This window comes from Puniceibacterium sp. IMCC21224 (assembly GCF_001038505.1).
Lineage (GTDB): Bacteria > Pseudomonadota > Alphaproteobacteria > Rhodobacterales > Rhodobacteraceae > Puniceibacterium.
Genome location: NZ_LDPY01000003.1, coordinates 218,900 through 272,862, shown reverse-complemented (window position 1 = coordinate 272,862; position 53,963 = coordinate 218,900). Strand labels below are relative to the sequence as shown.

Here is a 53,963-nt window from a genome sequence, read left to right as displayed (position 1 = left end):
GCTGATCTCCGACAGCCCACGGATACTTCCTTTCGATCTGCCGGCCGTGATCACCAAGGGGCCCGACGACGCATCCGGTTGCCGCGCGCCGGGTGCTCAAGCAGATCGGGGATTACGTCGATATCGAGCGCCGGATTGCCGCCGCCAAGGCGCCGCCTCGTCCGGCCGTCCCCTTTGTATTGTCACCCGATGGCCGCAACGCCATTGATGACAGTGGTCGGCGCATCGCGCTGACCAGGCTCCTTGCGCAAGACCGCCAACGGCTGCTGCGATCGCCTGATGGGATGCCTGAACACGCATCGCTCTGGCTCACGGAACGCGGCCAGCCCGTGTCGTCGGGTACTTGGGAGGTAGCGTTTCGTAGGGCAAGCCAGCGGTGCCAGGCCTTCGGCCTCAATATCATCGTCACACCGCACACATGTTGCGGCACACCTTTGCGGTCAACATGTTGTCGATGCTGATCCGCGAACAGGTGGGCAGGATCTTCAACCCGACCGATGCGCACGGTGCTGCCTATCGGCAGATGCTTGGCGATCCGCTCCGCCATCTCCAGCACCTCCTCGGCCACGCGAACATCGCTAGCACCTACATCTATCTCGACAGCCTTGCCGAGGCGCAGGAACTCGTCGATGCGGCGGCGGATCGCTGGACCGACGAACTCATGGCGGAGGATCGATGACCGGCAGAGCCCGCGTCTCACAGCCCCGCCCAGGGCGACGCGCGAGTTTTCCTGACAATCTTTCCGATCCCGGTCCCGCGGCCGCCATTGCCATCACCGCCCGCCGTTTCGAGATTGCCTTGGCCGGACAGACTGCGACGATGGACCTGACGCGTTTGCCGGGTCGCAATTCGCTTGCACGGGCCTTCACGCTGGCACTCTGGCAGGCATGTCAGGTCGGTGGCCCTGCCGGCACCGTCCGCACCGCCATGGTCATTGGCCGAAGCCCATCCATCGGTTCTGGCGCTATCTCGATGCGACAGACTCATCCGTACAGGCGCTTGCCGAGATTGATGTTGCTACCATCGAAGGCTCGACGCCTGGATGGATGAGCGCGGGCAGCATCCCAACATCGCCGCCACCAGATGGAGATGTAGTGATGCTGCTGCGGTTGGCGGATGCGGGCGAACCAGGCCGCCTTTCCGAAGAGGCTTCCCGCCGATTATTCTATGTCAGTACGCGCCCGGGTGTTCCACCGCGCCCGCGCGATGCCTACAGCGACAGTGTCCGGGTGGCCTTGAAGGTGGCCGCACGTGCCGATGTTGCAGCGATCATGCAGCGATTCCGTCCGGCGCTTGAACAGGAGTGCGAGACACGCATCGACCGGCTGGAGATGGACGCCTTCGCGGAGATCGACCGTGTCGGTTTCATTACCGTCAAGAACGACCTTTTTCGTCAACTCTACGGGGCACGGAACTATGCAGGGATTTCGAATGAGGGGCTGAGCGACAGGATGCATGGCACGCGGCATCTGCTTCTTGGCGATCTGATTGCCCTTTTTGTTTGCTGTCGCTGGAGACCGGTCTCGAGATCGAAGCGATCAAGACCCTGCGTGCCGACTGCCTCAAGAACCCGTCCAGCGGATATGTCGAGATCGAGTATTGCAAGCGCCGCGCCCGTCATGCCGAGTGGAAGCGGCTGCGGGTTCGGGACGGAGGGTCAGGCACCCCGGGCGGCCTCCTGCGCCTCGCAATTCAGTGGACCGCAACGGCGCGCGGTCATCTCAAGAGCGAGCAGCTTTTCACGTTTTACTGCCGCGGGCGCCTGACCGATGTCGTTCTGCCGATGCAATCCGCTAGAAAGGTCTGGGTCAAACATCACGGGTTGCAGGATGATTACGGGAAGCCGTTGAAGCTCTGCCTCTCGCGTTTGCGCAAGACCCACAAGGCTGCGTGGTATCGCAAGACCGGCGGTCAGCTGCGCCGGTTTGCGGTTGGACATACCGTCGAGGTTGCTGCGAACCACTATGGGGACATTCCCGCCTTGCGGCCGATACACGAAGCTACCATCGCCGAGGCGCTGATGGACGCTGTCGAAGATGCGTTGCAGCCTACCGTGTTGACCCCGGAGGCCGAGGTCGAAGTCTTGGCAGCTCCGTCTTCGGCTCAGCCCGGTTTTCCGGAGGGCTTGGCGACCGATGTTCCGGCATTGCTGGCAGGCGAACAGGATGTATGGCTGGCAAGCTGTTCCGGCTTCTACAGCAGCCCGTTCGCCACGTCGGGAGAGGCCTGCCCGGTGCCGTTCTGGGGCTGCCTCGAATGCCGCAACGGCGTCATCACCACTCGCAAGCTTCCCGCGCTGATGGCGTTTCTGGATTTCGTGGTGGACCAGCGCAAGGTTTTGTCCGAAGCAGATTGGCAGGCGAAGTTCGGGCGGGTCCACCACAGGATCTCTGCGCAGATATTGCCGCAATTCTCTGAGCCCGATTTAGCCGCCGCGCGTGCCCTCACGGCCAGTCAATCGGCACAGATCTACCTTCCCCCGGAGGCGGGTCTCGCATGAGAGCAAATCCAGACTGCACGACCGCAAGGCCATCGCTGCCATCGGCAATCCATCCCGACGACACCGACATCCTCGCAGGCAGACCGCTCAGACCGGGATCGGAGCGGTCGATGCTGTCCCGCTTCGGCGACGATGTCTGGGATCTCAGTCCAGCGATGTTTCGCGCCAACGCGCGTCCGGCAGCGTTTCGCGTGGACTTCGGCGCCATCGAAGACCCCGCGCTTCGACGGCTCGCCAAGGAGTATATGCTTGCCCGCCTTCAGGCGCCTCTGCGCAGCTACCGGGGCCCTTGCGGCCCCTCGACCGCCAAGGGCACATTGCTGTTCCTGCGCCATTTCGGAGAGTTCCTGCACGATCGTATCGGTTCCGTCGAACTGGCGCGCGTCGACCAGCAAGTGCTGGACGCGTATCTGGCGCATCTGGGGGCAGACGGCGCACGTTCATCGCAACAGATCCGCCTCTATGTCGATGTCCCCATCGACCTCCATCATTTTGGGCCATGGGTGACCGGGGGCGGCATTCCCTTCCTGCCCTGGGGTGGGCGCACGGCAAGCAATGTCAGCGGTCGGAGCCGGACGAGCTCGGAGAACACCACGCCGCGCATCCCCGAACCGGTCATCGGCGCACTGCTCCACTGGTCGATGCGATACGTCGATGTCTTCGCTCCGGATATCCTCGCGGCGCGCGAAGAGCTGGATCGCCTTAAAGCCCGCGCTGCCCAGATTATTGCCGAGGATGCGCGCCAGACCCGCCACGAACGGTTTCGCTACCGTCTTCGCACCTGGCTCGAGGCCCGTCGGGCGGAAGGGCGGGGCGTGCCACTCTGGGAGCGCCGTCCAAACACCACCCGCGGTGTCCCCGATGTTAGGGAAGGCAACGCGTATAATTTCAGGCTGATGTGCCTTCAGATCGGCTGTCCTCAAACGGGGAACCTCAGTAGTTCCACCGCGACCGTGAGGATGCTGGACCAGATGGCGGGTGAGATGGGAACCGAGGTCGGCGGAATGGATACCCCGATCACCCTCGATCCCGATACCGGCCTGCCCTGGCGGGAGCGTTTCGACACGGACAGCCTGCCACATGAAGAGCAGATGCTGCAGGCGGCCTGCTACATCGTCTGCGCGTATCTGACGGGGATGCGCGACAGCGAGTTGCAGGACATGGAGCCGGGCTGCGTTTCGGTTGAACGCAGTGCTGACAACCTGATCGAGCGCTATCGGGTACGCAGCAACGTCTATAAGCACCGCGAGGCGGCGGGTGTTTCCGCCGATTGGATCACTATCGCGCCGGTCGCCCGAGCGGTCGATGCTTTGGAAGTCCTGTCACGGCGCGCACGCGGCGAGCGCGACCTGAGATCTCTTTGGGTCTCGTTGAAGCCTTGGGACTGGACGGCGGATTACCTTGCCGCGCAGGCGTCGCCGATCATCAAGATGTTCCGCGACGGTCTGGATGCAAAGGTCGCAAACCCGCCCGCAATTCCACATGTCGACGGACGCCCCTGGCATTTCAGCACCCGCCAGTTCCGGCGCACCATCGCATGGTACATCGCGAACCGCCCTTTCGGCGTGATTGCCGGAAAGATCCAGTACAAGCATGCCTCCGTGGCGATGTTCGAGGGCTATGCCGGTGCGCCGCACGGAGATTTTCGCCGGGCGGTCGAGCAGGAACGCGCCCTTGGCCAATTGGACGATGTGGTCGCCTATTATGAGGCCTACCTGCAGGGTGACGAGCCCGGCGGACCGGCTTCGTCCCGTCTCAAGCAGGAGTTCGACCACGTCCGGGACACCCTCGGTGATCTGCCCGGGCGCATCCTCGACCAGAAACGCCTTCGAACGATGCTGGCGCATCTTGGAAAGACGCTGCATGTCGGATTTCTGAACGATTGCTTCTTTGAGCCCGCCAGCGCCCTCTGCCTGCGGCCCGACGACAAGCCGGAGGCCCCGGTGATTTCGCGTTGCAGCCCTGACCGCTGCCCCAATTCCTGCCTGACCACGCGCCATGTCGCGCCCTGGCGGACCTCGATCGAGGAGGGCGAGCGCCTCCTGCAGGGCAACACCCTGTCGGCATTTCAGAAGGTCGCAATCGCGCAGGACAATGATCGAAAGCGCGGACTGATCGCGCACTTGGAGGACCCAAAGCTATGACATGGCCCGTCAGTCAGAAGACCGAAGACGCCTTGCGCGCCGCCATGAAGCGGCTGCTCGAAGGAGCCTCAGAGCATACCGACGGGCGCCTCAGTGTCGCCAATCTCGCGTGCGAGGCCGGCGTCAGCCGCGCCACAGCCAACCGGGCCACTGCCGTTCTTGCGGAATTTCGTGCGGCAGAGGCGCGGTTCCGGTCGGGATCAGTCGCAGGATTGAAAGCCCGTATCCGTGAACTCGAAGCCGAGCTGAGGGCCGCCCGCGGCGGCGAACTGGCAGAGCTGCGCGCGACCGTCAAAACCCTAGCGCAACAAATCCAGGTACTCGCGCTGAAGGGTGAAGAACAACGCCGCCTGATTGCGGTTCTTGAAGCACAGATCGCGCGGGCCGACCCGAAAGTCCTGCCGTTCAGTCCGCCGTCCCAGGGCGGCATCTGAAGTCATGATCAGGGAGAGGAAGAGGTGAGCTGGGTGGGGGTGAAACAGGGATAAGATAGAGAGGGAGCCCCCATGAATTGTCTCATCGATGCCACTCAGGAAAACCCCAATGATCGCAGGGTGTTTTCCTTAAGAGACAGCTTGACTGTCCAGATAACATGCCGATGGCATCTTCATGGCCGAGACGATCTTCGGGCCGACCATCACCCTGTGTACCGGGCGCGTCATCCCGACTCGGTGGGTTGGCGAACAGCACGTGAAAGAAGACTTGGGCTTTATCCCAAGCTTTGCCGACTGGGTGAAGGCGATCCGGCCCGAGCCGTGGATGGGCCGAGCCGAAAAGATCGAGGCGTTGGTCGATCCGCACATGGCCGCCTATTTGGCTTCGCTCGTGGTCGAGGTATCCTGACATGACCGACCCCGCTTATCAGCGCCTCGGCCTGTCATCGACGGCCTCGCCCTTGGCCGTCGTCCGCGCGGCTGTCCGGGCACTACACCCCGACACGCGCGCGGTCCGCAGTTTTCGGACGGCGCGCAAACGGTTTTACCGGCAGATGCTCTGCCAGCATGCTGCGCGCCAGGCCGCGACCGAACAGCCTTCCGGCTGATCGGCCGGGCTTGCTCCCATTCATCACAATCAGTGTCCGGCCCATTGGCCGGGTCACTCTTATTTTCAGGAGGTTCCTATGGCGGACTACTTCACCCATTTTTCTTGCCTGATCGACGTCGGCACACCCGACAATGCTGCCCGCGCGCTCGCGCTGTTCCAGCAGTGTCGCGACAAAGATCAGGATGCCGACGAGCCGGAGGTCGCGGGCTTTGATCTTTCCCGTCAGGACGCACCGGAGGGCTGTGCCCTTTGGATCCACGATGACGACCAAGGTGATATTGAGGCTGTCATCCACTTCGTACTGCGCCTTGCCGAAGACCTCGATCTCTCCGGCCTCTGGGGGTTCGAATATGCCAACACCTGCTCGCGTGCACGGCTTGGAGCTTTTGGCGGCGGCGCGCATGTCATCGACCTTGGCAACCGCACAACGATAGGTTGGACCAACACCAACGAATGGCTCGCGGCCGCCTTGAACGGGGAGGACGTCGATGCCTGAAGTGATCTGCACGACGGTCTATCTATTCCCCGAACTCTCTGACGCCGCCAAGGAGAATGCCCGCAGTTGGTATCGCGAACTCGGCCCCCATGACGATTGGTGGGCTGCGGTCTACGAGGATTTTGAGCGCATCTGCGAAATCTTGGGCATCCGCCTCAAGACCACCCCCGTCCGTCTGATGGGCGGCGGCACGCGGGCGAGACCCTGCATCTGGTTTTCAGGGTTCTGGTCACAGGGGGATGGAGCTTGCTTCGAGGGCTACTTCAGCCACGCCAAGGGCGCGGCCGCCCGCATCCGCAATTATGCCCCGCAGGATCCAACGCTGCACGGCATCGCCGACCGCCTGTTGGCGGTGCAGCGCCGCAACTTCTACCAACTTGTCGCTGAGGCCAGTCACCGCGGCCGCTATTATCACGAATACACCATGTCCGTGGAAGTCACCCGCCACAGCCCGACCTGGCAGCCGCCAACCGAAGATGCCGAGGAGATCGTGACCGAGGCGCTGCGCGACCTTGCCCGCTGGCTCTACCGCCAGCTTCAGGCCGAGTATGACCAACTTACCTCGGATGATGCCATCGAGGAAGGGATCATTGTTAACGAATATACCTTTACTGACGCAGGGCGTCGGTTCGGGTGAGCTGCCACGCTGTCTTGCCGATCGGAGTGGACGGCTACTTTGCGAGTGACCGCACGAGTGCCACCAAGGGCTCGAAGTCGTGCTGATCGGCGGCTCTGAGTGCTGCGATGTAGGTTGACCGGTGCGCACTTTCGGCGTTCAGCGTTCCACCACCAGACCAGTCGAGGAAGATGTCCGGATCGATCTTCGCCAAGTAGGCGTCCGCCATGATCCGCGCCCAACGTCCATTGCCGTTCGCAAAGGGATGGATCCAGACAAGGCGGTGATGCAGGCGCGCCGTCGCTTCCAGCGGATCGAAGCTCTTATGGTCACGCCAGTACCGCGCGTCATCGAGACAGGTGCGCAACTCGGTAGAGATGTTCCAGACAGGCACCCCGATGTTCTTGTCGGTCAGACGGAAAACGCCGGCCCAGTCCCAGACTTCCCCGAAAAGACGCTTGTGGATTTCGCGCACCGCGGCATCTGTCAGGACGTCAAACGATTTTGGGCGTCGGTCGAGCCAGGTAAGGCCTGAGATGATGTTCTCCCCTTCGAGTTCGTTCAGCTCGCCGCGCGTCGCAATGTGCTTGGCCTTAAGGCCAAGCAACTCGTCGGGCGTCAGGGGAGTGGCGCCGTAAGGCTCGTGAAACGCGAGCGTCATTGCCAGAAATCCCGTCGACCTTCACGGATAATGTCGGCGGCGAGTTCCTCGATCATCTCGGCTTCGCTGCGCAAACCCTCTGTCTGCTCTTCGAGAGCCATATGCGCCCGCGTGCGCTGGATAGTGCGTCGTGCCTTCGCACGGGCTTGGGCCAGAACGATCTCTTCAACGGGGCCTTCGCGCGGGATGATTGCGTACACAAGGCGGCCGCCCATGGCTTCGGCGATCTTCTCTAGTTGGTTCACGGAGATGGTTCCGGCCTGTTCGTTCTGGATCGCGGCGTAGATGTTGTTTCGTGAGATCCCGAGGCGTTCAGCAAGGGCCGGGGCATTCATCCCGATCGCTTCCTGGAAGGTGGCGATCCAGCCGCCGATCGGCTTTGCAAGCGACTTCGCCAGGCTGGCAGCCTGGTTGATCCTCTCTTGGGCCTGTCTTTGCTTCGCTCGAGTAACCGACATCTGCCAACCTGTGATCTTGCATTTGCGGCCATGCCGCCATTCCACAGTATGGCATAAAGTGAATTTATGCAATGCTATAGATTTGCAAATATATCAATTATGATCGGCCACAGCATGGCGGATAGTCCATGCTTGCAATGCTACCGGATTGCAAGCCTGATGATCCATCACGGGCCTCAGCTAGAATCGAAACAACTCAGGTACGCTTCCTGCTTCTTCATCCCTTAGAATACAGTCACTTGTTCCCGTCGATCCACTTCGACATGAGCCCCTTGTCGCGAAAGCACTCATCCGGCACGCTGCGGCGTTTGATCCGGGCGAGGCGCTCGGCAAAGGCGACCTGCTTTGATGTCGGGCGGCTGTCCTGCGTGCCCGGCTTCAGCCTGGCCTGCGCCTCAATCCAGGCGCTGAGGGATCGGCGATCCTGCTGAACATCCCACGGCAATAGGGTCTGATTGCGCAGTGCCAGTGATCGCGCATAGGCGATCTGCTTCGGCGTCGCAGGCAGGGCATAAGTGGTGCTTTCCATCTGGGATTTCCCTTCCTGGCTTAGTTTTGAAAATAGAACATAAAGGGAACACAATCAAGCTGGCTGTCCAGATCAAGGCGTTTGAGAGAAAGAGAAGGGCCGGGGAAGGTTAGGCCTGAGGGTGCCCGAAAGAGGGTGTCCGGGCCTGATCCTGTCCCTCATTCCGGAGTTTCCAGATGACCCACCTCGCCCCCGTTGCACCCGTTCGCGCGCTTTCGCCAGTTGCCTCAATTCCCTCCCCAGATACTGCTGCAGCGATCATCGCCGTTGCCGAAGCGCTGCAACCCGACCTGGCACAGGGCTTCCAAATCGACGGGCTGCGCCTGCGCCTTGAGATGGAGCAAGCCTTTGGCGGCTCAGATGCGACAGGCGCCTGGAACTGGAAGCTGGCCTATGAGGCTTGCGAGGTGGCGCTGGTCCTCTTCTTGCGGAAATTCGGTCGCGCGCTGTTGGCCCGAGCTGGATCGCCTACAGCCTTGCTGCCGATCCTTGCCAAGGTATCAAACCTGTTGCCAACTCATACCCGGCGATCGGAAGAGATGGAGCGCTTCCAGCAATTCAGCACCCCGCTGCCCATGGGGTTCGCGGCACTTACGGCCGCGCAGATATCCGCGCGCGATCTGGTCTTGGAGCCTTCAGCGGGGACTGGACTTCTGGCCATCTTGGCCATGATTGCAGGCGGCAGCCTCGCGCTCAACGAACTTGCCGAGACCCGCGCCGATCTGCTGCGCCTTCTGTTTCCGGAATCCCCTGTCACCTGCTTTGACGCCGCTCAGATCAACGATTACCTCGACGCGCACCTCCGCCCAAGTGTGATCCTGATGAATCCGCCGTTTTCCGCTCTGGCCAATGTCGATGGTCGCACGACAATGGCTACGGCCCGGCACATCCGTTCAGCTTTGGCACGGCTTGCCCCAGGTGGGCGACTTGTGGCCATCACTGGCGCAAGTTTCGCGCCCGATGTGCCAGCCTGGGTAGAGACATTTGCAAGCCTGACCGAGTCCGCGCATCTGGTCTTCACCGGCGCGGTGTCCGGTGCAGCCTTCGCCAAGCACGGCACCAGTTTCGAGACGCGTATTTCAGTGTTCGACAAATGCCGCGGTGGTGAGGCAGGTGGCATCACCGCTGATCTGACGCGTCCTATAGGCCCTGATGTGACCAGCCTGCTCTCGCTGATCACTGCCCATGTCCCACCGCGCCTGACGCTGGAAACGCCAGTATTGCACGCGCAAACTCCTCTTTCCCCCTTTTCGGGAAATTCTGCCCATGCCACGCGAACCGCCAATGGCAGGTTGCACGCTACGTCCGCAACAGCCACCACCAGCACCGCAACACAGATCGATGCTGAGGATCTTGCCTATAGCCTGCGCGACGCGACCGAGGACGGTGCCAGCGCGCGCCTATCGGATGCAATTTATGAGACCTTCCGCCTGCAGGCGATCGACATCCCTGGGGCGGAGCCGCACCCGACTAAGCTGGTGCAATCGGCCGCTATGGCCTCGGTCGCGCCCCCAAAACCCAGCTATCGCCCCAAGCTGCCAACCGCTGTACTGTGTGATGGCCTCCTGTCAGACGCGCAGCTTGAGACGGTGATCTACGCGGGCGAAGCGCATGGCACGCACCTCGCTGGATCGTGGTGCGTCGATGAGACCGGCGATATGGTCTCTGCCGCCAAGGATGATGATCCCGACGTCATCCGTTTCCGGCGCGGCTTCTTCCTCGGTGATGGCACCGGTGCGGGCAAGGGCCGCCAGTCAGCCGGGATCGTGCTCGACAATTGGGCGCAAGGACGGCGCAAAGCGCTCTGGATCTCGAAGAGCGACAAGCTGCTGGAGGATGCGCAGCGCGACTGGTCAGCACTTGGGCAGGAGCGCTTGCTGGTGACACCGCTGTCGCGCTTTGCGCAAGGCAAAGATATCCCGCTGACCGAGGGCATTCTCTTCACCACCTATGCGACGCTGCGCTCCGAAGAGCGTGGTGCCAAGAAATCCCGCGTCGACCAGATCGTCGACTGGCTGGGGGCAGATTTCGACGGGGTGATCCTGTTCGATGAAAGCCATGCCATGGCCAACGCCGCCGGATCGAAAGGCGAGCGCGGCGATGTCACCGCCTCGCAGCAGGGCAGGGCAGGACTGCGCCTGCAGCACAGGTTGCCCAATGCCCGCGTGGTCTATGTCTCTGCCACGGGCGCGACCTCGGTTCATAACCTCGCCTATGCACAGCGCCTCGGCCTCTGGGGCGGGGACGACTTTCCGTTCGCCACGCGCGGGGAATTCGTCGAGGCCATCGAGGCGGGCGGTGTCGCGGCGATGGAGGTCCTCGCCCGCGACCTGCGATCTCTCGGCCTCTACACTGCACGGTCCCTTTCCTATGACGGCGTCGAGTACGAGATGCTCGAGCATGCGCTGACCCCTGAGCAGCGCGGCATCTACGATGCCTATGCCGGGGCCTTCGCCATCATCCACAACAACCTTGCCGCCGCGATGGAGGCCGCCAACATCACGGGGGATGCCGGCACGCTGAACCGGCAGGCCAAGTCCGCCGCCCGCTCGGCTTTCGAGTCCGCCAAGCAGCGCTTCTTCGGCCATCTGCTGACTTCCATGAAAACCCCCACCCTCATTGCCGCCATCGAGGCCGATCTCGACGCGGGACATTCGGCGGTCATCCAGATTGTCTCAACCGGCGAGGCGCTGATGGAACGCCGACTTTCGGAAACCCCGACTGACGAGTGGAACGACATCCGTGTCGACATCACCCCGCGCGAATACGTTCTCGACTACCTCGCCCATTCCTTCCCGGTGCAACTCTACGAGCCCTTCACCGATAGTGAGGGTAATCTCTCGTCCCGGCCTGTGGTGCGTGACGGCCAGCCGGTGGAATGCCGCGAGGCCGCCCGCAGGCGGGACGCCCTAATCGAAAAGCTGGCATCATTGCCACCCGTGCCGGGGGCGCTTGACCAGATTGTGCAGCGCTTTGGCACCGACCTCGTGGCTGAGGTCACGGGCCGGTCGCGCCGCATTGTGCGCAAGGGCGAGGGGCATGCCGCGCGGCTGGTCGTGGAAAGCCGGGCGGGCTCGGCCAACCTCGCGGAAACCGCCGCCTTCATGGATGACCAGAAGCGCATCCTGATCTTCTCGGATGCCGGCGGCACCGGGCGCAGCTATCACGCCGATCTTGGCGCCAGGAACCAGCGCCTGCGGGTCCACTATCTGCTGGAACCCGGCTGGAAGGCAGACGCCGCCATCCAGGGATTGGGCCGCACCAACCGGACCAATCAGGCGCAGCCGCCGCTGTTCCGACCCGTCGCCACGGATGTGAAGGCGGAGAAGCGGTTCCTGTCGACCATCGCGCGCCGTCTCGACACACTTGGGGCCATCACGCGTGGCCAACGCCAGACCGGCGGGCAGGGGCTGTTTCGGCCCGAGGATAACCTCGAGAGCCCCTATGCCCGCGATGCCCTGCGTCAGCTTTACCGGCGCCTCTATCGCGGCGACGTGGCCGGCTGCTCGCTCGGGGCGTTTGAGGATGCGACCGGCCTCAGCCTGACTGATGACAACGGTCTGAAGGATGACCTGCCGCCGATCACCACCTTCCTCAATCGCCTGCTTGCGCTGACAATAGACATGCAAGTCGTGCTGTTTACGGCCTTCGAAGAGCTTCTCGACCAGCGGATCGAAGGGGCCATTACCGCGGGGGTCTATGACCTCGGGTTAGAGACACTACGCGCCGAGAGTTTCCGTGTGACGGACGCTCGGGTGATCTACACTCATCCGGACTCCGGTACCGAGTCTCAGCTTCTCACCATCGCGGAAAAGCGCCGCAACACACCACTGTCGCTGGCCGATGCGCTGGATTGGCTCGACGATCCTAAGGCGCACCTACTGGTCAACAGTCGCTCAGGCCGGGCTGCGGTGCAGGTGCCCGCGACCAGCCTGATGCTGGATGATGGCACCATCGAGCCCCGCCTGCGCCTGATCCGCCCCACCGAGGCGAACACGGTCCCGGCCAGGATCATGGAGGACACACATTGGCTCGAGGCCGACCGCGCGGCCTTCAGTGCGGCCTGGACTGCCGAACTGGCCGAGGTGCCGGAGTTCACGGAAACCACGCTGCACATCGTGGCGGGGCTTCTTTTGCCAATCTGGAAGCAACTGCCGCAGGATGAGACCCGGGTCTACCGGCTGCAAACCGACGACGGGCAGCGTATCATCGGTCGTCGTGTCTCGCCGACTTGGGTCGCGACAACGCTCGCCACTGATGCGCCAAAGCTCACGAGCGCGCAGGTTCATGCCCTCGTTCTCGAGGGCAAGACAGTCGTGCGGCTGGCCGAGGGGATGGAGTTGCACCGGTCCCGCGTCATGGGGGTGAACCGGATCGAACTGTCGGGCTTTTTGGGCGCCGCCAAGGACCGGCTCAAGGCCGATGGCTTCTTTTCGGAGATCATCAGCTGGAAGCTGCGCCTGTTCTGCCCAGCAGACTCCAGCGGCATCGCAGTGCTTGATCGTCTGCTTGCACGTTGTTCTGTGACAGGACTACATGATCGTAGAGGGAATTGATTCATGTATTCCGAGACCGAAGATCTTGTCCGCGATCTGGCAGCAAATGCCGAAAGCGTTTGTCGTGCATACCTTCCCGCCGGGCGGCGGGAAGGGTCTTACTGGATCGTCGGCGATCTGCAGAACAATCCCGGCCGGTCGCTCTTTGTCAGGTTGATCGGGCCTGCGTCGGGGCCGGGCGCAGCCGGCAAGTTCACCGAACATGTTGCGGCGCGGGTTATGTTGCGGTGGCGTGAACTTGCGCGGTTTGGCGGGGGTTTTCGCGGGGCTGGGCAACATAACCTCAGCGCGACGGGGGGATGTTCGTGATGGCTGGCGATGCAGCAGAGCTTTCGCGCCGCCTCGCACGGGACGCTGAGGCCGTGTGTCGGCATTACCTTCCCAACGGGCAACGACAGGGTCAGTACTGGACCGTCGGCGATGCGCGTAACACGCCGGGGCGGTCGATGTTCGTCCGGCTGAAGGGGCCGGAGGCGGGCCCCGGTGCGGCCGGTCATTGGACCGACGCCGCTACGTCGGAGCACGGCGATCTGCTCGACGTGATCCGGGAGAGCTGCGGCCTCGCCTCTTTCGGCGATGTCGCCGAGGAGGCACGTCGCTTTCTGAGCCTCCCGCGGGTCGACCCCGTCCCGACCATCAATCCTGCACCTGCCCGTGCCGCGATGGGATCGCCCGAAGCGGCGCGGCGGCTGATCGCGATGGCGCAGCCGATCCGGGGCACACCGGTCGAGACCTATCTGGCCGGTCGTGGCATCATGCCGGTCCATGGCGCGGGGGCGTTGCGGTATCATCCACGCTGCTATTATCGGCCCGACGATGGCGGATCAGCGCAGCGGCGTCCGGCGATGATCGCAGCCGTGACCGACCTGCAAGGCAGGATCACAGGGGCGCACCGCACCTGGCTCGCGCCGGACGGCTCGGCCAAGGCCGCGGTCCCCACACCCCGGCGGGCCATGGGCAACCTTCTTGGCCATGCCGTGCGCTTTGGGGCGGCAGAGGATGTCCTTGTCGTCGGCGAAGGCATCGAGACGATGCTGTCGCTGCGGGCGGCGCTGCCGGGCATGCCGATGGCCGCCGCGCTGTCGGCAAGCCATCTCGCCGCGCTCAGGCTGCCCCCGTCCGTGCGTCGGCTCTATATCGCCCGCGATGTCGACGCAGCGGGCACCAGAGCCGCCGCGACCCAGGCCGAACTAGCGAGCAGTGCGGGCATCGAGGTGCTGACGCTCTCGCCTCGTCACGGCGACTTCAACGACGATCTGACGGTCCACGGCCTCGACGACCTGCGCGCGGCGATCCGGCCCCAGATCGCGCCCGAAGATGTCGACCGGTTCCTGCTGAAGGGTGCAGCGAGGTCGTGTTCATGAGACCGTCCGAACCGAAAAACCCACAAATCATGTCCTGACCTGCGAAATCCTGTGTCTCCACATTATGGAGACACACCCATGTTCCAAGACATCTTCCTGCCGCCCGCCGCGGCGAAACATCGTGACGCCCCGCTCGCGGCACAACGCGCGGATTACCTGGTCCACCTGAAGGGAACCGGCGCGAGCCGCGCCAACCTGCGCAAACAGGCCAACGCCCACCTCAACCTCGTTCGCCTTCTGGACATTCGCGACGGCGATCGGATCCACCAGCGGAACATCGAAGCCGCCGCGACACTCTGGTCGGAGCCGCGGGGCCGCAGAAGCGCTACGCCGGCCACGTCGAAGGCCCGCCAACGATTCGTTAGTCACTGTATCGCACTGGTGCGGTATCTCGACTGGCTCGAAGACGCCGAAGGCGAATTTAGTCCGCCTCCGCCCGAGCTTCAGGCCTACGAGCGCTGGTTGCGCGACGAACGTGGCCTGGCAAAGGCCAGTATCGAAAGCTACGGGCGCGCCGCCGGTACATTCCTCCAACAGCTCGACCAGATGGGGATCCGGCTCGACACTCTTGAGATCACCGATATCGACCGCATCGTCAGCGATGAGCACCAACGCGGGGTGTGGAGCCGGAGAACGATCCACGACTTCGCGCAGCGGGTCCGGTCGTTTGTCGGCTTCGCAGAGAAGCGCGGGTGGTGTCGGCCCGGGCTGGCCGCGGGCATCGTCGCGCCCGGATACAGGGCCGATGAGTGCCTTCCGAAGGGCATCAAGCGTCAGGATGTCGAGCGTCTGTTGGCGTCCGAGGGTCAGCGCCCCGTCGACAGACGCGATCGCGCGATCCTGGTGCTCTTCGCCTCCTTCGGCCTGCGCGCGGGCGAAGTCGCGGGTCTCAGCCTCGATGACTTCGACTGGGAGAACGAGCTCCTGCGCGTGCATTGTCCAAAGCCGGGTCGCACGCATCTGTGGCCGCTGTCGCAGGAGGTCGGCGGCGCCATCCTCGACTACATCCGGAACGGGCGTCCCACCGGCTTCGGGCGGAGCCTCTTCTTCACATCCTGTGCCCCGATCCGCCCCCTTGGGCGGAAGGCTCTGGGCAAGATCGTGCGCGACCGCCTGGCCGGGATCGGCGTGGTCTCCGGTCGTCGAGGACCACATGCGCTCCGCCATGCCGCCGCCCAGCACCTTCTGGACCAAGGCGTGGCGATGAAGGTCATCGGCGACTTCCTCGGCCACCGGGACCCGACCTCGACGGCGATCTACGCCAAGGTCGACCTCCGGACCCTGCGGGAGGTCGCTGCCCTCGATCTGGAGGGTCTCGTATGAAGCTGAGGGATGCGATCGAACACTACGTGGCATGGCGGCAGGCGCACGGCGTCAAGTTCGTGACGGCGCGGAACCTGCTTCGACAGTTCCTTCAGCACGCCGATGGCGACGCCGGATGCGACGCGGTCACATGCGCGCAGGTCCAAGCCTTCCTCGCCGGGACGGGCCCCGTTACCCGGCACCGCGAAAACAAAAACTACGCGCTGGCCGGGTTCTGGCGCTACGCGATCAGCCGCGGCTATGCCCTCTCGTCGCCGCTTCCTGAAAGCGAGCGGCGCCCACCATTGCAGGCACCGCCACATATCTACAGCCGGGATCAGCTGCAGCGCCTCTTCGACCCGGATCACATCGACAATGCCTTGCAAGGTTCCCGGCAACTCGACTCCGCGACGTTCCGGACCCTGCTGCTGATGCTCTACGGTGCCGGGCTGCGGTTCGGCGAGGCGACTGCTCTAACCCTGTCTGATGTGGATACGGCGGAGGCGATCCTCACGATCCGCGATACGAAGTTCCAAAAGAGCAGGTTGGTTCCCGTGGGTCCGCAGCTTGCGGGAATACTGGATACCCACCTCTCGGTTCGGCCCGTCAACGGGGTCGCGGAGAGTGCCACGTCGTTCCTGCTCGCCAACCGAGACGGCACGCGGCTTTCCAGCAGTACCGTTCAGACCGCCTTCGATCGCCTGAGACGCGTTGCGGACGTGCATGGCAGGGCCGGCGGGCGGGAGAACCCGCGTCTGCATGACCTCCGGCACAGCTTTGCGGTTCACAGGCTGATGGCCTGGTACCGGCAGGGAGCGGATGTGCAGCGGTTGCTGCCCGCGCTCTCCACCTATCTCGGCCATTCCGACCTCGAAGGCACGAAGGTCTATCTGACGATGACGCCGAACCTCCTCGCGCAGGCCTCGCTGCGCTTTGCGCGCTATGCCGGAGGAGGGTCGGATGCCAGACCGTGATCTCATTGGGCCATGGCTGCGGCGCTTCCTGACCGAGTATATCGTCAGCGAGCGCAATCTGGCCCGGAACACCCGCGCCAGCTATCGTGACACATTCAAGCTGCTCCTGCCCTTCGCGAGCCAAAAGGTCCGGAAGCCCATCGAACGCCTGGCCATGCAGGACCTCACCTCCGCACTTCTTCTGAAGTTCCTTGCCCATCTCGAGCAGGAGCGCGGATGTTCCGTCAGGACGCGCAATCAGCGGCTCGCCGCCATCCGGGCCTTCGCCCGCTTTGTGGGAAGCCGCGATCCCGCACACATCGAATGGTGCGGCCACATCCGCGCGATCGCCGCGAAGAAGGCGATCGCGCCGCCGGTCGGCTGGCTGACGCGGGAGGAGATGGAGGCGATGCTCGCGGTTCCGGACCGCAAGACCCATCGAGGGCAGAGCGAATACGCGCTCCTTCTCTTCCTCTACAATACCGGAGCCCGGGTCTCCGAGGTCACGCAACTGACGGTTCGGGATCTGACCCTGAACCGCGACAGAGGTGGGCACGATCTAGCCACTCTGCACGGCAAGGGCGGCAAGATACGCCAATGCCCGCTCTGGCCGGAAACGGAGCGAGTCCTGACGGAACAGATCCTCGGCCGTGCGCCCGAGGCCCCGGTGTTCCTCAGCAGGCTCGGCCATGCCTATACACGGTTCGGCGTGTATAGGCTGGTCGAGCGTTGCGCTGCCGATGTGCCTCGACTGGCGGGTCGGACGGTGACCCCACACGTCATTAGGCACACGACGGCCTGCCATCTCGTGCTCGCCGGCGTCGACATCAACACCATCCGTGCTTGGCTCGGCCACGTGTCAATCAGCACCACGAACATCTATGCCGAGATCGACCTCACGCTGAAGGCAAATGCCGTGGCGCTTTGCGAGGTCGGCTCTCCGGGACCGAAAAGGCGGTGGAAGGAGGACAAGGACCTCATGGCCTTCCTGAATGGCCTGTAACGCCGTTGTGGTCGTCTCACCCGGTCGTGGACGATCATCTGCCGAGGAACCGGTCGACATCTTCGGGCGCGATCTGGGGCCGGATCGCCGCGCGCAGGTCGTCGAGGCCGTGGACCGTCAGATCGTCGTTGAAGTCGCCGTGACGAGGCGAGAGCGTCAGCACCTCGATGCCCGCACTGCTCGCTAGTTCGGCCTGGGTCGCGGCGGCTCTGGTGCCCGCTGCGTCGACATCGCGGGCGATATAGAGCCGACGCACGGACGGGGGCAGCCTGAGCGCGGCGAGATGGCTTGCCGACAGCGCGGCGGCCATCGGCATGCCCGGCAGCGCCGCCCGCAGCGACAGCATCGTCTCGATGCCTTCGCCGACGACAAGGACATCCTCTGCCGCCCCAAAGCGCACGGCATGGCCAAGAAGGTTGCCCATGGCCCGCCGGGGTGTGGGGACCGCGGCCTTGGCCGAGCCGTCCGGCGCGAGCCAGGTGCGGTGCGCCCCTGTGATCCTGCCTTGCAGGTCGGTCACGGCTGCGATCATCGCCGGACGCCGCTGCGCTGATCCGCCATCGTCGGGCCGATAATAGCAGCGTGGATGATACCGCAACGCCCCCGCGCCATGGACCGGCATGATGCCACGACCGGCCAGATAGGTCTCGACCGGTGTGCCCCGGATCGGCTGCGCCATCGCGATCAGCCGCCGCGCCGCTTCGGGCGATCCCATCGCGGCACGGGCAGGTGCAGGATTGATGGTCGGGACGGGGTCGACCCGCGGGAGGCTCAGAAAGCGACGTGCCTCCTCGGCGACATCGCCGAAAGAGGCGAGGCCGCAGCTCTCCCGGATCACGTCGAGCAGATCGCCGTGCTCCGACGTAGCGGCGTCGGTCCAATGACCGGCCGCACCGGGGCCCGCCTCCGGCCCCTTCAGCCGGACGAACATCGACCGCCCCGGCGTGTTACGCGCATCGCCGACGGTCCAGTACTGACCCTGTCGTTGCCCGTTGGGAAGGTAATGCCGACACACGGCCTCAGCGTCCCGTGCGAGGCGGCGCGAAAGCTCTGCTGCATCGCCAGCCATCACGAACATCCCCCCGTCGCGCTGAGGTTATGTTGCCCAGCCCCGCGAAAACCCCCGCCAAACCGCGCAAGTTCACGCCACCGCAACATAACCCGCGCCGCAACATGTTCGGTGTTATGTGGAATTCCACATAATACGGATGGCGCAACCGGCGAGCATGGCGATCTTCTGGACATCATTCGCGAGAGGACTGGGATCTCACGCTTTCCTGATCTTCTGGCCGAGGCCCGCGCGCATCTTGGCCGTCCGCAACCGGTTCTCCCGGATGCGCCAGTGCCGAGAAAAGCCAAGGCCCCCGGTGGCACGCCAGCGGCGGCGGCGCGGCTCTTCGCAGCCTCTGTGCCGGTCGAAGGCACGCTTGCCGAAACTTACCTCCGCTCCCGGGGCCTCACCCATGGCGGGGTGACGAGCGCCCTGCGCTTCCACCCGAAGTGCTGGCATCGGGATGAGGGTCAGACCAAAAGCATCCCCAAACCGGCGCTGATCGCGGCAGTCACCGATGGGGCAGGGGCCTTGCGGGGCGTGCATCGCACCTGGCTTGCGCCCGACGGCAAGGGCAAGGCAGCAGTTGAGACACAGCGGCGGGCCATGGGTCACCTCCTGGGCAATGCCGTCAAGCTGACCTCGCATGAGGACATCCTCGTGGTCGGCGAGGGCATCGAGACCATGCTGTCGCTGTTCGAGGCGGCCCCTGGCCTTCCCGTCTGGGCGGCGCTCTCGTCAGGTCACCTCGGAGCCCTGCTGTTGTCGGAGGGGTTGCAGCGCCTCTACATCGCCATCGACCGCGATCCGGCTGGGCAACGCGCGGCAGAGAGGTTGAGCGCCAGAGCCACCAAGGCCGGGGTACCGGTGCGGGTGCTGGAACCACTGCTCGGGGATTTCAACGATGATCTCCTGGCGAACGGCAAGGAAGCGCTGCGCCAGCATCTGGCGAGGCAGATCGGGCGAGAGGATCGGGAGCGCCTGTTGGGCTGAGCTGCATAGCGCAGAGGGCGGTCAGGGGCTGAGAGGGTAGGGGTCCTGCAGTCCTGTCGCGGGTGTGGATCATCACCTTTGCCTCTTCCCGGGTGAATCTCATCCACCCGACACCCGAGCGGCCTTCAAGAGATGGGCAGGCGGCCGTCAAAGGCGACGCCCCCTCAAGGGCGGCAGGCAAGCTATTTCCGCCGCAGGGAACAAGCCCCCGCTTTGCATCGCGAAACAAATAGCTTGCCTGCCGCCCTCCTCCACGTGCGTTCCGGCCCCGAAGAGGGGGTGAAGGGGCGCCTCCAGTGACGGCTATCGCAGCCCATGAAGGCCGCGCGGGATGATGCGCGGACGAGACAGGCCCGGAGGCAAGAAATAAATGACGATCCAAACCCACGACGATGTGTATGAACCTGCCCACACCGCATCCCAGACCGCCCATGCGCTCGATGAGCTTCAGCTGTACGGCTTCCGACCCTTTGATGAGCCCGATCCGCGCCCGATGCCCGACGGGCAGCGCCTTGCCGTCGCTGTCACCGACATCTTCGATGCCCTGGTTGCGACCCTGGAAGACACCCGCATGGAACCCGACCTTGAAGAAGTGCTCTGGGGCCAGGTCAACCTCTTCCACCGCGCCACAGCCCGTATCGAGCGGTCGCTCGATGAGAACGAGCAGGCGCAGCGCCGCCTCCAACGCGAGCAGGACGGCTCCGAGGTGAAATCCGTCGAGCTCGAACGTCTAACGGCCGAAGGCCTGACCCTGATCGAACGGCGCAATTGCATGGACATGATGCGCGATCACGCCGCCACCGAGTTCGTCCATCACACAGGCTCGGCCTGGCGGCCCCGCACTGGCTCGATGGTGAACCGACAGCACATGACCGCAGCACTGATCGACAGCCGTGACTTCCTGGCCGCCAAGCGCCGCGCGGAAACCGAGGTGATGCTGCCTGCTGGCCCCAAGGTCGCCCTCACCGGCGGGACCGACTTCAACGATCACCGCCTGATTTGGGGTAAGCTCGATCAGGTGCAGACCAAATATCCCGATATGGTGCTTCTGCACGGTGGAAGCCCCAAGGGCGCGGAACTCATCGCGGCCAAATGGGCCGAAGCCCGGGGCGTCACGCAGGTCGCCTTCAAGCCTGACTGGACCAAGCACGCCAAAGCAGCCCCCTTCAAGCGCAACGACGCGATGTTGGATGTGCTGCCCGTGGGTGTCCTCGTCTTCCCGGGCACGGGGATCCAGGAAAACCTCGCCGACAAGGCCAAGAAGCTGGGTATCCCGGTTATGAAGTTCGAGAAGGGGGCGTGAGCCCCCTATTTTCCTTTATGGTTATACATGAATTCAAGGCAGGTTTGGTTTTACGTCAAACTCTATGCCGAAGGACCGGCGAACTATCTACTACTTATCAGGGCAGAACGCTGAATTCACCCCCCCCCTTGAGGCAAGGCCAAACTGCTGTTTGGTTCAGTCAATCTGTGGGGGTCGCGGCTCGAACCTTAACCAGATGTTGTCAATCTGTTCTTGATACTTGCCGGGGATTTTGTTCTAAGTCGATGAAAAGCCCTGCAGGAGGAGCATCATGTCGAGCAAACAGCCTGCCAAGCCCTTGTTGCGAAAATCGGTGGAGCTCTTCGCGGGTGCAGGCGGACTTGGGATAGGACTTGCGCAGGCGGGTTTCGTTCCGCAAATGGTTGTCGAGTACAACAAATGGTGCTGCGATACTCTTCGCGACAACCACCGAATTCTTGGTGATGATGGTCGGCCAAAGGGAGAGCGTCCATGGCGCGTCGTCGAGGGCGACGTCCGCAAGGTCGATTTTATGCAGTTTGCGGGAAAGCTCGATCTGATCTCCGGCGGTCCACCCTGTCAGCCGTTCAGCTTGGGAGGCCGACATCGTGCATACGATGACGCTCGGGACATGTTTCCGCAGGCTGTGCGCGCGCTTCGGGAAGCTCGCCCTCGTGCGTTCGTCTTCGAAAACGTGAAAGGACTAACCCGGGCATCGTTCCTTAGCTATTTTGAATATGTGAAACTCCAGATGGAGCACCCTGAACTCGTGGCTCGACCTGATGAGGAGTGGCAGGAGCACCTTTGCCGCCTTGAGCAACACCATACCTCGACGAGACGTCCGGGACTCCATTATCAGGTGGTTACAAAGCTACTCAACTCGGCAAACTACGGTGTGCCGCAAAAACGTGAGCGCGTGCTGTTTGTTGGGTTCCGTGACGATGTGGACGCGCGGTGGTCATTTGGGCCGGGCGACTTCACGCAGGACGCGCTCGTTTGGGATCAGATGTTCGGTGGCTACTGGGAGCGTCACAGCGTTGCCAAGAAAGACCGGGTTCTCGAAGGGCGGGCACTGCAGTTGTCGAAGCGCCTATCTGTCGAAGAAAAACCAGAAAGTCTGCCGTGGCGCACGACGCGGGACGCGATCGGAGATCTGCCGGACCCGGAGAGAGCCAAAACTTCGCAAATGGTCTCGGATCATCGTTTTCAGCCAAACGCGAAGGCCTATCCAGGCCATACCGGGAGCTATCTTGACGAGCCAGCAAAAACTCTTAAGGCGGGAGTTCACGGCGTGCCCGGCGGAGAGAACATGCTGCGCAGGGCCGATGGCTCGGTTCGATACTTCACGGTCCGCGAAGGCGCTAGAATCCAAACGTTTCCAGATGGGTATAAATTCCACGGTGCATGGACCGAATGCATGCGACAACTGGGGAACGCCGTTCCAGCGGAGCTTGCGCGAGTTGTCGGCGAGAGCGTTGCTGCGAGGCTGAACGAGTCCGAGGTCGCTTAGCGATGGCACGCCGACCCGAGCTCAAAAAAGCGGATGAGACAGCTGCTGCCTTGGAGCAGTTCGCAGGAATGGTTCGGGTAGCGGAACTGACTCCACCTTCGCGTAAGCGCGTTCTGGCGGCCATCGCCGATATGAAGGACGCGCTACGCAAGCTGGAGCGGAACATTGATCCGATAAGATTGCCGGATGCGTTTTTCGATCCCTCGGAGCCGCGATTGATTGGGCATTTTGTGGCCTTGGCCCTGCTATCACAAGAACGATTACCGCTTGGAGCGATCACGCCGTTCTACGGTTCAGGCGTGTATGCGATATACTATAAAGGGCCTGCGGATATTTACGCGCCGATCTCCGGCACCGAAACCCCGATCTACGTTGGGAAAGCTGATCCTCCGACCGGTGCCAAAACTGTCGTAGAGCAGGAGACAAAACTCTTTGGTAGATTGAATGAGCATCGTAAAAACATAGAGAAAGTGGCGGGCATCGACCTCAAGGACTTCGAATGCCGTGCCTTGGCCGTGCAGAGTGGTTACCAAGCCGCTGCCGAAAACCATCTGATCCGTCTGTTCTGGCCGATATGGAACAACGAGACCAAGATACTTTTCGGGATCGGCAAGCACGGTGACGCAGCGACTACCCGCGCAAACAACAAATCGCCATGGGACACAATACATCCGGGTCGAACTTGGGCGGAAGGCAACCCCGAGGCCAAGTCTACTGAGAGTATTCGCTTGGAGGTATCCGAGCATTTTCGGACCAAACCTATTTTCAGGACGACAGAGGCTATTTTCAACGCGTTCGCTGAAGGAATTCGTCAGGCTGACCGTTTCGATCCCGCCAAGGAGAAGGAAATGGAAGAGAAGTCAAATGACACCGAGTAGCTCCTGCTTATTGGTGGTGTTGTAAATATCTGTTTTATATAGTTATTATTCACAAATAGCTACCTAGATTTAACCAATACCGCGTATGCCGCCGATCTCCGGTCCGGTTCAGCGCGCCCATCTCGACCAGATCCTGCAGATCCCGGGTCGTTGTCGCGCGCGATGTGCCGGTGATGGCGATGTAATTCTCGGCGCTGAGCCCGCCCTTGAACCCCTCGGGCCCCTCTCGGAACATGCGCTCGATCACCTTGGCCTGCCGGTCGTTCAGCCGATCGCGGAACTGGTCGTAGAACTTTGCCTTGGCGATGAAGAATGCAACCCGCGTCAGTGTGACCTGCTGCGCGTTCAACACCGTCTCGCCGAACCACAGAAGCCACGCGGTCACATCCAGCGTTTTCTGGTGGGCTTCGAGCTGGTCGTAGTACCCCTTGCGGTCGCGTTCGATCGTGTAGGCCAGTGCGATCAGGCTCGGTTGGCCGATATTCTGCGCGAGGGACTTTTCAGCCAGCGCGCGGCCGAGGCGGCCATTGCCGTCCTCGAACGGATGGACGCTCTCGAAACACAGATGTCCAAGTGCCGCGCGCGTCAGCGCTGGCAGTGGCGTCGACCCCTCTGGCGCCGTGCGATTGAACCAGTCGACGAACACGTCCATTTCGTCTTGGACTTGCGCCGACGGAGGCGCTTCGAAATGCACCGTCGGTCGGTCAATGCGGCCGGAAACGATCTGCATCGCGTCATCATGCCGACGGTAGGCACCGATCGTCTCGAGGCCGCGGTCATGGGACAGGAGCATGCCGTGCCAGTGAGAGAGCGTGTCGTGGGTCAGAGGTGTCGCGTAGTTCGAATAGACATCGACCATCATTTCGGCGATGCCCTGCTCGCGGGGTCTTGATGGTGCGCCCTCCGTGGTCAGTCCGAACTGCCGCCGCAAGGAAGACTGGACACTGGATCGGTCCAGAACCTCGCCCTCGATGGCGCTCGTCCGCATCGCCTCCTCACTCAGAAGCTCGATGCGCAGCCGGTCGCGCTCCTCGCCTGTCACATGGCGGACCGCACCAAGGATTTCGCCTGAGGACAGCAGAAACCGCCTTTCGAGAGGCTCGATTGCAGCGCGGTCATACCGGAAGATCGGCCAGTCGGGTTGTGTCCAGTTCCAGTACATGAGCTATAGAATCCTTTTCTATAACTCACTATGTGGCAAAAAGATGATTTATGGAAGTGGGTTCTATGCACTACCAGCGAGTCCAAAGGTTGGACACATCTCCATGTAACGGCCCGGATCAGCCGTACTGTATCCGATCGGACAGAGGTCAGGCGGCGTCGCTTATTGGTTCGTAGCGGACGTCGGCCAAAGCATCGTCCAGCCACGCGGGCTGCAGATCGCCATTGTTCCATTGGTAGAGGAAACCCACCAGATTGTCGGTCTTCTTGCAGAGGATGCGCATGATCGGTTCGCCGGTGAGGCGGGTTTTGGGGGTCATGACGCGCTCCTATTTACCAGACCAGTCACTGGAGATGTGAGAGGCCCTTTAATCCTTTCGAGCACTGCTAATGTGCAGGAAAAACAACCTCAAGGGGAAATCAGTCAAAGTCGACAAAAATAGTCTGAAATGGAAGTTATCTTTATAGTCAAGCTATTGGCTCGTCTGGTGCCTCTTGCGGCTCTGCAACACGCTGGGCGAGCTCGTCCAAAAGGACATCGATTTCGGCCCAGACGCGCGGCTCGATCTGGCCGCGGATCAAGGCCCACTTGCTGAGCACATCGAGGGGGTCATGGGCGTGCAGGATGGAAGTCAGCGCATTGGCATCGACAGCCAGAGATGTCCGCGCGCGCCATTCGGTGATCCGCGTTCGCTGCTCTTCGGATGGTGGGACGAACTCTGGCCCGAGCCGCCAGGTCTTCACGGCACGGCGCAGAGCTGCCCGGATGACATGAGCGGGGTCGACGCCGCAGTCGATGAGGGCTTCTTCTTGCCGTTCCAGCGCGTTCACCCGGATATCGATCTTGCGGGTGGCCGGAATGCGTCGGACCCTGGGCTGCGACGCCGTGGGCGCTGTTTTGATCTCTGCTGTTGTCTCCGGGCTTGGTTGCGGCGAAGGCACGGAAGACCTGCTTGGCACCGGCGCTTGATCTTCATCCGCCACGTCTGCCGTCATGCTCATCGGCATCAGGACGGTCTCTTCCCGATCCGCCTCTTCCCTTCCCGGGTCATTCTCCCCTTCGGGCCGAAGGGACGCGGCATAGGCTGGGTCGGGCCGGGTGATGGTAGGAATCTTCTTTCTCAAGGCCCTGTCCTCACGCGGCCAAGATGTTGTTGAGGATGTCGGTGGCCTCCTCAAGGGCCTCGACGACATGACGGACATGCGGGCGCATGAGTGGGTTTGGGTTGGCCTGCTTTTGTAGCGCGATGGCGTGGAGCAGGCCTTTCTCGTCCATCTCCTTGTAGACGTTGCGGCGCATCATCACCGTCTCAACCACGGGAAACCGAGCGATCGCTACTTCGATCAAGGCGGCATCCGCGCGCGTGGCTTTCGGGTCAACCATGTTCAGAACGACATGGTGGCGCGGCAAGCTCGCTGGGTCATCGACGCGCGCGCGCAACCTTTCGAACCAGTCGGTGGTCTGCGCGCCAACATCGAGATCCGAGGTCGAGAGCATGACCGGCGTCACGATGTGATCGGCGAGAACGGCGATCCCGTCCGACCATTCGGCCCCGACGCCAGCCGTGTCGATGAAGACGAAATCCGCCGAGTCCGCATCATAGACCTGCTCGATCTTGCGATCGACGGCCCCCACACTCTCGACCGAGATTGACCGCAGCAGAGGCGACCCCAGACCCGCTGCTTCGGCTCGTTCATGCCAGGCACCAAGCACTCCGGTGCTATCAGTGTCGATCAGTAGAACCCGACGCCCGGCAGCCACGGCAGCGCTGATCAGGGCGCGCGAGAGCGTGGTTTTGCCACTCCCCCCTTTCCGGGCCATCGCGGCGATGACCACGAGATTGTCGTTGGGCATGGGGCGCGGACCTCCTACAAGAGTAGTGAAATGCTACAAAGATACAAGAATGTCGCTAACCTCTTGGTGCATCGGCGTCAAGCGGAAGGCGGGATGCACGATGCGGTGGGCATGATGCATTCGCCGTTACGCATTTTGCGGCGAGCAGAAAGCAAGTCGCACGGAACAGACGACGCCATCCAGGTTGCGCGATGCTGTTGCCAGAAGACGTGCTGCATTCGGCATCCACCAAAGCACGTGAAGCGCGCAACGCGATGCGGGGTGCACGCGACGCCGTGCATGATACGAGAGGCGCGATGCCGGCTGCAATCGACACGGCCCACTCGCCCGAAGACGCGCTGCAGAGCGCAAAAGACACCGTGCATAGGACGCGATGCACGGTGCAGGGAACGCGGGACGCGTTGCATTGAGCGCGGTGCGCGCTGCATTCGACAATGGACGTCAAATCGGCCCCGTGGGCCGATTTTCTACATTGAGTACAAGCCCTTAATGCCTTCTCCGCTTGTGCTGGGAGAAGGCGGGCTTGTACGAAGGTGGCAAGAAATAGGAACGTTAACTTCAAAATGTCACGCGGCCGCAGACTGACCGAGACCGAGCGTCTGAGCATCGCCAGAGAGCGATCTCAGGGCGTTCCTGCTGCCGAACTTGCCGCGCGTTATGACGTCAGCCTGAAGTCGATCTACAACGCTGCCAATCACGCCTCGCAGCGGCAGATGGCCAATGCCAGCCGGTCGCGGGTGATTGGCATCCGTGTCTCGGATCGCGATCTTCGAGGCTTTGATGCTGCTCTGGCGCGGCGCGGTATCGCGCATCGCTCAGATGCCATGCGGCGGTTGATGCTCGCAGCCGATGACATTCTACGACCGGACGAGTCGACAGCCGAAGAGCTGCGCAGCATGAGCGCAGCGCTCAACCGGGTGGGCAACAACGTCAACCAGGTGGCACGGAGGTTGAACGAGGCCAAACTCAGAGGAGAGCCTCTGCCATACACTGCTGCGAGCCATGCGGAGATCCGCGATCTCGCGGGCCTGGTGTTCGACATGGCCGACCAGATCCAGGAGCTGTTTCGGGCAAGACGCCGCTCGCTCGATCTATCGGTGGCACAGGCCCTCTCCGGTTTGAACGCGGAGGCGGATCATGACGCGGAGTGATCGCGCACGGGGCGTTGGATCATCTCTCTTTGATCGCGACTGGAGCCGGGTTTCGGGAAGCTGGCAGGGGCTTGCGAAGGGTGCGCAGATGGTGCGGGCCGCGCGCGGATATTCGCCGGCGATCTTCAAGGCCATCTCAAAGGGCGGCTGTCACACCGGCGCGCAGCTTCGGGCGCAACTCACCTATCTCACCACCAAGTCAAGCCATATCCTCGACAGCCGTGGAACCCATGAGGGGAAGAAACAGCTCTCGGAAGCTGAGATCACGCGCGTGGCCCGCAGGTTCGAGAACCAATGGAACGAACGCTACAGCCCAAAACTTGGCCATACCTCACATCTGCTGATGGCGTTTCCCGTTGGAACCAAGGGCGAAGAGGTGCGCGACATTTGCCAAACGGTCTGCGAGCGGCTCTTTCAAGGTGAGGGGTCGCAATTCGATTATATTGCTGCAATACACCAAGATCGCGCACATCCACACGCGCATATCGTTCTCAACCGCCGCAGCAAGGATGGCGAAATGTTCTTCCTCGGGAAAGATCACCACTTCAACTACGACGCCTTTCGGGTGGCGATGGTCGAGGCGGCCCAGGTCCATGGGATCCGGCTCGAGGCAACGCGTCGTCTCGACCGGGGCGTCACGACCTACCGCGCCGAAATCGACGAGATCTACAAAGCGCGTGAGGAAGGGCGGCCGCCGGTTGAACGTCAGCGAACCGGCGCTGATCTGGCGGCAGCCCTGGAAGCGGTCGGGCGCAATGCCCTGGTCTATCGCGGGCTTGCGGCCGAAGCGTCACGATCAAACTTCGAAGACCTGGCCGAAGCCCTCGAGCGAGCCAGCACCATCCTTGCCAGTGGCAGTTCAATCCAATCCGATGGAGCCATTTACATGTCCGACGACGAGACGGCGTTTGATACGCTGATTACCGAGTTTTCCCAAAACATCCGCCAGATCGAAGCGGCGATCGACAGGGCACCTGCCACCGAGCGATCGGAGATCGAGCGCAAGCTCACTGACGTGCTGGCCTCGGTCGCGCATCTGAACCCGCTCGGAGATCGTTCGGGCGCCCTGATCGATGCACCGTCCCGGGACGGCATCTATGCGCTGCCCAATGTGAGTGAGGATCATCTCGCGCGCCTCGATGAGGGCGAGGTGAAGGAGAAGCTCGCCGAGGCGCTGCAAGGGACTGGTATCGATGCCGATGCCGTCGCGGCCCGCATGCGCGAGGGAGCCAGCAATGCTGCGCTTGAGCGGCAGTGGCTGGCGCAGGACCTGCGCGCGATCGCAAAGGAGGGGGATCTCGACTTGGAAAAAGCCGAGGACCGCGAGGACGCCCTTGACCGGCTGGAAGCGGTGCATGTCCGGTTGGGCGAGGCCCTGACAGGCGCGCAGGTCTTGAGAGCCGTCGATGAGGTTGAAGAGGGTGATAGCGAACTCCGGCTTGGCGATGGCGCGCAGCTATCAGGCCAGACCACCCAAGTTGACCGCCCGGACGTGTTCGCAGCAACGGAGAGACAAGATTTCCGGCAGCTGGTGGCGCAGTTCCGCCGTACTGATTTCAACTATCCGTTCTCCGACGATTCGTCGGTGCGAGGGAGGGGTGTGATCGAGGTGGAAGAGGCGCGTGCCGCGTTTGACGCCTATGCACAAAGATCGCCACAACATGCCGAGCTGGCCTCGATGGCCTGGGAGCAGGTGACTGATGGCTTCAAGCCGCCGCAATACGCGGTCGCGGAGCAAGACCGCACACTCCATGCGGGCGACATCGACCTCGCTTTGCGGGATCCATCGGAACATCTCGGTCCGATCACCGAGGAGCTTCGCACGGTCGCTCGCTACCGCACGGAGATGCCGGATGACACCTTCGGTGCGGCGGTCCACGAAGAGATTAATCACCTTCGCGCTCTGGGTGCCTCACGCGCCTATATCAGTGAACGCAGCTTCGAGATTGAGGACCGGGCGCGTCAAGACTATGCTGAGCGGCGTTATCTGGAAGAGACCGCCCCTGCGGTCATGGCTTTTGTGCGCAAAGCCGCCTCCGGAGAGCCGGAAACACTCTCTGACATAGAGCAGCAACGCCTTGTTGAGCAGGTGAATGAACGTCTGACGCCCGACGCGATCACCGCGCTGCGGTCCGGCGAGGCCGACGTCTTGGACAAGTTTACCGAGGATCCGCTGCGCCAGCTCGAATTGGCCAAGACCTATCTCCAGAGCAGCGAGGTTACCGCCCATGGCCCGGCCATGGAGCGCGTTCTTGACGCCCTGGCTGAGGAACAGATCGAGGCACAGCGCGCGCGCCATGCCACGTCGCACGGCGAAAAGGGGATCACCCATGGATAGGGGCAAGATCATCGGAGGCGTCCTGAGCCTCGTGTTGGTAGGCCTTGCCATGGGTTATGTCGTGGCGACTGGGTTTCTCATGTTTCGATACGGGCTTTCGCCCACGCGTTTCGACGTCACCCTGCTCGCCCGCGAATATCCGGGTTTGTCACAATCTGCGCTTAAGGAATTCCTTTGGGTCAACCTCATCGTTGGCGGCTTCGGTCTCGCCGCCCTGATGCTGAGCGTGACGCTGCTAGGGGAGGCGTTGACGCGGTTCGGCACGACCCATTGGCAGACCAAAGGAGAGATGAAGCGCAATGGCTTCTTCGCCAAGCCGGGCGGCGGCTTCCTTCTCGGTAAATTAGGTCCCCCGAAATCGAAGCGGCCTTTCCTCGTCTCGAAGACATTCCCGCACACGCTGATTGTCGCTCCGACCGGTCGCGGCAAGGGCGTGGGCTTCGTGATCCCGAACCTGCTCACCTACAAGGGTTCAGCCGTGGTGCTCGACGTGAAGGGTGAGAACTTCCGCGAGACTTCGCGGTTCCGCGCCAGCATGGGGGACAAGGTTTTCCGCTTTGCGCCGACGGACTGGGATCGCCCGACTCACCGCTACAACCCGCTGGCGCGCATCGCGGCCATGACAAACCCTGACCGGCAGCAGATGGAACTGAAGCTTACTGCCAAGCTCTTCCTGCAGACCGACAACGAAAAGCTGAGCGGGCTCCTAGCTGGCGGGATCGACCTCTTCGTGGCGGCTGGTCTGCTGGCCTTTGAGCGGGGCGTGCCTACTATCGGCGAGATCTACCGCATCACTGCGTCTGGGGGCGACAAGCAGAAGGAATATCTGAAGCGATCGCAGGAGGTGAAAAACACCTCCGCCAAGCTGATCTTCGAGCGCATGGCCTCGACCAACAACGACACGTTGACCTCTTACCTCTCGCTCTTGATGACCTCAGGTCTCGACACTTGGGACAATCGCGCGATCGACGCGGCCACCGCGACCTCGGATTTCTCCTTCCGCGACATCCGGCGGCGGCCGCACGCGATCTATCTCGTGGTCGAGTCCGAGATGATCCGCCCTCTGGCCCCGCTGATCCGGCTGTTCTTCTCGGACCTGATCGCCTCGCTGCAGGCCCAGGAGCCGGGGGATGATGAACCCTGGCCCGTGATGATCATGCTCGACGAATTCGACCGGCTTGGGAAAATGCCCATCGTGGCCGAAAGCATCAAGACGCTGCGCTCCTTCGGCGGCAACCTCGCCATCGTGACCCAGACCATCCCTGCACTGGACGAGATCTATGGCGAGAACACACGTCGCTCCCTGCAGGGCGGCGCGGGCGTGAAGCTCTACCTCACCCCGTCCGAGCAGAAGACCATCGAGGAGCTGAGCCAGGCGGTCGGCAAGACCACCAAGCGCGTGGTGACCCGGTCCCGCGCGGTCGGGCGCAACCCCTTCGAGGGGCGGAGCGTTTCCGAGCGGACGGAGGACACACCGCTCCTGACCGAGGACCAGGCCCGGCGGATGGACCTGGACGAGGTGATCCTCGTGATCGATGCGCAGATGCCGATCCGGGCACGGCGGATCAAGTATTTCGACGACCCGGCGCTCAAGGTTCTGCATGCGGGTCAGGCGGGGAGCTTCCCATATCCGGATGAGGACGGACTGCGGCGGGATCGCCAGATGTCCGAGACGCGGGAAACCGTTGAAAAACTCAGGCTGGAATTGCAGGAGGTACGGGCGGCTTCGGGGTCGCAGGGTTCTAGCCCGGCGACAGCAGCACCCGCCACACCGGCAACGGAGATACATGTTTCGAAGCTCGGGCTGTCAAGTCGGGCGCGAGGTAAAGCCGCTCGTGCAGCAGCGGGTGGCGGTGGGTCAGGTCAGTTGTCGGTCGATCTGGCAGGACTGGGGCTCACGGAGGCAGACAGGACTCAACTCGCGGCGGCTGTACAGACGACGCGGGCGATCATCGCCGAATATGCGTGATCCGCCCTTACCGGGCACTGGCCCATCGGATTTGCAACTTCTAAGTTCCCGAAGGCGGGGATTCGTGCACCTGGCAGCATACTCCGGCTTCACGCGTCCGCCTCTTCGACCTTTTCCAACTCGAGGCGCGCCTTTTCCTGATTAAGCCGCCATCGCCTAACAACGTAGAACACCAGCGCCTTTCGAGTTTCGATCAATATATGCGTCTTGTCCTCAAAGCCGTACTCTAGCCGAACAGCCTGGGCTTGTGCGTCGGATAGATCTGAACGCGGACGTATCCATAAACGCACAAAGCTGTTCCAGTCCCTATCAAGAGGTAAGTGAGATGGCGTCTCCCGCGTTTCCGCCTTGGTTTGTTTCGTTATTCTTATCGGAAGGTAATCGCGGTACGCCTCGTGCTTATAGCTCCATGCTCGGAGATAAATTGCTTCTCCATCGAAATGAAACCGCACCGGACTGATCCACTGCGGGTCGGAGAGACCGCTTGTCATCGAGGTGTAGGTAATCTGGATGTCTTGTTCGCTCTTCATGGCGCGGTAGAGCTGTGCAAATACGGCGGGATCCATCACTCGATTGGGAAGCGGGATGCTCGCGCCAAGCGATGTCGTCTTGTTATCGAGCAATTCGAAAACCTGTTCCGGGCCAGCGTCAGTCAAAGGACGGTGGTCGCCGGTCGAGAAATAGGCCTTCTCCGCGGTATCGTAGACTGGCGGCGTATTCGTCAGAGATAGATAGGTTCGAAAGTCTACGGCAGCCTGTGCCATCGAGATATCAAACCGTTCCATCAAGTCACGGCGGTTCGCCTGACCTCTCCAGGTCAGGCATTGGTCGAGGAACAAAAGTCGTTCTCGTTGCGCGTGTTTGAGATCTTCGAGGCTCATGCGCCGAGTACTACTTGACTCCGCGCGTAAAGTCCATACATTAACTGTACGTATAGAAAGTGGATTGATCTCATGAGAATACTTCATACCGCAGATCTGCACCTGGGGCGGCAGTTCATGGGGTTGAGCCTCGAAGAGGACCATGAGGTCATCCTGGGCCAGATCGTGGATACGCTCGTGGCCGAGCGAGCCGATGTTCTTGTGATCGCGGGGGACGTTTTTGACCGTGCCTCTCCGCCTAATTCGTCGATCCGGCAGTTCAATCGCTTCCTTAAGCGCGTGGCAGAGCAGACCGAAGCCGCGGTGGTGATGATCTCGGGAAACCACGATTCCGGTGACCGGATCGAGGCAATGTCTGTCTTCTCGACCGCGTCGCGGGTGCTGGTGCGTGGGATCGCCGACGCGGTCGAAACTCCGCTTGTGCTGCGTGACGATCATGGCGAGATCGCCTTTTCCGCACTGCCCTTCTCTTATGAATACGCCGCGCGGGAGGTGTTTGGGGATGAGCGGATTAGCGCGCCGGCAGATGTCATCGCGGCCCAAATCTCCGCAGCAAGGGCACAGGTGCCTGAAGGCGCGCGTTGGGTCGTTGTGGCCCATGCTTTCGTTGCGGGCGGCGCGGTCGGTGAGACCGAGCGCGCGTTGACGCGGGTCGGCGGCATCGAAACCGTGCCCTTGGATGTCTTCGAGGGTGCGGACTATGTTGCACTGGGGCATTTGCACAAGCCGCAGGAAATAGGCGCACGCCATATTCGATATTCCGGCGCCCCGCTTGCTTTCGGATTCGACGAGGCGGGAAGCGAAAAATCCATGACTGTCGTCGATCTGAAAGCTGAAGGGGTTGATATCCACACCGTTCCATTCCGTCCAATCCGGCAAGTGCACTCGCTCACTGGGGCATTCGCGGAACTTCTGGCAGGAACGCCGTCTGAAGACTTCATCCAAGCCATCCTAACGGATGAGAACCCTCTGATCGACCCGATGAAGCGGTTGCGTGCGACCTACCCTAATGCCTGCCATTTGGCCTACGCCCGGAAGGCGCGGGCGCTGGAGACCAAGCTGCTTGGTAGCGGGCGCACCGCATTCACGCCGATCGAGATGGTCGACGACTTCATGAAGGTTGTGCGTGGCCGGGAGCCGAATGCCGCCGAAGTCGCGATCGTAGCGGACAAGCTCCACGCAGCAGCCTCCGGGGAGGAGCAGACATGAGACCCATTCGCCTATCGTTGCAAGCCTTCGGGCCGTTTGCGACAACCGAGGTGGTGGATTTCCGCTCCGCCCTGGAAACGGGGTTGTTTGGAATCTACGGTCAGACGGGGGCGGGAAAGTCGACGCTGTTCTCGGCGATGTCCTTCGCGCTTTTCGGATTACCAACCAAGACCGATCAGGAACCGCGTTCGTTGCGTTCCGATCATGCGGCACCGGATCTCCCTACTGAAGTCGAATTTGTCTTTGAACTGGGTGCCAAGGCCTATCTGATCCGTCGTCGTCCGGTGCAGGAGCGTCCGAAGGCGCGCGGCGAAGGGACGACAGAGGACGCAGCGGAAGCCTCGCTATTCGACGTCACCGGGATCCCGATAGACACGCTTGGTCCGAGCCAGTCTGGTCGCGTAATTGCTGAAAAAAAGGTCTCGGTCGTGGGGCAACAGGTCGAGGCGCTGCTGGGCTATGGGGCAGATCAGTTTCGGCAGATCGTGCTCTTGCCGCAAGGTAAGTTCGAAACGTTCCTGGCCGCAAAGACTGATGCGCGCGTCGAGATATTGCGAGATCTCTTTGACGTGAAGGTCTATCGCGATCTCGCCGCACGGCTGAAGGAAGAAGCCTCAGAGGCAGAACGAGCGTTGCGCGACCAGCGCGCGCTCTATGTGGCTCGGCTCGAGGAACGTGGCTTCGAGAGCGCCGAAGCGCTGGAACTAGGGATTGCCGCAGCCGAAGCCAAAGTCGACGAAAAGAGGAGCATTCAGCAGGGCGCGGAAACGGTTAACGAATCAGCGCGCAAGGCTCTGACCGATGGCGAGCAGGTCGAAAAGGCCTTTGTTGCCGTCGATACGGCACGGAAGGCACTCGATGATCTCGAAGCGAAAACGGGTGAGATCGATGCTCTGGCCATGCGGGTTGAGGCAGTCAAGAATGCCTTGCAGGCCCGTGATCTTGAGTCGGCTTCGCACGATGCGGAGCGCGACAGCCAGATTGCTGTGAATGCCGTGATCACGGCCGAAGGGGAGCTCAACACCGCCACTGGTGCGAAGAAGGAAGCGGCGCAAAAACTGGCAGAGGCGCAGTCGGGCGAGGTGCGGCGGCAGCAGGTTCAGGCCGACCTGACAAGGTTGGAGGCGATTGAGAAGCAGGTCGGGCAGGCAGCGGAGCTTCAGAAAGCGTTTGATGAGGCTGCGAGGGATGAAGCTTCGGCGAGGAAGGCGCTGACAATAGCCGTAGAGTCACGTGAAGGGCTCAAATCTCAGCTCGATGCGACCGATCTGGCACTTGAACAGGCGCGAAAGACTGAGGCGGCGCGAGGCAAACTGACAGGTGAACTGGCCGAGAGTATCCGGGAACGGGTCAAGGCGGTTGCGCATGCGAAGGCGCAAGGAGCTGTCGCGGATGCCCAACAAGATGTCAAAGCGGCAGCGAGCGAACTGACGACAAGAACCGAAGCGGCGCTTGCCGCCGATGCGGCCTTGGTAGAGGCTGAGGCCCGGCTTACGCGCACGCAGGCGATCATTCTGGCCGAAAAGTTGACAGAAGGGGCGGCGTGCCCTGTCTGTGGTTCCCATGATCATCCCACTCCGGCCCATGGCACACCTGAACAATCTGGTTTGACCGAGGCGTTTCGTAGCGCCCAGACTAAGGCGAGAACCTCATCCGAAGCCAGGGTTCGGGCAGAAAGCGAACTCGGCAATTGCCGAACGCGGCTAGACGAAAAGAAACGCGCGCTGGACGAACAGGAACGCCCTGAGCGCACGTTGGTGGAACTCGAAGCGGAAATCGTACGGCTGGAAGGCACTGTCGACGCGCTTGGAGAATCCGTCGATCTTGACGCGATGGCGGAGCAGATGGCGGATTTGAAGCCGAAAGTGACCGATGCCGAGACCGCCGAGGCTATAGCGCGCACTGCGGCAGCACAGGCTCAGACCACTCTGGCCGAGGCGCGCGCCAAGCGCGATACAGTGGTTGAGGCCTTGCCGGAAGGGCTGCGCACGCCCGAGGCGGTTGTCGCACGGCAGGAGGCTTTGCAAGGCGAGCAGGGCCAACTCTCCAAGGCGCTGGAACTGGCAATAGAAAATGACCGAGTGGTCAGCGAGGCGCTGACACGTGCACAAGAGCAACTCGAAGCAGCGAAACGCGCGCGTGATGCGCAGACATTGCGCGTGGAAAAGGCGCGAGGTGATTTTAGCGCTCGGCTGGCTGAGGTCGAGTTGGACAAAGCGGGCTATGATGCTTGCAAGGCGCACTTCCCGACTCTCGACGCCGACCGTAAGATGGTATCCGATCATCGTGAGGGCCTAATCGCGGCCCGTACGACATGGCAGAACGCAAGGGCCGCCTGTGCGGATCGCGAGCGCCCGGACCTCGCCCCGCTTCAGCTGGCACTCGAAAACGCTACCCAGGAATTGAAAACCGCCAACGATGCGCTCTCTGCGACCAGATCAGATGTTTCGTCCCTTACCAAGTTCAAGGAATCGCTGGCCGAGGCCTTGGCCAAAACCGAGCGGCTTGAGACCGAAACTGGGCCGCTCCGGGGACTAGCCGATCTGGCCAATGGCAAGAACGATTTCAAAATGACGCTCGAGACCTTTGCGATCGGCGCCATGTTCGATCAAGTTCTCGAGGCGGCGAACATGCGGCTCGATCCCATGACTCGCGGTCGATACCGGCTGGCGCGCGGGATTGAGGCATTGGGTGGGCGCGGCAAGCGCGGGCTCGAAATCGAGGTCTTTGACATCAACACCGGCAAGGCGCGTCCGACAGCCACGCTGTCCGGCGGCGAGACCTTCATTGCGGCGCTGGCCCTTGCGCTTGGGCTAGCCGATGTGGTCGAGAGCCTGTCGGGCAAAATCCGGATGGACACGATCTTCATCGACGAAGGCTTCGGCAGCCTCGACACCGAGAATGGGGCGGGCACGCTGGACCAAGTGATCCAGGTTCTTGCTGCGCTGACAGAAGGCAGCCGGGCTGTGGGCCTGATATCGCACGTCGGACTTGTGCAGGAGGCCATACCACAAGGCTTCTACGTGCGTTCGACCCCAAGCGGAAGCCGGGTCGAGGAAAGAAAGGGACTGGGATGACGGACCGCTGGTATTACCGCAAGGAACACACCCGCCGACTGTTTACGGGGCGAACAGTCTCGGTCCGCGGCGGTTGGGCACTTCGGGGCGATCGCGGAAGTAGGAAGGGCGCATCCTTCAGGCGGACTTGTCCAATTTGCGGTGCGCTGATCGTAAGCGTGGGCATGCCCAGAGGGGGGTGGGTCCACTTTGAGGGCGGCAAAGGCCTGACACGTATTAAGCACCCGTGTCTGCATCTTGGCGAAGGTCTGAGCAGGCGGCGCGACGAGGACACGCCGGACCTTTTTGAGGCGAGGCTGCAATTCTGAATTTTCTCTAGTGTAGCTTGCGGACAGTTGGCTCCAAACCCACATCTAGACTTTCTAAGCAAACCAAACACCACATGGAGGTTATTATGGCGGTGAATCGTAAAGGAACTTCAACCAAGGTTGCCTCGCTTGCAGCAGACACCCTCTTCAAACCTGGCTCTTCACAGATCGCCCGCAAGCTTGCTGGTTCGGCGTTGTCTCAGTCCAATACCAATCGACAAACAGGTGCGAAAATGGAAGACCTCGCTTCAAAGGTACTTCGCAGCGATCGCTACTCTGAAAGGACAAAGGCACTTGCCGGTTCGGTGTTGTCCCAGTCAAACAAGAAGCGCTGATTGCAAACGGTAAAGCAGCGGTTTCGAGCTCAAGCGCCACTATCCAGTTTCTCCAAGCTAAGCCGTGTCTCTGGAAAATAGCGCTTAAGGTATATCATGAACAAACATAAATCATTTTGAGTTGAGCAGATGCGGGCATTCATTTCTTATTCTCACAACGACAAGGCTGCACTTGACCGGCTGCACGTCCACCTTAAGAATCTTACGAGGGAAGGGCGTATTGAGACCTGGTATGATCGCAATATCTTGGCCGGCAGTGAACTGGACGCCGAGATTGAACGGGAACTGGTGGCGTGTGACCTGTTCCTGCTCCTAGTAAGCCCCGACTTCATTGCATCCGACTACTGTGTCGAGCGTGAAATGAGGCGAGCGCTTGAACGCCACGCCGCCGGGACCGCTCGCGTGGTGCCGATCATCGTAGAGGAATGCGATTGGAAAGCGATGAGTGAGTTGCGGCAACTCAAGGCCGTGCCGACGGACGGCAAGGCGATCAGCGCATGGGCCAACCCGAACACCGCCTACCTAAACGTAGTGCAGGAGCTTCGACGCATCATCGAATCTGAAAGTGTACCTGCGGCTGCGGTGAAGGTAGCCTATGAGCCGTCTGCCTTACGCCCCGCAATGGCACGCTACCGCGCAAAACGGCAGTTCGACCACATCGACAGGGATGACTTCCGCGATGCTGCCTTTGCCACCATAAAGGATTACTTCCAGAGAGCGATCATCGAAATCGATTCAATCGAAGGATTGCGCGGTCGTTTCGTTGAAAGAAGCGCGACCTCCTTTGGGGCAATAATTGTCAACGGCGGACACCGAAATGGTACGGCCCACATCTCGGTACATTGTCGTAGCTCGCAAGTCGCTCTGGGCGACATTTACTACTCGTTTAGCGAAAATGCTGGCGACAATACGGCAAACGGCGGCTTCAACATTTCGGCCGATGATTACGAGCAGTTCCTGATCCAAACCATGAACATCTTCGGCAAGGCTGACGAGCGGCTGGCGCCAGACCAAGCGGCAGAGGTACTCTGGAACCAGTTCATAGGCAACGCAGGTATCAGCTATGACTGAGCGTGTTCACTTCCGTTGCAACAATTGTGGACACCGCTTCGAAGTCGATGTGCTTGATGAGTACGAGCGTCGCGAGGCTCGCCGTGAAAAACGTCCGACCACCGCGGTGCATTGTCCCGAATGCCACCGAACCGATATCCGGCGGGGCTGGGATTAACTGCTCGTAAGGGAGACCACGTATGCGAAGCACTTTGAACGCCAGATCGGCGATTCTCGCCGAGGTGCCGAAAGGTGCCCTGTTTCTCCTCAAGAGATACGGTCATCAGCCGATCTTTGGCATTAAACTCTCCGAACCATTGGATCAGCCGAACGGCAAACCGACGGTTCTGCTTTTGAATCCTGGTTTCGGGCGCGAGGGCGAAGCCGATTGGCATCGGATTTTCCAATGGGAAGCAGATGAGCAATGTGTTTCCTTCGGAACCGACTGGATTATCCAGCCTGATTTCGCGGCAACTTCGCTGTCTGAGATTAACGATCCGCAGCAAGAGGCATGTCTGACGATCGGACCCCAAGGCATTCATTTCCGTGCGGCACCTGGTGAAGGATTTCGAGCCATATATCGCCACTTTATCCATGTGGATACGCTGGATCTTGCGAAGGACCTCGGCAGTGCCGCCTTCCACCTCACAGGATACCGAATTTTCTTGAACCAAGGAGACTTGGACAATAGCCGCCCGCCGATTTATCAGCATGGCGTATAGGCGCTGACCGGCTTGCCTGCGAGGTCGCGCTACGATGATTGCGCGGTGTCCCAGACAACTTTCTGCCCAGTGCGCTGCGAGTTCCATGAACGACCACTTTATTGGGAATGCTGCGAAAGCAATGCCGCACATCAATGGTCAACATTCCACCCAATACATTTCGACGACCATGCATCATTGTAAAGCCACGTTGGACCTCAACTCCCCAACCGCTTTGCCCTTTCTGCTATCCTGGCCACCTGTGCACTTGCCGTCGCCGCAGCGCTACGCACTGTAGCAGGCGTCTGCACTGCCCCGCGCCCGATCGCCTCACCTGTCGTGAGAGCGCCGATCCGAGCCCTGCCCTGAACGCCGGACGTATTGACCAACCCCCGCAGCAGTCCTGCAGACCCGTTGACGATCGCTGGCGCTGCGGCCACCATAAGATTCCCGGAGATCCCCCGCACGATCAGGGGCGTTGCTGCAACGAAGCCTTTGGCGAGGAACACCATCACAAAGAATGGCACGAGCGAGCCAATGTTGGTCGCGGAATTCGGGTCGCCGATCTGGGCAAGGAGTGAGTTGGCCATGCCGACCACGGTCGAGAACATGGCTGCGATCACGATGGGGTAGAAGGCGTAGCTGATTGTGGTCGAAATCCACCTGTGGAAGAAATCCTTCGTCGCATCGAAGAGCGAAAGAGCGATCATGATGGGTGCGAGGCCAAGCATGAGTGTCAGCATCATCTTGGCGAAGATCAGGACGATGCCAGTCATGAAACCGAGCAGACTAAGCATAACGAGGCCGATCCCACCGAGGATTGCGCCTGTCATCCAGTTCAGGTTGCTGCCGATGGCGTTTAGGTATTGGCTGAATTCATTGATTAAGTCGTCAAATTCAGCTGCAAAGTAGGATGCGCCGGCTCCGCCGCCGCCAACCGAGGAGATCAGGGCCCCGGCGACGTAGTCGAGCCCGCCGATGACGGCATTGGCGACCGCGTTGAAGTTGGCCCAGTTGAAGGCGAAGAGCCCTATCAGCGTCAGCTTAATCAGGTACCAGAAGAAGCTGGCCCCATCCATGCTGCGGAACTGGAAAGCCATGTTGATGCAGACGCCGATCACCGAAAGCGTGACCATCAGCAGGACGATCGTGCCGGTATTGCTCGCCACAGCCCCGAACTGGGACTCGGCCGCATCGGCAAGAAACCCGTCTGCGGTTCCAACCATCCAGCTGACGACGCCCATTACCAGTTGCCCTGCGCTTCGCAGAGATCCTGTACCTCGCGGGCGATCTGGTTCTGTTGGTCCCTAAGGTCTAGCCGAGCTTGGGTGTGCTCGGCCTGCGTGCTTGTCGAGAACCGTTCTTCGTATTCCACCGATGCAGCATCCCAAGTAGGGAAGCGGACATCACAACCACAATCGCTTGATGCTTTGATCGCCTGCCACGCACGCAACTCATAGAGCCGCATCATCGTTCGAGCCTTGTAGGCCTCGCGCGGGTTGACTTCGTCCATCCAAGTTGGTCGCGCCGAGCGGTCATTGCAAATCCGGTATTGTTGGGGCGACATGTTCGCCGTGAGATCGTTTGTGACCTGTGGGGAGGTCTGGGCTGCAAGCGGCCCTGCGAGGGAGGCAAGTGCGAGTGCTGCGATATGCTTTCGCATCAGGGTGTTCCTTTTCTATTCGGCGGCGACAGAGGCGTTCTTTTTGCCTCTGCCATCAATACTGTCGAGGCTGAAATCCTTGGATTGGCCCGGGAGAAAAAACTCGGTGATGCCGCGCGCGCCTTCATGACGTCCCGCCTGGATGATCACGTCGATTGAGCCCTCGATGTAATCGATCATGTCGGCATAGGTCATCGGCACATCAGTTTTCAGGGCGGCGATGGCGAGGCGGCGCACGGCCAGTTGCGGGGTCTCCGCGTGGAGCGTGGTCAGCGATCCGCCATGGCCGGTGTTGATAGCCTCGAGGAAGGTCATGGCTTCGCGCCCGCGGACCTCGCCTAGCACGATCCGGTCGGGCCGCATGCGCAAGGTCGAGGCCAAAAGTACATCGGCACTCCGGGCATCCGCATCACGGTCGGCGATCAACGTCACGGCATTCGGCTGTTCGGGGCGCAACTCGGACGCTTCTTCGATGGTGATGATCCGCTCCTGGGGTGGGATCAGCGAGAGGATCTTACGCGCCGCGACCGTCTTGCCTGTCGAAGTGCCGCCCGAGACGATCATGTTGAGCTTGTTTTCGACGCAAAACCGCAGGGCGGCGTCGATGTCACCCGATGCCACCACATCGCGTAACGCGGCGTTCCTCTCTCGGCGCAGGCCTTCGAGGCTGCGTTCTTTGCCATAGAGAAAGCCGAGCTGAATCGCCTCCAGAGGTAGGGAGGAGAAAAAGCGCAGCGAGATCGAGAAGCCGCCCTCAACTGCGGGAGGCTGAATGACTTGCGCCCGGATTGGACGTTCGCGATAGAGAATCGATACCGAGACGATTGGCTTCTTGGTGCTGAGCGTGGTTGAGGCGGCCGAGGCGATCTGGTTGCCAAGGTCCTTAATCTCGGTCTGGGTGAGCGGGGTGCCGAGCCCCTGCATAAAGTGATCACCCTGGAACTCTCCCCAGACCTGCCCGTCCGGATTGATGCAGATCTCGATCGTGTCTTCGCGCTGCACGGGCGCACCGAGCCGATCGAGCGAGGCTTCGAGATAGCTTGCTGCCATGTCAGAATATCTCCAGGTCGCGGTCAACCATGACCGTGATCCGCGTGCCCTGATCGACATGGATCACGGGGCGGATCGCGAGATAATCCTGCATCACGCTTTGGGTGCTATCGCGCAGGTCCGAGCCGACATCGTTGGCGACATCGGCAGCAGCCTCGTCATCGATCTGGCCCGCTGCGGCAGCTGGCAGGGCACCGATCAACGAGATCAGCGCGGCAGAGCCGAAGCGCTGCGCAAAGCGAGTGTCGACAAAACCGGTGGTGCCTGTGCGGCCAAGCTCGTCTCCGCCGAAGGCGCTGATCTCCACTGTCTGGTTGTCAGGCAGAATGATCCTGTCCCAGGCCACCATAACCCGGGACTGTGCCAGCGCCACATCGGAGCGGTATCGCCCAATCAGGCGCGCACCGCGCGGGATCAGGACGCGCGTTCCGTCAAAGGAATGGACATCTTCGGATACGATGGCGCGGATTGCACCGGGCAGCGTGCTGTCGAGTGCGGTTTCGGTCACCGCCTGGATCATGGTGCCCTGAATAACCGTGTTCGTTGGGTTCACAATCACCTCAGCGCGCGTGACGGGCGCGGGTCGCGCACCGGCGCGCACGAAGGCTTCATCGGCATTCAAGCGCGCTGCTTCAATCGTACTTTCGCGGTCTGTCCCTGCCCCCATCCCGGAAAACGCGATCATGGGCGACGCAATCCGTTCTGCTCGCGCCTCAGCCTCAGCGGCACGTCGGCGCTCAAGTTCAGCCAGCCGCAGTTCCTCCTCGTTGGGGCCGAGATCCGTCGGCGCGGGCGGGGTCAGGCGCGCGACCTCAAGGTCCATGCGCAGTTGGTCCAGTTCACGGTTGCGTTCGGTCAACTGACGCTCCAGCGTGCGCTGTGCCTCAGCGGAGCCCTCCTGCAGCGCAGCGATCTGAGCCGTGAGGTCTGCGATGGCCTGTTCAGCACCGTTGTCCGATGTCTCAGTCGGGCGTGCCCGCATTTCTTCGAGTTCGGCCCGCAAAGTTGCAAGGCTTTCCATCAGCGCAAGCTCGGATTCGGTCGGACCGGTCTCCACCGGAGGCGTCGGTGCTGGCTGTGCTACAGGTGGGCGTCCCAGGTCCCCGAAGCCGGGCCCAGAGTTCTGGAACTCCTCGGGGGCCGCAGTCACCATTGGAGCATCCGGGGACGGTTGCAGGGCAGCCCAGGCGAGACCACCGAACGCCGCGAGACCGGCAATCCCAAGGATTGCAGCGCTCGATGATGGGCGTTTGCTTGCCCGTGCTTTAGCGGTGGTGCCCTCAAGCGCCACAAGCCGTGCGGCAAGATCTTCGGTATCCTGGCTCATGATGTGGCCTCGGTCCGAGCGTCCTGAACACAGACGACAGCTCCACCCAAGCGAAGAACCCATTGCCGGTTCACGCCGGAGACGCGGATCACGCCATCACTCAGGGCCTGGCTATTCACCGCCCGCTCCCTGCCATTGGAATACCGGAAGATCGCCGGGACCGGCGCATTCCGCGCGAAGCGGAAATAGGTGAAGGTGCCGTCATCCCAGATGGCTGTTGGCGTGAACTCTTCCCGGGCGCTGACCGCATAGTTCGCGTTGGGAGCCTCAGCTGCGACCGCCCGGGTAGGCTGAACGCGGTTTTCAGGATAGCGGAACTGCACCACATAATGTGGTGTCTCGCGCGCCTCAACGACGTGGAAGTAATAGGAGCGGCGGTTGGTATAGACCGTGATGTTGGTCGCTACGCCCGAGGCCGCGGGCTTGATGGCAAAGGCGCGGCCGCCGGGGACGCCGTCGAACTGGAATCCCACCGTGTCGCCCGCGATGATCGAGCGTATGGTCTCACCTTCGCCGAACTCGACGGTGGTCACTCGGGTCAGGGTGGTGACGATACGGTAAACCTGCCCTTCGGTCCATGTGGCGACCCGAACGCGGTTGTCATGAGAGCCAGGACGCGGTGTGGTCTCGGCAAGAACGGCGGGAGCCGCCAGGGCCAACGCGCCGGCGATGAAAAAGGCATGAACGGGAAAAGGGATCATTCGGAACGGTCCGGTCGGATTGCATATTGGGTGACGGTGAAGCCGAAGGGGTTTTGCCAGACATCATCGATTGAGCGGGTCCGTTCGGGCTGAAACGCAAACATCAGCGTCGCTGTAAACGATCCGTCCTGCACACCCTGCGGGCTGGTCAAGCGTTTCCTGAGGCGCACCTGCGCACGGTTTTCGCCGATCAGTGTGATCGAGGCGATTTCGACGGCCATTTCAGCTGATGTGCCGTACCGCGTCGGCGGATAGTTCTCCTGCCCGGACGTCCATATTGCGCGCATGCTCGTCTCGGCGGCACCGGATGACTGTGCCAGAACCCGGCGCACACGCAGATCATTGTCGAGCTGATTGTAGGTCTCGCGCTCATAAATGTAGCGGTAGATTTGCGCCTCGATGACGGCGGGTCGCTCGGCGAGGGACGCAGTCTCGACCCTGGCGTTCGGGAGTGCCATGCCTGTTGCCGGATCATAGGGCACAACGACTGGGGGCGGTGCCTCAACCATCAGCGCGACAGCTGCGGCTGCGAGACAGCCCACCGCGCCAAAACCCGCGCCACCGAGACCGATCATTCTCCACAGTTGTTCACGGCGCAGGGCACCATAAACAAGCTCCTCCTCCACGAGCTCGCGTGTGTTCATCCCCACTCCTCCACTCATGGTCGAAGTTCCGGTAGGGTGAAGTCCATGTACCGGCGCTCTTCGACAACGGTGGCGGCATCGACCACGCCTGCATTGCCCGCGCCGAGGGTCTGGATCGCTTCCAACTCCCACATGCGTGTCATGGCGATGGCGAGTTCTGCTGTAACGCGGGTATTGTGGTCCATGGAGGCTTTCAGATCCTCCATGTCCGGGATCATCTCGACCAGACGTTCAACCCGCTCGAGGGACTGTTCGGCCTCGGCATGACTGTTCTGGGCAGCGGCGGACATGACGGCCCCTGTGGTTGCGCGGGTGGCCACGCCTTCCGCCCCTGGACTGCCGCTGGTGGCAATCTCGCGCAGGGAATCTTCGTCAAAACCGGCACTTGCCAGCGCCGCTTCCATCTGCGTGCGCATCGGGCCTGCATTAGGGCCGATGAGGCTGCTCCAGTCGCCCGCCTGGATGCCCCGGATCAGACCGGGAATATCTTCAAAATTCGCCTCGAGCAGGTTGTCCAGATCCCCGCCCATCGCAAAGCCGAGGATGCTGCGCGGTCCGGTGAGTGAGGCATACATCTCGTTCAGTTGATCGAGTTGGCTTTGCAGCATGTCGAGCTGCTCGAGGGCATTGTCGAGGAGATCGGTTTGGAGCCCGAAGTCCTGTAACATTTGCTGAAGTTGGCGGATTTCCTGGGCGATGTTCTGGGTGTCGACCGTGGGAACGCCCTGTGCGGCGACAGGCCCACTGACAGCGAAAGCAAGTGCTGCGGCCGCCGCACTTGTGAAAACGGAACGGGTAAATTGCGGGATCACTGCAAATTCTCCTGATTGAAATTCATGTATTGCCGCTCGGCGGCTTGGGCGGCAGCCATGGCGAGTTGTTCCTCGCTGAGCGGCTGGGTGTGGGCGGCCTTGATCCGGGTGCGGATCGCGACCAGCCGGGCCAGCTCGGCCCGGGCATAGGTGTTCAGCGCGATCGCCTCGTGCAGGTCATCGGTCTCCCCGATGCGGGTGATGATATCCTGCACCCGCAGGGCCGCCGCGCGCACCGAGATCAGCGAATAGTCCCCATAGACGCCTGCGCCATGAGCCGAGAGGCTGAAGCTCGCGTTGGCGAGGAGGACCGGGTCGATGGTGCCCAGGGCATCGATGCCACCGACGGCAGCGAGGTAGCTGTTGTACTGCTGCGGGATTACCACGACGTAATGCTGGGTTTCCGCGAAGGGCGGCACGCCACCGTAATTCTGCACATTGCCCGGGCCCGCGTTATAGGCCGCGAGTGCGTGGATGATGTTGCCATCGAACATGTTCAGCATCTGCGCGAGGTAACGCGCGCCGCCGGTGACCTGCAGGTAGGGGTCATCGTAATAGGCCGGGTAGATCCCGAGATCGCCTGCGGTGCCGGGCATGATCTGTGTGAGACCGAAGGCTCCCACGGGTGAGCGCGCCCCGATCTGGAAGCGGCTCTCCTGCCAGATCAGGGCTTGCAGGAGGCAACGCCATTGAACAAGCGAGAGCCCTGCGCGGCTGATGCCCGGCAAATTATGAGTGTCGCGGGCCGCGCGGATGATCAACTCCTCGATCCCTTCCCGAGCATCGCCCAACATCCGGGCCGCGGCCGGGTTGTTGTCCTGAGGTGCATAGAGACTGGAGGCTGCACTCTCGACGCCATTTGCGGCCCCCTGCCCCGCCTCGAGCCCGGCCACGGTACCCGCGACATCGGCCGAGCCAAGCGACATGGCATCCATCACCCCCTCAAGCGAGGGGAGTTGCTGGCGTTCGATCTCGGCCAGTTCCTCTTCGCGGGTCAGCCGGTCCTGCTGCAGCGCCAGATCCCGATCGGTTTGCTCGAGGATCGCCTGCCGCTCGGCGAAGAGGCGCAGGTCGAAGGTCGGCACGCCTTGGGCGACGGCTGGTCCCGCAGTGGGACCTGCCAGCGCAAGGCCGATCATCGAGAGGGGAAGCCAGGTCCGCATGCGCTTAGCCGCCCGCCCTCAGCATCACGAAATCGCAAGCAGAGTCGCGGCGCGTGACTGCGGCACCCATGGTCGAGATCGTCGTCGTGGCGGTTCCCGCCCGCGCGGGCTCATCGCGGAAATTGAAGCAGTTGGCCTGTGCAGGATTGTGCTGCGCACAGGCCGTCAGGGTCAGGCTGAGGCCAAGAAGTGCTGCGCTGCGGGTGATGGTACGGGTCATGTCACTCTCCAGAAATCAGGGCGGTCGCGGTAATCCGGGCCGACGAGGGCCTCGCCCTTCTCCATGCCGCCAAGGATGGTCACGAGGGGGCCAAGGGCGCTCAAATCGGCATCGATGACCACCGCGCCGCGGTCATCGCGCACCAGCGCCAGCCGCGAGGCGGAGCCGACACCCAGAAGCACGTCGAGTTCTTTGTCGCTGAGCCCCAGCATTGCGTAATCGGCGGCCGAGGCGCGGATGTTGGGCAGGAGCACCTGGGTCGGCACGGCTTCCACAATGGTCTTGCCGGTGCGCGTGCGCTCGAGCTGGCTTGCATACTGCGTCATCATCACGACGACTGCGTTTTGCTTGCGGGCCGTCACCAGCCAGTTTGACAGCCGCTCCGCGAAATACGCGTTGTCGAGCGCCTTCCAGGCCTCGTCGATCACGATGATCGTGGGCTTGCGGTCCTCGATCACCCGCTCGACGCGGCGGAAGAGGTAGGACAGGACCGCCATGCGTTCCCGCTCGCTCTCGGAATCGAGGATGCCGGTCAGGTCGAAGCCCGCGACGTCAGCCTCGGTGCTGCCCCCGATTTGGAACGTGTCGTCTGCGTTCGCCCCGAAGATCCAGCCGTAGCGGCCCTCTGCCGTCCATTCCTGCATCCGCTCGAAGAGGTCGCCCTCGTCATCGGTCGAGACGAGGAGCGAGGCGAAGTCCGACCAGTTCCGCAGGCCCGCGTTCCCGGCGCTGGCGTTCTGGCGCACGACCTCTTGCAGACGATTGGTCTGCACAGGGGTCAGGGGCCGGTCGCGGCGCTCGAGGAGGCTTGCGAGCCAGTCGGCAAGCCAGGCTTGACCGCGGGCATCGATCTCCGTCTGGAGGGGATTGAGCCCCGTGGGCCGTCCGGCCCGCACGGTCGAATAGCTCCCGCCAAGCGCGCGGACGGCCATTTCCATGCCGGCGCGATAGTCGAAGACGAAAAGCCGTGCACCTGCGCGCCGGGCCATGGTCATCAGGAAAGCCGCCAGCACGGATTTGCCCGAGCCGGGGCGGCCGAGGATCAGCGTGTGGCCACCCGTGGGCTCGCGATCCGGTGCGCCTTGTTCATGGAAGTTGAAGCGGAACCCGCTGCGCTCGGGTGTCGGAAAGAGCGTGATGGGCACGCCCCAGGGCACTTGCGCGGCCGTCTTACCGAGCGGGGTACGGTGGAAGGTAGCGAGATCGGCGAAGTTGTGGTTCGTGATCGCGGCCTTGCGGCTCCTTGCACCGGTGTTCCCGGGATGCTGCGCCATGAAATGCGTCCGCGCCCCGAAGGCCTCCGAGATCAGGTTGATGCCGGAGGTGGCCGAGATGTTACGAATCTCGGCTGCGATGTCGTCAAGAGCGGCCTGCGATCGCGCATAGACAGCCACCGTCATGTGATGCTCGCCGAAGATCAGGCGTTTTGATTCCAGATCGTCCTGCGCCAATTCCAGTTCCTGCGCGAGGCTGACGGCCCCGTCATTGGCCGCCTGCATGAGGCGGAGCTGCCGCTTGATCCGGCCCGCCATCATGTTGGCATTGATCGGCACGAAGGAATGCGTGACCACCATGTCGACGGGCAGGTTCAGTTCGTCGAGCATCAGGCTATCGGTCTTGGCGGGGTAGTTCTTCACCGCGAAGATCGCTCCGAGCTTGTCGCCGACGGCACCGTCGGAGAGCGCGATGGTCGTGCCGCGGAAGGTGACGCGGGTATTGGCCACGTCCTCGGCGATCACGCCCAGGCGCGACCGCGGGAAGAGCAGATGCTCCTCGCCCGTGTTGAGGGAGCCGAGAAACCCCAGAAGCTCGCCAGTGCTGGCCGCAAGCAGGCGGGGCTTCAACTCATCGAAGGATGACAGGAGAAACCCCACGACCTCGTCGAGCTTGCGTAAGCGCCGGGTCGTATCCGCCGCATGCCGCGCGCGGGATGCCCCCAGACCGAACGGCAAGCGGCTGCCGGTCTCTGGGCGCTTCAGTACCGTCAGGGTCAGCGTCTTGTCGCGCAGGCCCGACCAGCCCAGATGCGCGCGCCAGCGCTGGTCGACGGCGGCAGCAAATCCCTCGCCCGGAATGGGCGGCAGGGTCACATCGACCGCTTTCGAGACCTTGTGCAGGTAGAAGGAAAACTCCGTCCCGACCTGCGCGACGATGCCTGCCAGCAGTCCGCCGATCCGGTCGAGATGCGCATCCTCGCTCGTGGTGCTATTCACCCCCTCGAGCCGGATGCATTGCATCAGCTCGTTGCCGCGCGTCCGGATCGTCCGGTCGGTCACGAGGCTCACATAGGGCAGCATCGACGAGAGCCGCTTCTCGCCCTTGACCCATGCGGGCAGCGCGGTCAGCGGATCGAGCGCGTCTGGCGCATCGGCCTCGTCATCGGCAATTCCATCACGGGGCATAGCTGTCACCCCCGTGCAACTTGCGGTTTGCCGTGGGTGGGGTTTCCTGCAAGGTGATCACCAGGACATCGAGAAAGTTCGGATCCCAGTCTGCGGCCTTCCAGAGCGCAGGCCAAGCCAGCCCCGCGAAGACGGCCACCACCCAGCTCTGTACCCAGAGGAACAGAAGCGTCGAACCGAAGAGCCAGACCATGGCGTACATGATCGGCAAGCCCATCAGCTTGGGTGGCCTCAAAAGGCCGATGAATACGCGGGACTGGTCAGACATGGGTGCGAACTCAGAAATGGGGGCTCAAGTCGTCCAGATGGCGGCGACGATGGTGGGCGCTGCGGCGATGCCGGCGATTGCAACCACCACCCAGAGCGCTTGGCGGAAATCGAGGATGCCAAAGAGCCAAGAGAGGAACACGCCGATTAACGCCAGCGTGCCGATCACGATGCCCAAGGGACCGGTGATCGCATCGACGATGCCCTGCAGCAGCGTCTGCACAGGCGAGAGGTCGATGCTTTGGGCCAGCGCAGGGCCGGCCAGCACGATGAGGGCCATCGCGCCGAGCGCGACAAGGGATGGTTTGGACGTCATGAAAGATCTCCTTTGAGCCGATGAAACACGGCCGTCACACGGGCCACATGCCCTTGGGTTTCTCGAAAGGGGGGAATACCGCCATGGCGGGTGACCGCATGGGGGCCGGCATTGTAGGCCGCGAGCGCCAGCGCGGGATCGCCGAATTGCTCGAGCATCATCAGAAGGTATCGCGCCGAGCCATCGAGGTTCTGGGCGATGTCATGGGGATCGACGTTGAGATCGCGCGCGGTGTCCGGCATCAGCTGGCCGAGGCCGATTGCCCCGACCGGGCTCAGCGCACGCGGGTTATAGCCGCTCTCGACCTCGATATTGGCGCGGTAGAACAGCGCCCAATCGGTGACCGACAGATCCGCCTGACGCAGAGCGTCATGACTGCCGTAACGCAAGGCGGTGGTCTCGATGGCGTGGAAGATTTCGGGGGAGGCGCGGACGGCGCGCGGGGCGACCGCTGCTGCAGCCGTCACATCCCTCAGGGGATCATCATCCCCACGGGACTGCGGTGCTGCAAAAAGAAAGAGACGATCTGGAAGTGGCCCATTCTGGGCGTCTACGTCGCCGGTGAACGAGAGCAAGGTGCTCGTGGCATCAGTTGTGTCGATCAGTCGGCCATCAGGGCTGACCTGGAAGATGAAACCGTCGGCAAGGGTCGGGGGTGCTGAACAAACACCTGTACCCAATGCAACGACGAGCGCAAATGCGCGGTCAGTTGTCCTTGACCAGAACCGGGCCGGTTCGTGGCTCGGGCGTACGCCCGGGTGCTGCATGGCGCTCGCGGGCACCCTCGACAAGCGGGATGCTGGCAGTCGTGCAGCCCATGTCGGCAAGGAAGCTGACAAGACCGACAATCGTTTTGAACTCGCGAACCTTGAGATAGCTACGGCTCGTGACGAGCATCTTGTCGTCACGCCCGTCCTCAGCAACGGCACGGATGACCCATGTGCCGTACCAACTGTTATGGCGCTTCTCAGCGCCATCCTTGCAGACCACCTCGATGAGGTAGTGTTCGGCCAGCAGGCCGCGCAATCCGTCTTCTGTAACCACATTCGGTGCTTCTTCTATCATGGCCTTCCCTTGGGTCCTTTCCTGCCTGAGGTGCAGTACCGGTCCCACGGGTTCGAAACGCCGTGGGCGATACAAGACAACATAAACGTTAGCAAGACAATAATAACGACTTGACGAAGATCGCCTTGCTTCGATAAGAGTGATACCCGACAGATCGACAATCTTAAAGGCGGCAAAGGAGTTTTGCCCTGCACATAAACTGTGCGCGCAATATAACCTTGATGCTGCTGATCCTGGGCGTGGGGGCGGCCGGTCCGGCTGCTGCCTGCATTTACCCTAAGCGACCGTTTCTACCCCAGTCTCAAGAGGACATACGCACCTACGCGGATCTGATCCGGGGGGATTTCGAGGCCTACATCGCCGATGTTCAGGACTACTTTCGTTGCCTCGATGAAGAACGCGCGCGGGCCTTTGTCGAGGCCAGGGAGGTGAGCGAGGACTACGGGCGGTTTGTCGAGGCGGTTGAGTGACCGCTAAACGGAAAGCGGTCGGATGGCGCCGCTGCATGGAAAATGCGGCGAGGCGCGAATTGCAACAATAACTCCTTGCGCAAACGAGTCTTTTAAGTGTGTTTCTTATGCGCTTCGGATCGGCTGCATCACCTGAACTGCATAGGCAAGGCGTATAGGGCGACGGGCACCTACTCGCGTTTCATGCGGGAAAATGCAGATAAATCGAGGGTAAGCGCTTGCAATGATCGCGTGGTTTCCACGTCGTCTTGCGTCAGCAAATCGACAAGATCTTCCTGATTTGGTTGCCCCAAGGCGAGGCGGTAGAGCAACCGTTGCGTCTTCAACTTCGCGAACCGATCTATGTCGCGGCTCTGGGGTAGTGCGAACAGGTGCCGCTTGAGGTCCGCGCCTTGCATAGTCCACCACGGGCTAAGGCCAGTCTTGTCATCCGCAAACGCCTCATCCGCGTTGCGCGCGATTATATCCCATGGCGACAATGTTCGGCCTCGGGCCTGGGCTAGGGCTTGCTCACCGAGTTTGAGGGCAAGCGGCTGTCGTACAGTTAGTCCACCGAAGCGTTGCACCCGGCCCTCGCGTTGCTCCAGATCGACTGGGCTTGAGCAGAGATCCCAATGGCCGAGCCTGTCGCACCAGCTATGGAAATCCAGTCCTTCCTGGCCGACGGAGGTTGTCGCCAAGACGTGCGGCCAAAAGGGCGTGTTGAACGCGCTTCGGATTTCTTCCGAGCGCGCCGGTGGCGGTTCATTGGTATCTTGATCGTGCCGTTGCGTTTCCTTTTCTGTGCCGCCGAACGGCACTGCAGCATGGCAGCGGATTCGGATCTTGTCGCGTTTTTTAGCCCCCTTGAACCCGAATGTACCGACGTTGGCAGCGAGCGCCGCAGACAAATCCTCGATCAGCCCATCGGCATTGACCTTTGATTTGCGCAGCCAAAAATGTTCATCGAGTACCGCTTCAAGGCAGCCGTCGATGGACGCACTTTGATATTTCTGGGTCGCATCCTCCCCCGGCAGGATCGACCAGAATACGGGGCGATCGAGATAGGTTCGCAGCCGCGTCCAGCAGAAGCGCACCAACTGCGTGAAATGCTGCTCGTTGAAGTCAAATAGGCTGGGCAGGTGACGGTAAAGTGCTCGGCCGACCACAACACCCGGAGCGCCAAGCGCCATATCGACCAAGGCATCGAGTTCCCAGCCGCTGAGCCATGTGATCGCATCGGCGTCTTGGCGTTGTTTGAGTAGCGTTTGGAGCGCCATGTCTTTTGGCGAGACCCGGCTCCAGCACTTCTGAACCGAGTTGAACTCGCGGGCGAGCGGGGCTTTCTGGGCACGCTCGATCGCAGCGAGGACCGCCCATGCTGGTTTGCGCCGCCGGTTGCTGCGCGCATTCGGTGCTTTGGCCGCAATCGACGCCGGCAGCGATTGAATGATCTGCTGACGCGCTCGGGCTCTGACCTGCTTTATTGTCGCTTTCCCCTTCACATCGAGGGGATCAACAGCTCGAACGAGGAATGGGCTGGGATGAAACAGGGCAAGCGTCGGGCCTTGTTTGGGCTTAGGGTTGAGGTGCCGTTTCTTCCATGCGGCTGCGTAGAGGAGATTGCCTTTCGCAACGTGCTTGCGTTCGACCTCGAGGCTGACGAGAGCCGCAAGGCTCTGGGGAGTCGCCCTGAACCGGCTGAAGATCAACATCTTGGGGGACTGCGTCACTTTTGTCCAAGGGCCTGAAGGTGCCCACCATGTCAGAGACGGCAGTACCCACGGGAGCGCGAGCGCGTCAGTTGGCACGAGGCTGTTGAGCGCGCGCAGCTTGGCGCTTCCCCAGCCATCTCTTGGCGGCTTGAAGCAATTCGTGACCCCGAGGCGTGGAACACTGCGCGTTGCAGGAAAATCTATGTCGCGAGAGATCTGATACCGATCACCCAAGGCTTGCGCGGGCAGTGGCACGGATAGCCAGTAGGCGATCGCGCTGCTTGCCATCTTGGGCGATACATGATCGGTGAAGTGTCTATAGACGTCGAGATCATGGGGTTCGATCCTTACGGAGTAGGGTTCGGGTTCTGTTGGATGGTGAAACACTGGACGTTCGGTACGCGACATCAATGGTGTGAGGAGATCCTCCAGACTATGCTTGAGGGATTGCGCCTCCTCGATAGCGGCTTGCCGATTGTCGAGCGGCAAGTGGCCAATCAAATGCAATAGATCGCCAAATCGACAAAACTGCGCTTCAGCCTCCGCGCGAATGGTTGAGCCACCCAGGAACTCGATAATCTCAAAAAATTCGAGGTGTGGTGCCGCTCCGGTGCCGTTTTCCCAACGTTCGGCGTAAAAGCGATAGGGCGTGGCAGACAAGAGGAGGATCGGCGGCGGCGCTTCCCCTTCTTGTCCTTCCAGCAATTGGCGCGCCAGCGGATTATCCTCGCCCGCGTTGAGAAGGTCGCGGTAGCATTGGAACTCGTCGAAAATCACGAGATCGGGAGGCGCAG

General features: G+C 61.8%; 50 protein-coding genes and 1 pseudogene (1 of these 51 cut by a window edge). 27 read left to right on the top strand and 24 right to left on the bottom strand.

Features of this window, described 5'->3' with window-relative positions; translation table 11 throughout:
- The first annotated feature begins 418 nt into the window (after window positions 1-418).
- The 8 genes and pseudogenes from IMCC21224_RS28660 to IMCC21224_RS22920 all read left to right on the top strand — a co-directional run bounded on the left by IMCC21224_RS28660 (window position 419) and on the right by IMCC21224_RS22920 (window position 6,821).
- Entirely contained in the window at window positions 419-679 is a 261-nt protein-coding gene (locus tag IMCC21224_RS28660) for a hypothetical protein (protein WP_231582192.1), read from the top strand.
- A gap of 822 nt (window positions 680-1,501) precedes the next feature.
- Window positions 1,502-2,500 carry a hypothetical protein gene (locus IMCC21224_RS28655; protein ID WP_231582191.1) on the top strand — a complete coding sequence of 333 codons (999 nt, stop codon included), beginning with the start codon at window positions 1,502-1,504 and terminating at the stop codon, window positions 2,498-2,500.
- Window positions 2,497-4,644 (top strand): hypothetical protein, encoded by a 2,148-nt coding sequence (locus IMCC21224_RS22940; protein ID WP_047997896.1) that lies wholly within the window; start codon window positions 2,497-2,499, stop codon window positions 4,642-4,644. Before IMCC21224_RS28655 ends, IMCC21224_RS22940 begins: the two co-directional genes overlap by 4 nt.
- A complete protein-coding gene (locus IMCC21224_RS22935) occupies window positions 4,641-5,078 on the top strand; it encodes a hypothetical protein (protein WP_047997895.1) in 438 nt (145 codons plus the stop codon). The genes IMCC21224_RS22940 and IMCC21224_RS22935 overlap by 4 nt, the downstream gene beginning before the upstream one ends.
- A 157-nt stretch (window positions 5,079-5,235) precedes the next feature.
- Window positions 5,236-5,487 (top strand): annotated as a pseudogene (locus IMCC21224_RS22930) (hypothetical protein); the annotation flags it as partial.
- A 1-nt stretch (window position 5,488) separates the two neighbouring features.
- On the top strand, window positions 5,489-5,686 hold the full coding sequence (locus IMCC21224_RS27470) for a hypothetical protein (protein ID WP_082135424.1): 198 nt from the start codon (window positions 5,489-5,491) through the stop codon (window positions 5,684-5,686).
- 78 nt (window positions 5,687-5,764) lie between these two features.
- Entirely contained in the window at window positions 5,765-6,184 is a 420-nt protein-coding gene (locus tag IMCC21224_RS22925) for a hypothetical protein (RefSeq protein WP_047997894.1), read from the top strand.
- A complete protein-coding gene (locus tag IMCC21224_RS22920; RefSeq protein WP_047997893.1) occupies window positions 6,177-6,821 on the top strand; it encodes a hypothetical protein in 645 nt (214 codons plus the stop codon). The genes IMCC21224_RS22925 and IMCC21224_RS22920 overlap by 8 nt, the downstream gene beginning before the upstream one ends.
- A 34-nt stretch (window positions 6,822-6,855) precedes the next feature.
- Here the strand turns inward: IMCC21224_RS22920 and IMCC21224_RS22915 are convergent, their stop codons facing one another.
- The 3 genes from IMCC21224_RS22915 to IMCC21224_RS22905 form a co-directional block, all read right to left on the bottom strand.
- Complete coding sequence (locus tag IMCC21224_RS22915) at window positions 6,856-7,461, bottom strand: mobile mystery protein B (RefSeq protein ID WP_047997892.1); 606 nt, start codon at window positions 7,459-7,461, stop codon at window positions 6,856-6,858.
- Window positions 7,458-7,919: a helix-turn-helix domain-containing protein gene (locus IMCC21224_RS22910; RefSeq protein WP_047997891.1), complete on the bottom strand. Its 462-nt coding sequence runs from the start codon at window positions 7,917-7,919 to the stop codon at window positions 7,458-7,460. Before IMCC21224_RS22910 ends, IMCC21224_RS22915 begins: the two co-directional genes overlap by 4 nt.
- Before the next feature lie 235 nt (window positions 7,920-8,154).
- Window positions 8,155-8,448 (bottom strand): hypothetical protein, encoded by a 294-nt coding sequence (locus IMCC21224_RS22905; protein WP_047997890.1) that lies wholly within the window; start codon window positions 8,446-8,448, stop codon window positions 8,155-8,157.
- Window positions 8,449-8,624: 176 nt separating this feature from the next.
- Here IMCC21224_RS22905 and IMCC21224_RS22900 point away from each other — a divergent pair, with 176 nt between their 5' ends.
- The 6 genes from IMCC21224_RS22900 to IMCC21224_RS22875 all read left to right on the top strand — a co-directional run bounded on the left by IMCC21224_RS22900 (window position 8,625) and on the right by IMCC21224_RS22875 (window position 17,626).
- Window positions 8,625-13,004: a strawberry notch family protein gene (locus IMCC21224_RS22900; protein ID WP_047997889.1), complete on the top strand. Its 4,380-nt coding sequence runs from the start codon at window positions 8,625-8,627 to the stop codon at window positions 13,002-13,004.
- Window positions 13,005-13,007: 3 nt separating this feature from the next.
- On the top strand, window positions 13,008-13,313 hold the full coding sequence (locus tag IMCC21224_RS29050) for a hypothetical protein (protein ID WP_047997888.1): 306 nt from the start codon (window positions 13,008-13,010) through the stop codon (window positions 13,311-13,313).
- A complete protein-coding gene (locus tag IMCC21224_RS22890; RefSeq protein ID WP_047997946.1) occupies window positions 13,313-14,368 on the top strand; it encodes a toprim domain-containing protein in 1,056 nt (351 codons plus the stop codon). Before IMCC21224_RS29050 ends, IMCC21224_RS22890 begins: the two co-directional genes overlap by 1 nt.
- Before the next feature lie 78 nt (window positions 14,369-14,446).
- Window positions 14,447-15,691, top strand: coding sequence for a tyrosine-type recombinase/integrase (locus tag IMCC21224_RS22885; RefSeq protein ID WP_047997887.1), 1,245 nt, complete (start codon window positions 14,447-14,449; stop codon window positions 15,689-15,691).
- Window positions 15,688-16,644, top strand: coding sequence for a tyrosine-type recombinase/integrase (locus tag IMCC21224_RS22880; RefSeq protein WP_047997886.1), 957 nt, complete (start codon window positions 15,688-15,690; stop codon window positions 16,642-16,644). Before IMCC21224_RS22885 ends, IMCC21224_RS22880 begins: the two co-directional genes overlap by 4 nt.
- Window positions 16,631-17,626 carry a tyrosine-type recombinase/integrase gene (locus tag IMCC21224_RS22875; protein WP_047997885.1) on the top strand — a complete coding sequence of 332 codons (996 nt, stop codon included), beginning with the start codon at window positions 16,631-16,633 and terminating at the stop codon, window positions 17,624-17,626. The genes IMCC21224_RS22880 and IMCC21224_RS22875 overlap by 14 nt, the downstream gene beginning before the upstream one ends.
- A gap of 34 nt (window positions 17,627-17,660) precedes the next feature.
- Here the strand turns inward: IMCC21224_RS22875 and IMCC21224_RS22870 are convergent, their stop codons facing one another.
- Window positions 17,661-18,695, bottom strand: coding sequence for a toprim domain-containing protein (locus IMCC21224_RS22870; RefSeq protein WP_047997945.1), 1,035 nt, complete (start codon window positions 18,693-18,695; stop codon window positions 17,661-17,663).
- 111 nt (window positions 18,696-18,806) lie between these two features.
- On the opposite strand from IMCC21224_RS22870, the gene IMCC21224_RS22865 reads away from it, so the two are divergent.
- From IMCC21224_RS22865 to IMCC21224_RS26790, 4 genes are all read left to right on the top strand, one after another.
- Window positions 18,807-19,670 carry a toprim domain-containing protein gene (locus IMCC21224_RS22865; RefSeq protein WP_231582190.1) on the top strand — a complete coding sequence of 288 codons (864 nt, stop codon included), beginning with the start codon at window positions 18,807-18,809 and terminating at the stop codon, window positions 19,668-19,670.
- A 370-nt stretch (window positions 19,671-20,040) separates the two neighbouring features.
- Window positions 20,041-20,973, top strand: coding sequence for a DUF2493 domain-containing protein (locus IMCC21224_RS22860; protein ID WP_047997884.1), 933 nt, complete (start codon window positions 20,041-20,043; stop codon window positions 20,971-20,973).
- 271 nt (window positions 20,974-21,244) lie between these two features.
- Entirely contained in the window at window positions 21,245-22,462 is a 1,218-nt protein-coding gene (locus IMCC21224_RS22855) for a DNA cytosine methyltransferase (protein ID WP_047997883.1), read from the top strand.
- 2 nt (window positions 22,463-22,464) lie between these two features.
- Entirely contained in the window at window positions 22,465-23,340 is an 876-nt protein-coding gene (locus IMCC21224_RS26790; RefSeq protein WP_053079176.1) for an Eco29kI family restriction endonuclease, read from the top strand.
- Window positions 23,341-23,389: 49 nt separating this feature from the next.
- On the opposite strand, the gene IMCC21224_RS22845 is transcribed toward IMCC21224_RS26790, so the two are convergent.
- From IMCC21224_RS22845 to IMCC21224_RS22835, 4 genes are all read right to left on the bottom strand, one after another.
- Window positions 23,390-24,502: a Fic family protein gene (locus IMCC21224_RS22845; protein WP_047997882.1), complete on the bottom strand. Its 1,113-nt coding sequence runs from the start codon at window positions 24,500-24,502 to the stop codon at window positions 23,390-23,392.
- Between the two features lie 148 nt (window positions 24,503-24,650).
- A complete protein-coding gene (locus IMCC21224_RS28035; protein WP_156178406.1) occupies window positions 24,651-24,821 on the bottom strand; it encodes a hypothetical protein in 171 nt (56 codons plus the stop codon).
- Window positions 24,822-24,969: 148 nt separating this feature from the next.
- Window positions 24,970-25,626, bottom strand: coding sequence for a hypothetical protein (locus tag IMCC21224_RS22840; RefSeq protein WP_047997881.1), 657 nt, complete (start codon window positions 25,624-25,626; stop codon window positions 24,970-24,972).
- A gap of 10 nt (window positions 25,627-25,636) precedes the next feature.
- Window positions 25,637-26,356 (bottom strand): ParA family protein, encoded by a 720-nt coding sequence (locus IMCC21224_RS22835; protein ID WP_047997880.1) that lies wholly within the window; start codon window positions 26,354-26,356, stop codon window positions 25,637-25,639.
- A 563-nt stretch (window positions 26,357-26,919) separates the two neighbouring features.
- Between IMCC21224_RS22835 and mobC the strand changes: the two genes are divergently transcribed.
- The 3 genes from mobC to IMCC21224_RS22815 all read left to right on the top strand — a co-directional run bounded on the left by mobC (window position 26,920) and on the right by IMCC21224_RS22815 (window position 31,814).
- Window positions 26,920-27,507 carry a plasmid mobilization relaxosome protein MobC gene (gene mobC, locus IMCC21224_RS22825; protein ID WP_047997878.1) on the top strand — a complete coding sequence of 196 codons (588 nt, stop codon included), beginning with the start codon at window positions 26,920-26,922 and terminating at the stop codon, window positions 27,505-27,507.
- Between the two features lie 88 nt (window positions 27,508-27,595).
- Window positions 27,596-29,845, top strand: a complete 2,250-nt coding sequence (locus tag IMCC21224_RS22820; RefSeq protein WP_231582189.1) for a relaxase/mobilization nuclease domain-containing protein — start codon at window positions 27,596-27,598, stop codon at window positions 29,843-29,845.
- Window positions 29,838-31,814: a type IV secretory system conjugative DNA transfer family protein gene (locus tag IMCC21224_RS22815; RefSeq protein WP_047997876.1), complete on the top strand. Its 1,977-nt coding sequence runs from the start codon at window positions 29,838-29,840 to the stop codon at window positions 31,812-31,814. The genes IMCC21224_RS22820 and IMCC21224_RS22815 overlap by 8 nt, the downstream gene beginning before the upstream one ends.
- Window positions 31,815-31,903: 89 nt before the next feature.
- Here IMCC21224_RS22815 and IMCC21224_RS22810 read toward each other — a convergent pair whose 3' ends face one another.
- Complete coding sequence (locus tag IMCC21224_RS22810; RefSeq protein ID WP_197089312.1) at window positions 31,904-32,839, bottom strand: WYL domain-containing protein; 936 nt, start codon at window positions 32,837-32,839, stop codon at window positions 31,904-31,906.
- Between IMCC21224_RS22810 and IMCC21224_RS22805 the strand changes: the two genes are divergently transcribed.
- From IMCC21224_RS22805 to IMCC21224_RS22785, 5 genes are all read left to right on the top strand, one after another.
- Window positions 32,813-33,904 (top strand): exonuclease SbcCD subunit D, encoded by a 1,092-nt coding sequence (locus IMCC21224_RS22805; RefSeq protein WP_231582188.1) that lies wholly within the window; start codon window positions 32,813-32,815, stop codon window positions 33,902-33,904. The two genes, IMCC21224_RS22810 and IMCC21224_RS22805, sit on opposite strands and share 27 nt — an antisense overlap.
- Window positions 33,901-36,981, top strand: a complete 3,081-nt coding sequence (locus IMCC21224_RS22800) for an AAA family ATPase (RefSeq protein WP_047997873.1) — start codon at window positions 33,901-33,903, stop codon at window positions 36,979-36,981. Before IMCC21224_RS22805 ends, IMCC21224_RS22800 begins: the two co-directional genes overlap by 4 nt.
- A gap of 394 nt (window positions 36,982-37,375) precedes the next feature.
- Window positions 37,376-37,624 (top strand): hypothetical protein, encoded by a 249-nt coding sequence (locus tag IMCC21224_RS27465; RefSeq protein WP_082135431.1) that lies wholly within the window; start codon window positions 37,376-37,378, stop codon window positions 37,622-37,624.
- A gap of 129 nt (window positions 37,625-37,753) precedes the next feature.
- A complete protein-coding gene (locus IMCC21224_RS22790) occupies window positions 37,754-38,695 on the top strand; it encodes a toll/interleukin-1 receptor domain-containing protein (RefSeq protein ID WP_047997871.1) in 942 nt (313 codons plus the stop codon).
- Between the two features lie 179 nt (window positions 38,696-38,874).
- Entirely contained in the window at window positions 38,875-39,396 is a 522-nt protein-coding gene (locus IMCC21224_RS22785; RefSeq protein WP_047997870.1) for a hypothetical protein, read from the top strand.
- 197 nt (window positions 39,397-39,593) lie between these two features.
- Here the strand turns inward: IMCC21224_RS22785 and IMCC21224_RS22780 are convergent, their stop codons facing one another.
- The 14 genes from IMCC21224_RS22780 to IMCC21224_RS22715 form a co-directional block, all read right to left on the bottom strand.
- Window positions 39,594-40,619, bottom strand: coding sequence for a type IV secretion system protein (locus IMCC21224_RS22780; protein WP_047997869.1), 1,026 nt, complete (start codon window positions 40,617-40,619; stop codon window positions 39,594-39,596).
- Complete coding sequence (locus IMCC21224_RS22775; RefSeq protein WP_047997868.1) at window positions 40,619-41,038, bottom strand: hypothetical protein; 420 nt, start codon at window positions 41,036-41,038, stop codon at window positions 40,619-40,621. Before IMCC21224_RS22775 ends, IMCC21224_RS22780 begins: the two co-directional genes overlap by 1 nt.
- Before the next feature lie 15 nt (window positions 41,039-41,053).
- Window positions 41,054-42,088, bottom strand: a complete 1,035-nt coding sequence (locus IMCC21224_RS22770; protein ID WP_047997867.1) for an ATPase, T2SS/T4P/T4SS family — start codon at window positions 42,086-42,088, stop codon at window positions 41,054-41,056.
- 1 nt (window position 42,089) lies between these two features.
- Entirely contained in the window at window positions 42,090-43,415 is a 1,326-nt protein-coding gene (locus IMCC21224_RS22765) for a TrbI/VirB10 family protein (RefSeq protein WP_047997866.1), read from the bottom strand.
- On the bottom strand, window positions 43,412-44,116 hold the full coding sequence (locus IMCC21224_RS22760) for a TrbG/VirB9 family P-type conjugative transfer protein (protein WP_047997865.1): 705 nt from the start codon (window positions 44,114-44,116) through the stop codon (window positions 43,412-43,414). The genes IMCC21224_RS22765 and IMCC21224_RS22760 overlap by 4 nt, the downstream gene beginning before the upstream one ends.
- Window positions 44,113-44,760 carry a virB8 family protein gene (locus IMCC21224_RS22755; protein WP_047997864.1) on the bottom strand — a complete coding sequence of 216 codons (648 nt, stop codon included), beginning with the start codon at window positions 44,758-44,760 and terminating at the stop codon, window positions 44,113-44,115. Before IMCC21224_RS22755 ends, IMCC21224_RS22760 begins: the two co-directional genes overlap by 4 nt.
- 14 nt (window positions 44,761-44,774) lie before the next feature.
- On the bottom strand, window positions 44,775-45,572 hold the full coding sequence (locus tag IMCC21224_RS22750; RefSeq protein ID WP_047997863.1) for a type IV secretion system protein: 798 nt from the start codon (window positions 45,570-45,572) through the stop codon (window positions 44,775-44,777).
- A complete protein-coding gene (locus tag IMCC21224_RS22745; protein WP_047997862.1) occupies window positions 45,569-46,735 on the bottom strand; it encodes a lytic transglycosylase domain-containing protein in 1,167 nt (388 codons plus the stop codon). Before IMCC21224_RS22745 ends, IMCC21224_RS22750 begins: the two co-directional genes overlap by 4 nt.
- A 4-nt stretch (window positions 46,736-46,739) precedes the next feature.
- A complete protein-coding gene (locus IMCC21224_RS22740) occupies window positions 46,740-46,955 on the bottom strand; it encodes a hypothetical protein (protein WP_047997861.1) in 216 nt (71 codons plus the stop codon).
- Entirely contained in the window at window positions 46,952-49,357 is a 2,406-nt protein-coding gene (locus IMCC21224_RS22735) for a type IV secretion system protein B4 (RefSeq protein ID WP_047997860.1), read from the bottom strand. The genes IMCC21224_RS22740 and IMCC21224_RS22735 overlap by 4 nt, the downstream gene beginning before the upstream one ends.
- Window positions 49,347-49,625, bottom strand: a complete 279-nt coding sequence (locus tag IMCC21224_RS22730; RefSeq protein ID WP_045682577.1) for a type IV secretion system protein VirB3 — start codon at window positions 49,623-49,625, stop codon at window positions 49,347-49,349. Before IMCC21224_RS22730 ends, IMCC21224_RS22735 begins: the two co-directional genes overlap by 11 nt.
- A gap of 24 nt (window positions 49,626-49,649) precedes the next feature.
- Complete coding sequence (locus tag IMCC21224_RS22725; RefSeq protein ID WP_047997859.1) at window positions 49,650-49,940, bottom strand: TrbC/VirB2 family protein; 291 nt, start codon at window positions 49,938-49,940, stop codon at window positions 49,650-49,652.
- Entirely contained in the window at window positions 49,937-50,515 is a 579-nt protein-coding gene (locus IMCC21224_RS22720; protein WP_197089307.1) for a lytic transglycosylase domain-containing protein, read from the bottom strand. The genes IMCC21224_RS22725 and IMCC21224_RS22720 overlap by 4 nt, the downstream gene beginning before the upstream one ends.
- A 130-nt stretch (window positions 50,516-50,645) precedes the next feature.
- Window positions 50,646-51,005: a hypothetical protein gene (locus tag IMCC21224_RS22715; RefSeq protein ID WP_047997857.1), complete on the bottom strand. Its 360-nt coding sequence runs from the start codon at window positions 51,003-51,005 to the stop codon at window positions 50,646-50,648.
- A gap of 221 nt (window positions 51,006-51,226) precedes the next feature.
- Between IMCC21224_RS22715 and IMCC21224_RS22710 the strand changes: the two genes are divergently transcribed.
- Window positions 51,227-51,475, top strand: a complete 249-nt coding sequence (locus tag IMCC21224_RS22710; RefSeq protein WP_047997856.1) for a hypothetical protein — start codon at window positions 51,227-51,229, stop codon at window positions 51,473-51,475.
- 170 nt (window positions 51,476-51,645) lie between these two features.
- Here IMCC21224_RS22710 and IMCC21224_RS22705 read toward each other — a convergent pair whose 3' ends face one another.
- Window positions 51,646-53,963, bottom strand: partial view of a helicase gene (locus tag IMCC21224_RS22705; RefSeq protein ID WP_047997855.1) — the 3' portion only. Its footprint extends 685 nt past the window's final position; the window shows 2,318 of its 3,003 coding nt (coding positions 686-3,003); its start codon lies beyond the right edge, outside the window; it ends in the stop codon at window positions 51,646-51,648.

What these genes read in the sequence shown, in the direction of transcription:
- IMCC21224_RS22880 (WP_047997886.1), top strand. Translation starts at nt 15,688, where the DNA reads ATGAAGCTGAGGGATGCGATCGAACACTACGTGGCATGGCGGCAGGCG.
- IMCC21224_RS22805 (WP_231582188.1), top strand. Translation starts at nt 32,813, where the DNA reads ATGGGGTTGAGCCTCGAAGAGGACCATGAGGTCATCCTGGGCCAGATC.
- IMCC21224_RS22790 (WP_047997871.1), top strand. Translation starts at nt 37,754, where the DNA reads ATGCGGGCATTCATTTCTTATTCTCACAACGACAAGGCTGCACTTGAC.
- IMCC21224_RS22785 (WP_047997870.1), top strand. Translation starts at nt 38,875, where the DNA reads ATGCGAAGCACTTTGAACGCCAGATCGGCGATTCTCGCCGAGGTGCCG.
- IMCC21224_RS29050 (WP_047997888.1), top strand. Translation starts at nt 13,008, where the DNA reads ATGTATTCCGAGACCGAAGATCTTGTCCGCGATCTGGCAGCAAATGCC.
- IMCC21224_RS22820 (WP_231582189.1), top strand. Translation starts at nt 27,596, where the DNA reads ATGGTGCGGGCCGCGCGCGGATATTCGCCGGCGATCTTCAAGGCCATC.
- IMCC21224_RS28660 (WP_231582192.1), top strand. Translation starts at nt 419, where the DNA reads ATGTTGCGGCACACCTTTGCGGTCAACATGTTGTCGATGCTGATCCGC.
- IMCC21224_RS22885 (WP_047997887.1), top strand. Translation starts at nt 14,447, where the DNA reads ATGTTCCAAGACATCTTCCTGCCGCCCGCCGCGGCGAAACATCGTGAC.
- IMCC21224_RS22845 (WP_047997882.1), bottom strand. Translation starts at nt 24,502, where the DNA reads ATGTACTGGAACTGGACACAACCCGACTGGCCGATCTTCCGGTATGAC.
- IMCC21224_RS22740 (WP_047997861.1), bottom strand. Translation starts at nt 46,955, where the DNA reads ATGACCCGTACCATCACCCGCAGCGCAGCACTTCTTGGCCTCAGCCTG.
- IMCC21224_RS22855 (WP_047997883.1), top strand. Translation starts at nt 21,245, where the DNA reads ATGTCGAGCAAACAGCCTGCCAAGCCCTTGTTGCGAAAATCGGTGGAG.
- IMCC21224_RS27470 (WP_082135424.1), top strand. Translation starts at nt 5,489, where the DNA reads ATGACCGACCCCGCTTATCAGCGCCTCGGCCTGTCATCGACGGCCTCG.
- IMCC21224_RS28035 (WP_156178406.1), bottom strand. Translation starts at nt 24,821, where the DNA reads ATGACCCCCAAAACCCGCCTCACCGGCGAACCGATCATGCGCATCCTC.
- IMCC21224_RS22755 (WP_047997864.1), bottom strand. Translation starts at nt 44,760, where the DNA reads ATGAACACACGCGAGCTCGTGGAGGAGGAGCTTGTTTATGGTGCCCTG.
- IMCC21224_RS22925 (WP_047997894.1), top strand. Translation starts at nt 5,765, where the DNA reads ATGGCGGACTACTTCACCCATTTTTCTTGCCTGATCGACGTCGGCACA.
- IMCC21224_RS22910 (WP_047997891.1), bottom strand. Translation starts at nt 7,919, where the DNA reads ATGTCGGTTACTCGAGCGAAGCAAAGACAGGCCCAAGAGAGGATCAAC.
- IMCC21224_RS22860 (WP_047997884.1), top strand. Translation starts at nt 20,041, where the DNA reads ATGACGATCCAAACCCACGACGATGTGTATGAACCTGCCCACACCGCA.
- IMCC21224_RS22775 (WP_047997868.1), bottom strand. Translation starts at nt 41,038, where the DNA reads ATGCGAAAGCATATCGCAGCACTCGCACTTGCCTCCCTCGCAGGGCCG.
- IMCC21224_RS26790 (WP_053079176.1), top strand. Translation starts at nt 22,465, where the DNA reads ATGGCACGCCGACCCGAGCTCAAAAAAGCGGATGAGACAGCTGCTGCC.
- IMCC21224_RS22745 (WP_047997862.1), bottom strand. Translation starts at nt 46,735, where the DNA reads ATGCGGACCTGGCTTCCCCTCTCGATGATCGGCCTTGCGCTGGCAGGT.
- IMCC21224_RS22935 (WP_047997895.1), top strand. Translation starts at nt 4,641, where the DNA reads ATGACATGGCCCGTCAGTCAGAAGACCGAAGACGCCTTGCGCGCCGCC.
- IMCC21224_RS27465 (WP_082135431.1), top strand. Translation starts at nt 37,376, where the DNA reads ATGGCGGTGAATCGTAAAGGAACTTCAACCAAGGTTGCCTCGCTTGCA.
- IMCC21224_RS22760 (WP_047997865.1), bottom strand. Translation starts at nt 44,116, where the DNA reads ATGATCCCTTTTCCCGTTCATGCCTTTTTCATCGCCGGCGCGTTGGCC.
- IMCC21224_RS22725 (WP_047997859.1), bottom strand. Translation starts at nt 49,940, where the DNA reads ATGACGTCCAAACCATCCCTTGTCGCGCTCGGCGCGATGGCCCTCATC.
- IMCC21224_RS22815 (WP_047997876.1), top strand. Translation starts at nt 29,838, where the DNA reads ATGGATAGGGGCAAGATCATCGGAGGCGTCCTGAGCCTCGTGTTGGTA.
- mobC (WP_047997878.1), top strand. Translation starts at nt 26,920, where the DNA reads ATGTCACGCGGCCGCAGACTGACCGAGACCGAGCGTCTGAGCATCGCC.
- IMCC21224_RS22870 (WP_047997945.1), bottom strand. Translation starts at nt 18,695, where the DNA reads ATGGCTGGCGATGCAGCAGAGCTTTCGCGCCGCCTCGCACGGGACGCT.
- IMCC21224_RS22770 (WP_047997867.1), bottom strand. Translation starts at nt 42,088, where the DNA reads ATGGCAGCAAGCTATCTCGAAGCCTCGCTCGATCGGCTCGGTGCGCCC.
- IMCC21224_RS22905 (WP_047997890.1), bottom strand. Translation starts at nt 8,448, where the DNA reads ATGGAAAGCACCACTTATGCCCTGCCTGCGACGCCGAAGCAGATCGCC.
- IMCC21224_RS22765 (WP_047997866.1), bottom strand. Translation starts at nt 43,415, where the DNA reads ATGAGCCAGGATACCGAAGATCTTGCCGCACGGCTTGTGGCGCTTGAG.
- IMCC21224_RS22940 (WP_047997896.1), top strand. Translation starts at nt 2,497, where the DNA reads ATGAGAGCAAATCCAGACTGCACGACCGCAAGGCCATCGCTGCCATCG.
- IMCC21224_RS22710 (WP_047997856.1), top strand. Translation starts at nt 51,227, where the DNA reads ATGCTGCTGATCCTGGGCGTGGGGGCGGCCGGTCCGGCTGCTGCCTGC.
- IMCC21224_RS22800 (WP_047997873.1), top strand. Translation starts at nt 33,901, where the DNA reads ATGAGACCCATTCGCCTATCGTTGCAAGCCTTCGGGCCGTTTGCGACA.
- IMCC21224_RS22780 (WP_047997869.1), bottom strand. Translation starts at nt 40,619, where the DNA reads ATGGGCGTCGTCAGCTGGATGGTTGGAACCGCAGACGGGTTTCTTGCC.
- IMCC21224_RS22875 (WP_047997885.1), top strand. Translation starts at nt 16,631, where the DNA reads ATGCCAGACCGTGATCTCATTGGGCCATGGCTGCGGCGCTTCCTGACC.
- IMCC21224_RS22730 (WP_045682577.1), bottom strand. Translation starts at nt 49,625, where the DNA reads ATGTCTGACCAGTCCCGCGTATTCATCGGCCTTTTGAGGCCACCCAAG.
- IMCC21224_RS22920 (WP_047997893.1), top strand. Translation starts at nt 6,177, where the DNA reads ATGCCTGAAGTGATCTGCACGACGGTCTATCTATTCCCCGAACTCTCT.
- IMCC21224_RS22835 (WP_047997880.1), bottom strand. Translation starts at nt 26,356, where the DNA reads ATGCCCAACGACAATCTCGTGGTCATCGCCGCGATGGCCCGGAAAGGG.
- IMCC21224_RS22915 (WP_047997892.1), bottom strand. Translation starts at nt 7,461, where the DNA reads ATGACGCTCGCGTTTCACGAGCCTTACGGCGCCACTCCCCTGACGCCC.
- IMCC21224_RS22715 (WP_047997857.1), bottom strand. Translation starts at nt 51,005, where the DNA reads ATGATAGAAGAAGCACCGAATGTGGTTACAGAAGACGGATTGCGCGGC.
- IMCC21224_RS22890 (WP_047997946.1), top strand. Translation starts at nt 13,313, where the DNA reads ATGGCTGGCGATGCAGCAGAGCTTTCGCGCCGCCTCGCACGGGACGCT.
- IMCC21224_RS22810 (WP_197089312.1), bottom strand. Translation starts at nt 32,839, where the DNA reads ATGGTCCTCTTCGAGGCTCAACCCCATGAACTGCCGCCCCAGGTGCAG.
- IMCC21224_RS22735 (WP_047997860.1), bottom strand. Translation starts at nt 49,357, where the DNA reads ATGCCCCGTGATGGAATTGCCGATGACGAGGCCGATGCGCCAGACGCG.
- IMCC21224_RS22900 (WP_047997889.1), top strand. Translation starts at nt 8,625, where the DNA reads ATGACCCACCTCGCCCCCGTTGCACCCGTTCGCGCGCTTTCGCCAGTT.